A 56671-nucleotide genomic window follows, 5' to 3' on the forward strand; every position below is an offset into this window, starting at 1 on the left:
CGTTGACACAGCCGTGCGAGGCACCGGCGTACCCCGTGGCCGCGAAGTCGGACGAGTAGTGCACGGCCTGGCCCCCGCTGAAGAACATCGCGTACGGCATCGGCGAGTCGTACAGCGTGGAGTGGTGGTGCCGGGACTTCCAGTAGACCTGGAAGACGCCCTCGCGCGTCGGCGTGTACTGCGAGCCGAAGCGCACCGACACCGTGGAGAGCGTCCGGCCGTCGATCATCCAGCGCAGGGTGCGGCTCGTCTTGTCGATGCACAGCACCCGGCCGGTCAGACAGCGCGGATCGGGCTCGGCGGCGGGCTGCCCGCCCATCAGATACAGATCCCACTGCCCCGGCTCCCGGGTCATCTTCAGCAGCCGCTTCCAGGTGACGGCGTCCGTCTTCCCGGTCTTCGGCAGCCCGCGCTTGCCCTGGAACCCCTTGACCGCCTGCTCGGTGAGATCGTCGTACGTCCCCGTCGGCCCGTCGAAGAGCCAGGCGACCTGACGCAGCCGGGCCTGGAGCTCACGGACGTCCCGCCCGGTGTCACCGCGGGACCACAGGACCTCGGGCGGCTCGGGCTTGGAGTCGGCCGGCGTCCTGGACGGCGTATCGGGCGCCGTACTGGAAGGCGATCTGCTCGGCAGTTCGACGCGGACCGGAGACTGCCCCTTGCCGTCGGCCGCCTGTACCGTGCAGCCGCCGCACACGACCGCGAGCGCCGTGGCCAGGGCGAGCGCGCCGGCCGTTCTCCTCGTGCTCCTCATCAGGCCCCCCAATGCCGCTGATGTCCTCTGAGATGTTCCCCGCGGATGACTGGTTGCGAACGGAGAGGCATTGTTGTGACCGGGGCCGCATCGCGGCTGTGAGCAAGGTCCCAGCGGTGTCCTCTCCTCCGGGCGCGCGCCCCGCGGCTACAGTCCGTCGAAGGGTCGGTCTGTACCAGTGAGTAAGCAGCGAGCGAACTGCTCGGCGGGAGGCAACACACCATGGCGCGCGAGTCGGAGTCCGGACTGCCCATCGAACCGGTCTATGGACCGGATGACCTGGCGGGCTGGGACGCGGCCGAAAAGCTGGGCGAACCGGGGTCGTACCCCTTCACCCGCGGCGTGTACCCGTCGATGTACACCGGCCGTCCCTGGACCATGCGCCAGTACGCCGGCTTCGGTACGGCGACCGAGTCCAACGCCCGCTACAAGCAGCTGATCGCCAACGGCACGATGGGTCTGTCGGTCGCCTTCGACCTGCCCACCCAGATGGGCCACGACTCCGACGCGCCGATCGCGCACGGCGAGGTCGGCAAGGTCGGCGTCGCCATCGACTCGGTCGACGACATGCGGGTGCTGTTCGGCGGCATCCCGCTGGACAAGGTCTCCACGTCGATGACGATCAACGCGCCCGCCGCACTGCTGCTCCTGCTGTACCAACTCGTCGCCGAGGAGCAGGGCGTCAGCGCGGACAAGCTGACCGGCACGATCCAGAACGACGTGCTGAAGGAGTACATCGCGCGCGGGACGTACATCTTCCCGCCCAAGCCCTCCCTGCGCCTGATCGCGGACATCTTCAAGTACTGCAAGGCCGAGATCCCGAAGTGGAACACGATCTCGATCTCCGGCTACCACATGGCGGAGGCGGGAGCCTCGCCCGCGCAGGAGATCGCGTTCACGCTGGCGGACGGCATCGAGTACGTCCGTACGGCGGTCGCGGCGGGCATGGACGTCGACGACTTCGCGCCCCGTCTGTCCTTCTTCTTCGTGGCCCGTACGACGATCCTCGAAGAGGTCGCCAAGTTCCGTGCCGCGCGCCGCATCTGGGCCCGGGTGATGCGGGACGAGTTCGGTGCCAAGAACCCCAAGTCCCTGATGCTGCGCTTCCACACGCAGACGGCCGGCGTCCAGCTCACGGCCCAGCAGCCCGAGGTGAACCTGGTCCGGGTGGCGGTCCAGGGCCTGGCCGCGGTGCTGGGCGGCACCCAGTCGCTGCACACGAACTCCTTCGACGAGGCCATCGCCCTCCCGACGGACAAGAGCGCGCGCCTGGCCCTGCGCACCCAGCAGGTGCTGGCGTACGAGACCGATGTCACGGCGACCGTCGACCCCTTCGCGGGCTCCTACGTCATCGAGAAGATGACGGACGAGGTGGAGGAGGCGGCGCTGGAGCTGATGCGGAAGGTCGAGGACCTCGGCGGCGCGGTCACGGCCATCGAACACGGCTTCCAGAAGAACGAGATCGAGCGCAGCGCGTACCGCATCGCCCAGGAGACGGACTCGGGCGAGCGGGTGGTCGTGGGCGTCAACCGCTTCAAGCTCGACGAGGAGGAGCCGTACGAGCCCCTCCGGGTGGACCCGGCGATCGAGGCCCAGCAGTGGGAGCGGCTCGCGAAGCTCCGGGCCGAGCGCGACCAGGAGGCGGTGGACGCGGCTCTCGACGCCCTGAAGAAGGCGGCGGAGGGCGAGGACAACGTCCTCTACCCGATGAAGGACGCGCTGCGGGCCCGGGCGACGGTCGGCGAGGTGTGCAACGCGCTGCGGGAGATCTGGGGGACGTACATCCCGAGCGACGCCTTCTGATCCGGGCCGTCTCGTCCGCTGAAACTCAGGATCGGAGTGTCGTACCCCCGTGCGACACTCCTTTCCATGTTCGGCGTCATCGATCTCCCCACCTATCTGGCAGGCCTGATCCTGATCGTCCTGCTGCCCGGCCCCAACTCGCTGTACGTGCTGTCCGTGGCCGCCCGTAGGGGCGTGCGCGCGGGGTACACGGCCGCGGCGGGCGTGTGGTGCGGGGACACGGTGCTGATGACCCTCTCGGCGGCGGGAGTCGCCTCCCTGCTCCAGGCCAACGCCGTCCTGTTCGGCATCGTGAAGTACGCCGGGGCCGGATATCTGACCTGGCTGGCCGTCGGGATGCTGCGGGCGGCCTGGGGGATGTGGCGGGCGCGGCGGGAGCCGAGCGTCGCGGACGCGTCCGGTGCGGCTTCCGATGAGCGGCCCTTCCGCCGGGCCTTCGTCGTCAGTCTGCTCAACCCCAAGGCGATCCTGTTCTTCGTCGCCTTCTTCGTGCAGTTCGTCGATCCGGGGTACGCCTATCCCGCGCTGTCGTTCGTGGTGCTCGGCGCCTTCGCGCAGCTCGCGAGCTTCCTGTACCTGAGTGCCCTGATATTCAGCGGTACGAAGCTGGCGGCGGCCTTCCGCCGACGCAAGCGCCTGTCGGCGGGGGCTACTTCGGCGGCGGGGGCGCTGTTCCTCGGCTTCGCGGTGAAGCTGTCGCTCGCGGGCTCCTGAGCGCCCCCAGGAGGGCGGGGCTGTATCAGTGTGCGGCTCCGCCGCGTGGGCGCGACAGGCCCCCACCGGCCCGCGCCTTGCGCACCTGCCGCACCGCCCGAGTGACAACCGGCGGCAGCAGATCCACAGCCAGCCGCCGGGACCGCGACCGCCTCCGCACAGGCGCCACAGGCACAGCCACCTCCACCGGCTCCACGTAATGCCGAGACCGAGGAAACGCCGGCGCCTTCATCCCCCGCCCCTTCACCCGCACCAGCTGATGCCCCGCAGCCTCCTGCACGCTCAGCCCACAGTCCTCCCGCGCCCGCAACATCCCCAGCAGCTCCTCCTGGACAGGACCCGGTTCCCCCCACGTCCCGTACAGCTTCTGCGTGCTCAGACACACCGGCCGCAGCCCCCGGTTCAGCACCGCCTCCCACGCGGCGACCGAAACCCCCGGGGTGTGCTCGGACCGGAAGTCGTCGAGGACGACGATGCCCTCCGGCACCAGCAGATCCTGCGCCGCGCCGATGTCGTCGTACACATGCTCGTACAGGTGCGAGGCGTCGATATGGACGAACCGGCAGGTCCCCGGCGAGACCTCCTGCGTGATCACCGAGCTGGGCCCCTGGATCACCCGCGGAAGCGCGTCGTGGAAGGCGAGATAGTTCCGCTCGAAGGCCTGCCGTGTGAGCGAGGCGTACGACTTCGAGGTCTCCGCCTGGTTCGCCCCGTCCGGCGCGTCGTTCTCGAAGAGGTCACAGACCGTGAAGGTCTCGCCGGGCCGCAGATGCCGGCCCAGCAGAATGGCGCTCTTGCCCATATAGGCGCCCAGTTCCAGCAGGTCGCCCTTCTGGTCGAGGGCCTCCTGTCGCTGCAGGAACCAGGTGAACAGCGTCTGGTCGAGTGCGGGGAACCAGCCCGGCACATCGCCGAGCTCGCCGGGGAGTACGGGAATCTGCTGTGCGTTGGCCATGCGACGCGCCTGCTCACTGAGGTCCGGGCAATCCGTCACCGGGCTGAACGTCCGGTGAACAACGGCTGCTCAGCAGTCTTGCCGCGCCCCGCGCTCAGCGCATCTTGGCGAGGGCCGTCCGGAGTCGTGGGGTCAGCGGCTTCTCGACGTAACGATTCAGCAGCCAGGCCAGCAGCAGCATCGAGCCGATCGTCAGGGTGAAGGTCGCCCACGAGGACAGATACAGATGCTGGTGCAGGGTCTCGATGACCACCCAGCCCAGGTGCTCGTGCACCAGGTAGAAGGGGTACGTCAGAGCCCCGGCCACGGTCAGCCAGCGCCAGTTCGCCCAGTTCAGCCAGCCGAGCGCGATGGCCGCGACGGCCAGGAAGCCGAGGGTGACGACGAGCATGATCCCGAACGAGGTGCGGTTGGCGAAGGCGTCCGCGCTGGGGGCGCGCCACAGGTTCTGCACCGCGTAGTGCTGCCCGATCAGCCAGCTGACCCCGACGATGCCCCACGCGTAGGTGTCCCGGCGGTTGCGGTGGACGAGGTAGAGGCCGACACCGCCGATGAAGAAGGGCGCGTACTCGGGCATCAGGACCAGGTCGAGCAGCGGTTCGTTCGCGGCCTCGGCGATGACCGCCGCGAGCGTCCAGCCCGCGCAGAACATGATCACGCGCTGCCGGGTGGCCCCGGGGAGTACGACGCACAGCGCGAACAGGGCGTAGAAGCGGACCTCCGCCCACAGCGTCCAGCAGACCCCGAGCACCCGGTCGACGCCCAGCGGCTGCTGAAGCATCGTCATATTGACCAGCGCGTCGCTCGGCGAGACCGCCTTGTAGGCGACCATCGGCAGCGCGAACACCGCCGTCACCAGCAGGACCGCCACCCAGTAGGCGGGCAGCAGCCGGGAGGCGCGGGAGGCGAAGAAGGACTTCAGCGGCCGTCCCCAGCCGCTCATGCAGATCACGAACCCGCTGATGACGAAGAACACCTGGACGCCGAGACAGCCGTAGGCGAAGTACTCGTGGAGCGTGGGGAACTGGATGGTCGGCGAGCTGCCCCAGGCCCTGGTGACCTCGCCGCCCCGGCCGCCGTAGTGGTACGCGGCCACCATCAGCGCTGCGACCAGCCGCAGTCCGTCCAGGGCCCGTAGTCGGGTCTCCCTCGGTGCTGTTCGTTCCGCCCTCCGGGGCGGCTCGATCACCGTTCGGACGGTCATGCTGGTCACAGAAAATCCCCTTGGCAGGTGTTCTGGAGGGTGGAGCTAGGGACATTAGTCCGAATCACAGGGATGTCTTGGGTGACCTGCCAACGATTAGCCCTGTAGTACCTATGAGTTCACCTGAAAGTCGTTTTGCCTTCCTAATTTTTCTCAGCATCCCCCCACGGATAATCAAACGGTTTCAAGATCCCCCCACCCGCCGGCAAACCGCGGCAAACACAGCATTGGCTTGGCGAATACCAGGAGTGCCATGACGAGGGTCCAGAACAGACGGGCACGTGCGCGTGGAGGGGAGCTGGACGACTGTTTGCGTGCCTGCGCGGTGCACAGCGGCAAAGTCGTCGGCAGCATCGACCGCCGGCGCATCGAACTCGCCGAGCAGCTCAGAAAGCTGCTCGTCGTATGGGGAACCACCCCCTCCGCCCCCGCACCCGCCCCGGCGACCGGCGCGACCGCGCTGCTCAAGCGCGCCGTGAAGGGCGCCGCGACCCCCGCCGCGGGTATCGGCAACGAACTGCTCGACGCGCTGCTCGCCGTCGCCAACCAGGCACTCAAGTGCGGCTACGACGACGAGCTGAACCTCGCTCTGGTGATCAGCGACACGGTGCTCGCCCAGCGCAAGAACTCCCGCGCCGGCTGGCGGCTGCGCGCCCGTCTGATGGAGACGCTCGGCGAGGACGCCGAGGCGCTGGACGCGTACGAGAAGTACCTCGGGCTCACCGACGACGACGGCTTCGGCGTCCGCGCCCGCATCGCGGGCCTGCGCACGGCGAGCGAGCGGGAGCGTGACCTGTTCGCCCTGCTGCGCCGACAGTGCCCGCGCGCCGAAGAGTTCACCCGCGGCGACGCCACCGCGATCTGGGCCGAGGGCCTCGCCGCGCACGCCGTCGGCGACTGGGCCGCCGCCGAACCCCGTCTGGTCGGTGCGCTGCTGGCCCTGGACGACGCCCCGGCGACGGACCGTCAGGAACTGCTCAGCCAGTACCTGGACCTGCGTATCGCCGTCGACACCGATGTCACCGCCCTCACCGAGGTCCTCGAGCTCTACGCCGAGCAGCGCCGCAGCCGGATGCGCGGCCCGGTCGCCGACCCGACCATCGGCGGCGTGCAGTGGATCAGCCTCGGCGAGTTCCGCAACCGGATCGCCGGCAAGTCGATCTGCCTGATCGCCAACTCCGGTCGGGTGGGCGCCAGTTCGATGGGCGCCGAGATCGACGCGTACGACCTTGTGGTGCGCTTCAACTCCTTCAAGATCGACCCGAAGCACACCGGCAGCCGTACCGACATCCACGCGACGATCCACAAGCACGGCTTCAACTGGGAGAAGCAGGTCGACACCCGGCTTGTCTTCGGCGGAGTCTCCGGCGACTGGAAGTGGTCGCTGCGCAACCGCCTGGTGCCCGGCGCCCAGACCCACCTCGGCGACGAGTCGCTGCGCTGGCCCGTGCGGAACATCGGCAAGCTCTCCACCGACGTCTGGTCGGGCATCCCGACCACCGGCTTCAACATGCTGTATCTGCTGGACTTCCTGGACGTCAGCCCGAAGCTCGACCTGATCGGCTTCGACTTCTACGAGAGCGGCGCCTACCGCGTGCAGGAAGCGATGAAGCTCGCCATCACCTCCGTGCACGAATACACCAGCGAGAAGGCATGGGTCATGGACCGGGCCCAGAGCGTGACGGACATGAGGATATCCCTGCGATGACCACGACCACCCTGTCTGCGACACAGGCTCCCGTCACCGACGCCACGGCCCTCACCGGCAAGCGGCGCATCGCGTTCGCCTCCTACGTCGACGAGAACTACCTCCCCGGCTTCCTCGTCCTGCTGCGCAGCCTCGCCCTGTCCAACCCGACCGTGTGCGAGGACTTCGTCGTCCTCTACGACGATCTGCGCCCCGCGTCGATCGCCAGGATCCGCGCCCTGCACCCGCGCATCGTGCTGCGCCGCGTCAACGACACGCACTACGACGCGTACAAGAAGGGCGACCAGGACAACTACCTGGTCCGCAAGGCGTACTTCATCCTCGATGTCTTCCGGATGCGTGAGTACGACACCGTCATCACGCTCGACACCGACATGGTCGTCCTCGGTGACCTGAGCGAGCTGCTGAAGCTGCGCGAGGGCCTGGCGGCCGTGTCGCAGTTCTTCTACGGGCAGCACAAGCTCAACTCCGGTCTGCTGGTCATCCAGCGCGAGTACCTGAGCGAGGAGTTCTGCGCCAAGCTGGACGCCACCGGGCGCAGCGGCGACTACGAACTCGACAAGCACGACCAGGGCATCCTCAACGCCGTCCTCGACGGCGACTTCATCCGCCTGGACCCGCGCTACAACTTCGTCAAGCGGCGCCTCTCCGGCGACCTCCCGGTCCCCGAGGACACCGCGATCCTGCACTTCACCGGCCGTCACAAGCCATGGCAGGGCGGTGAGTCCGGGTACAGCCTGGCCGAGGAGAAGTGGCGTGAGTTCGAGCTGTCGGACGCCGACTTCCACGCCGAGTACCTCGCCAAGCCGGGCGGCCTGCACCACGACCTGATCGTGCACTACGGCACCCCGCACGTCGCCCGCACCGGCGATGTCGAGACCGCCCGCAAGGTGGCCGCCGCGCACATAGCGACCGGCAACTACCAGGACGCCGTCGACATCCTGGAGAGCGTCCGCATCCCGCTCGACGAGGCCTGGCCGCACGAGGTCCTCGGCCACGCCCTGATGAGCGTCTCGCGCTACGACGAGGCCAAGGCGCAGCTCCTGCTGGCGACGGCCGCCCCCAACCGGGCCGCCACCGCCTACGCCCGGCTCGCCCAGATGGCCTGGGTGCACGGCGACAACGCCTCGGCGCTGCAGTTCGCCACGTCAGGCATGTCCGTCGACATCACCCACCGCTCCAGCCGGCTGTGGGCGCAGCGCGCGGCCTCCGTCCCGGCCCAGGAACAGGGCTCCCCCGAGGACCAGTTGGCGCATGTCGCCTTCTACATGGACCGCCAGGGCAACGCGGGCGACAAGCTCCTCCCGGAGAGTGTGCGCAGCGCCTTCGGCCCCGACACCACCTCCCGCCGCTGGCACTCCGTGCACGCCCACCGGCTGTTCGACGAGGCGGCCCTGGAGCGCGTCAACGCCCGGCGCGGACTGGTCATCGGCGGTGGCGGCCTGTTCATCCCGGACACCATGCCCAACGGCAACAGCGCCTGGCAGTGGAACGTCCCGGACGACTTGATGCGCCGTATCGACGTCCCGATCGCGGTCTACGCCGTGGGCTTCAACGCCTTCGACGGCCAGTCCTACCGCGCCGGCCGGTTCCGGGAGTCGCTGCGTCTGCTGGTGGAGAAGTCCGCCTTCTTCGGGCTGCGCAACCATGGCTCGATCGAGAAGGTACGGGCCATGCTCCCGGCCCACCTGCACGACAAGGTGCGCTTCCAGCCCTGCCCGACGACGGTGACGCGTCAGCTCGTGCCCGGCTGGCAGGACCCGGCGAGCCGCGAGGACACCATCCTCATCAACGCCGCCTACGACCGCGCGGGCCTGCGCTTCGGCCACGACTACAGCTACTTCCTGGCCCAGATGGCCCAGGCGGTACGGGACTTGGGCGAGCTGGCCGAGGTGCAGTGCGTGGCGCACTCGCTCGACGACGAGAAGATCGCCTTCGATCTCCGCCGCGAGCACGGCATCTCGCTGCCCGTCATCCCGATGTACGACTTCGAGAACGACGAGATCCGCGATCTGTACGCGCGCACCAAGCTGGTCATCGGTATGCGCGGCCACGCGGGCATGATCCCGTTCGGCTGCGGCACCCCGATCATCAGCCTGATCTCGCACCCGAAGATGGCGTACTTCCTGCGCGACATCGAGCGCCCCGAGTGGGGTGTCTCCGTCCACGACCGCCACCTGGCCGCCCGTCTGGTGGAGCGCTCGAAGGACCTGCTCCGTGACCACCAGGCGACCGTCGCCGATGTCCACGGCCGTCAGCAGGAACTGTGGAAGATCACCGAGGCGAACGCCGCGGACCTGAGGATCATCCTGGGCGGTTGAGCAAAAGGGTGAGCCCCCACTTGAACAAGCGGGGGCTCACCCGCACTTCACCGTCGTACGAGCCTCTTGGCCAGCTTGGTCAACAGCGAGCCGCCCTTGTCGGCGCCCCCGCCGTCCTTCTCGTACGCCGTCTTCAGCTGCTTGAAGTGATCGGCCCGGGTCCGGCTGAGGTACTCGTCGTCCGTCAGCTTCCGCGCGATCGACCAGGCCTGCTTGTGCCGCCCGTCGTAGTGGGCGACGTACGCCTTCGCCAGCTCCAGCACCGACTTGAAGGGGATTCCGCCGGTGTGGTCGCGGTCGATGCGGTCCTGCACGGCCGAGATCAGCTTCAGCTTCTCGTCGAGGGTGAAGGCGTCCTCGGAGATCCTCTTCAGCACGTCCTCGGGGATCGGCTTGGTCACCTCGAAGGCCAGCGTGGAGCGGATCGGCGGCCCGGCTATCTCGATGTACGGCAGCAGCGCGCCCGTGCTGTAGTGCAGCCACGGCAGCCGGGGCCCGGCGAAGTCCTGGTGCAGTACGACGGAGCCGGGCCGCAGCCGGGTCAGGAACCGCTCGGAGACACAGCGGAAGACCCGGGCCGTCTTGGCGATGTCGATGTGCAGAAACTCGATCGGGCTGGTGTCGTCCGGGTCCGAGGTCTGCCAGATGTCACCGGCGTGGATCTCCAGGAACGGCAGAAACGGCTCGAGCCGCTCGGTGAAGTCGTCCAGGAACGAGGTGTCGCCGTCCGCGGGCTTGGAGCCGGCCGAGAAGAACTTCTCCGTGGCGAAGGTGCCCTTGCCGACGTGGAAGAAGTCGTACGCGTGCAGCCGTCCCGTCTTCTCGTCGAACACGGGGCTGTCGCGCAACCCGAGCGCGAGCGCGTACGTGGACCCGCCGCCGCCCGAACCCAGCTCCACGAGCCGGTCCTCGCCGGCGAGGCGATGGCGGCCCAGGAGGTAGAGGAAACGCAGCTCCCAGGAGCTGACCTGGGAATAGGGAATGTCGTCCGGCAGCTTTACGCCGTCGAGCATGGGGTACAGCCGGCCGAGGTTCGTCATGAGTGCCTCACGGAGTCGGATGGGGCGGCGTTCCGTGATCCTAGGGATTCGAACGCCGCCCACACCATGTATTCATCGGTTTAATCCGACGGTGTGCCACCGTTTCCTCGGCAGTTCCCGGCAGTTCACCGGGTATTGGCCTACCGGCGCACCGCCTTCTTCAGCGCCTTGGCCCGCCGCACCACCCGGCGCGCGGTGGAATTGCGCGGCAGGAACGACAGTCGCTCCGGGATACCGCCGGGCAGGCCCAGCGAGGTGAGCCGCTTGCGCTTGAAATAGCGCTGGGTGCGCGGCTTGAAGTGCTCGGAGAGGTAGCGCTCGGCAGCCGGACGCAGGCTCGGATAGATCTGCGGCTGCATGGTGAACCCTATGGCGGTGACCAGCGCGCCCAGGGTCTCGGTCGGCACGGTCTGCTCGCCCTCGCGGTTCTCCAGGTCCGGAAGGACCGCGTCCGCCAGCACCGCGGGGATGCGGTTGCTGTTCTGGTACGGGGTCAGCCGGTCCAGCAGCGGCTCGGTGCCGATGCGGGCGACCGGGAGGTCGTAGAAGGCGGACGCCGTGAACAGCGCGGTCGAGAAGCAGCCGACGACCAGTCCGGGGCGGGACTTCTCGAACAGCACCTCGGCGAGCACGGGCGTGTCCAGCACGGTGAGCTCGACGCCCAGCTTCTCGGCCTCGGCCTCCAGGGCGCGGCTGTAGCGGGCCGGCGCCGTGGGGTGCGGCTTGAACACGATCGAACGGTGCCCGCGCTCCACCGCCCCGCGCATCATCCGTACATGCAGCTCCTCCTCGCCCTCCGGCGTGAGGATGTTCAGCGCGGACAGATACTGGCCGAGCAGCAGTGCGCAGTTGTCCGGGAGGACCGGCAACTCCTCTACGGCACCGGCGAGCTCGCCCATCACCTTCAGGAACGCCTCGGTCGGCACGACCTCGGCCGGCACCTCGAACTCGGTGAGCAACATCGGCGTGAGGCCGGGCACCAGGTCCAGGTGGAGCAGGCGCCGGACGCGGGTGCCGACCAGCGGGTCGAGCTTGTTGCGCGTGGGGCCGTAGCTCATCAGGCCGTCGGCGTAGACGTGCAGGGGGGCGCCGGTGAAGATCTGGGCGAGGGCGAGGGCCGGGTTGACCTGGATGGACTCCAGGACGATCTCCACCTGGTCGTCGCCCAGGCCCCACAGCAGCCGCAAGTACCGCTCGAACAGCGGGATGTCGTCCATGCGCGGTGACCAGGCGCCCGGGTGGAAGGGGCTGATGGCCTCGTTGAACGAGATCACACCGTCGAAGTGGTCACGCAGCGGTGCAAACCCGGGCATCTCGTCGACGGCCGGAGTGGTCTCCGGGCACGCGGAGTTGTTGAACACCAGCAGCAGCCGGCGGTCCGCCTCGGCGAAGCACTCCGAGTCCAGCGCGGCGGCCAGGGTGGCGGCGCCGTAGAGCGTGGAGACGCAGAAGATCTGGGTGGTCTTACGGGACATCACGCGGCCGCCTTCGCAGTGGTGGCCCGGCGCCGCAGCCGGCGCAGCTTGCTGGCCCGGCGCAGGTCCATGGTTTCGAGCACATCACCGAGCGCGTCCTGCGGCATCCGCTTTATGGCCGCCGCGCTCATCGCCCGCAGCTGCTTGGCCACGGCCGGTTCCCACTTGGACTCGTCCGAGAGGTGATGGGCGATGATCGCACAGTAGGTGCGCACCGCCTTGGGCAGCAGCTGGGCCGCCTCGGGATCGGCCGCCGTTTCCTCGATGACCTGATCGAAGGCACGGATGAAGTCGAGTTGACGGACGTCACCGATCTGGGTGAGTGAACCGGCAACACCACGTCGGTAGAAGACGCCGAGCAGACCCACCACGGCGAACGACTCCGCCTCGCGGTGCAGCTTCCAGATCCACGGCCGGTCCTCGGCCGTGCGCAGTCCGTCGGTGAAGTGCAGCAGCCCCTTGTCCAGCAGCCGCCGGTGGTAGGCGCCGGCCCAGGCGTAGGCGTAGTCGACGGAGGTCGTCCGGTCGGCGGGCAGGATCGCCGCGCGCGGGTCGAGGACCTCGCCCCGGCGGCCGTGGGGTACCCGGTGCACGGACCGGCCGCGGGCGTTGGCCTGGACATGGTCCGTGCGGATGAAGTCGCAGCCCAGCTCCTCGATGGCGCCGACCAGTTCGGCGAAGTAGCCGGGCGCGAGCCAGTCGTCGCCGTCGAGGAAGGTGAGGTACTCGCCGGTCGCCGCGTCCAGACCGGTGTTTCGGGCGGTGGCGAGTCCTCCGTTCACTTCGTGACGGATGTAACGCACGTGTGCGACATCCGAGAGTTGTTCGGCAGCGCGTTCGAGAATGGCGGGAGTTTCATCCTTCGAAAAATCGTCCACCAGGATGAACTCGAAGTCGCGCCGGGCGTTCGCGCGGAGGCTTCTGAGGGTGTCGGGGGCGTATTGCTGCACGTTGTAGAACGGCACGATCACGGAAAGCTTTGGCACCTGCAAAAGGTTAGGAGGGTGCTCGGCAGCGGAACTTGACGGCGCGCGTACGGCGGGTGAACTCAGTGTGTCGGAACGGTGCATGCCATGTACTTCCCGGGTTTTGACGGGCCAGTTCGGCTCGCGGTGGGATGTTGTTAACTTTTCGTTGATTCGTGGTTGGGCTATACCTAGGAAATGCTTCCTAGCGTCTTCTTCGTGCCAGCAAGTACAACGAAGCCGCCGCGCATTGCCGTCCTCGCGGACTCCGACACCCGCTGGAAATGGGGTGCGCTGACGGCGGGCCGCATCTCCCCGGGCCCGTCCATGGAAGCCGGAGCCGCAGGGGGCACGCAAGTCGCCCCTGCGCTCAACGGATTCCTGCTGCGCGGCCGGGCCACGCCCACCGCGCGCCAACTGGCGGAAGTCGGTGTGCAAGCCGACTCCCTGCGCGAGGTGACAGCGGTGGAGTTCCTGCGCTCGATGGCCGAGGAGGAGTACGACATCGTCGTACTCGCGCTCGTCGGCGGTGGCGTCCAGGCGATGCTGCACGGCCTGGCGCGGGTGTGGGAGGGCCACGAGAAGCGTCCCGTCGTCGTCACCGGCTATGTCGGCGTCGTCTACGAGAAGCTCGCCGACGGCCTGCTGCTGCGGCACGGCGCCGACCTCGTCCTCGCCAACTCCCGCCAGGACGCCGAGCGTTTCCGCGCGGTGTACGAGGGCGTCGGCGCCGACGCCTCGGCGGTGACGGAGGTGGCGCTGCCGTTCCTCGGCGGAGCCCCCTACGAGGGGGAGCACGACCCGTACACGGTCGTCTTCGCCGCGCAGCCCTCCGTCCCCGAGAACCGCAAGGACCGTACGTACCTGCTGAACCGCCTGGTCCAGCACGCGCGGCTGCACCCCGAGCGCGAGGTGCTGCTCAAGCTGCGCTCCAGGCCGGGCGAACACACCACGCACATCGAGGAGTTGCCCTACCAGAAGCTGGCACAGAAGCTGGACCTGCCGGCCAACTTCCGGCTGGTCTACGGGCACATGGGCGAGGTGCTCGACCGTACCGACCTGCTGGTCACGGTCAGCTCGACGGCCGCGCTGGAGTCGCTCCACCGCCGGATCCCCACCGTCGTGCTCACCGACCTCGGGGTGCGCGAGATGCTCGGCAACCACCACTTCATCGGCTCCGGCTGCCTCGCCTCCTGGGACCAGCTGGACGAGGGACACAGTCCGGCCCCCGACGAGGAGTGGGTGGCCCGCCAGGGCGTCGCCGCGGACGGGGGGTACGAGACCGCGTTCGACGCGGCGCGGGAGCGGATCGCGAAGTTGCGGGCCCTGCCCGGGGGGTTGGCGCCGCTGACCCCGTACTACACGCCCGCGACGGCGCCGGGTTACTTGCCCGGCATCCTCGCTCGCCACCATCTCGGGCCCGACGGCAGTCCGCTGCCGGGCGCTCCCGCGCATGACAAGGACCCCGGGCCCGTCCGGCAGATCGTGCGCCGAGCTGCCCGTGGTGCCTATCGGCACGGGGTGCAGCGGGTGGCGCCTGTTATCCGGCGGATGGGGGAGCTGTGACCGGCCGTCGACCGTCTGCCGCGCCGTCTGGGCTTGTCGCGCCCCGCGGCGGAGCCGCTGATCAACACAGCCCCGCGCCCCTGTCGGGCGGCTTCGCCGCCCTCCATAGCTCTGCGAACTCTGCACAAGGAGTGCAACCCATGTCCGACTCCCCGGCCAGCGCCGGCGCCTCTGTGCGGCGCGTGCTCGCCGTCATTCCCGCGCGCGGTGGCTCCAAGGGTGTGCCCGCCAAGAACCTCGCCCCCGTCGGCGGTGTTCCGCTGGTCGCCCGCGCGGTGCGCGAGTGCCTGGCCGCCCGGATCGTCACCGATGTCGTCGTCTCCACCGACGACCAGGCCATCGCCGCCGCCGCCCGCGCGGCCGGAGCGGAGGTCGTGCTGCGGCCCGCCGCCATCGCCGGTGACACCGCCACCTCCGAGGCCGCCGTCCTGCACGCCATGGACGGCCATGAGGCCCTGCACGGCTCCCCGGTCGACGTGGTCCTGCTCGTGCAGTGCACCAGCCCCTTCGTGATCCGCGAGGACATCGACGGGGTCGCGGCGGCGGTCGTGGAGAACGGCGCCGACACCGCGGTCACCGTGGCCCCCTTCCACGGCTTCGTCTGGCGCGACGCCGAGGAGCCCTCGGAGGGCGGCGTCGGTGTCAACCACGACAAGGCCTACCGCCCCCGCCGTCAGGACCGCCCCCAGGACTACCTGGAGACCGGCGCCGCCTACGCGATGGACGCGGCCGGCTTCCGCAAGCACAACCACCGCTTCTTCGGCCGTACCGAACTGGTCCGCACCGACCCCGCGCGCGTGCTGGAGATCGACGATCCGCACGACCTCGCTCGGGCCCGCGCCCTCGCGCCCCTGTTCGACGCGGACCGCCCCGGTTCGCTCCCGACCGCCGCCGACATCGACGCGGTCGTACTGGACTTCGACGGCACCCAGACCGATGACCGGGTGCTGATCGACACCGATGGAAAGGAGTTCGTCTCCGTGCACCGCGGAGACGGACTCGGCATCGCGGCCCTGCGCAAGAGCGGCCTGAAGATGCTGATCCTCTCCACGGAACAGAACCCTGTGGTCGCCGCCCGGGCCCGGAAGCTGAAGATTCCGGTCCTGCACGGCATCGACCGCAAGGACCTCGCACTCAAGCAGTGGTGCGAGGAGCAGGGCATCGCGCCTGAGCGCGTGCTCTACGTCGGCAACGACGTCAACGACCTCCCGTGCTTCGCCCTCGTGGGCTGGCCCGTGGCGGTCGCGAGCGCCCACGACGTCGTGCGCGGCGCCGCACGCGCGGTCACCACCGTCCCGGGTGGCGACGGCGCGATCCGAGAGATCGCCAGCTGGATCCTCGGCCCCTCTCTCGATTCCCTCACCAAGTAAGGACAGTTCCTGCCATGAGCACCAACTCCCGCATGCGTCAGTTCGGTTCGAAGACCGCCGGCCCGGGTCACCCCGTCTACGTCGTCGGCGAGATCGGCATCAACCACAACGGCGACCTCGAGAACGCGTTCAAGCTGATCGACGCGGCCGCCGAGGCCGGCTGTGACGCCGTGAAGTTCCAGAAGCGCACCCCGGAGATCTGCACCCCGCGCGACCAGTGGGACATCGAGCGCGACACCCCCTGGGGCCGCATGACCTACATCGATTACCGCCACCGCGTGGAGTTCGGTGAGGACGAGTACCGCCAGATCGACGAGTACTCCAAGTCGAAGAACATCGCCTGGTTCGCCTCCCCGTGGGACACCGAGGCCGTCGCCTTCCTGGAGAAGTTCGACGTCCCGGCGCACAAGGTCGCCTCCGCGTCCCTGACCGACGACGAGCTGCTCCGCGCCCTGCGCGCCACCGGCCGTACGGTCATCCTGTCGACCGGCATGTCGACCCCGAAGCAGATCCGCCACGCGGTCGAGGTCCTCGGCTCGGACAACATCCTGCTGTGCCACGCCACCTCCACCTACCCCGCGAAGGCGGAGGAGCTCAACCTCCGGGTGATCAACACCCTTCAGGCCGAGTACCCGAACGTCCCGATCGGCTACTCCGGCCACGAGACGGGCCTGCAGACCACCCTCGCCGCGGTCGCCCTGGGCGCCACCTTCGTCGAGCGTCACATCACCCTCGACCGCGCCATGTGGGGCTCGGACCAGGCCGCGTCCGTCGAGCCGCAGGGCCTGACCCGCCTGGTGCGCGACATCCGCACGATCGAGGCCTCCCTCGGCGACGGCGTCAAGAAGGTCTACGACTCCGAGCTCGGCCCGATGAAGAAGCTGCGCCGCGTCCAGGGCGTCGTCGCCGAGGCCGAGATCGCCGCGGCCGCCGGCGAGCCGGTCTCGGTCTGAGTCACCCCCCCCCCAGAAAATCGCCTACGACGGGACGGTCGTACGTAGATGAGCCCCCGCGCCGGGAACGCCGGCACCCGCACTCTCGCGTTCGTCGAGAGTCCGGTACAGCTGCTGAATGTGCTGGAGTGGGCGCATGCCCAGGAGCAGGCGCTCGGCGCGGGGCTCACCCTCGTGGTCCTGTCCCCGATCGACCCGATGACCCGCGGCCAGCTGCGACGCATGTCGGAGCTGGCCCGTGAGGAGGGGCACGAGGTGCGCTGGGAGGAGGCGCGGGGCGGCGCGGCGGCGCCGTTCCAGACGATCGGTGGCCTGGCGGGGACGCTCCGCAAGGCATCGCGCGTGGTCCTGGGGGACCCCTTCTCCCGCTATGTCCAGCTGCTGCTGACGATCACTCGCGCCCGTGACCTGGTCGTGGTCGACGACGGCACGGCGACGATGGAGTTCGTCGCCCAACTGGCCCGTGGTGAACGCCTGGTGCGCTGGCACCGCAAGGGCGGCCGCCCGGGCCCGCGGGACCTGATCCTGGCCCCGGCGTCCTCGGCGGCCCGCCGCCGACTGACGCCGGGGGAGAACCGCAGGGTGGAGATCTTCTCCTCCATGCCGATGGAGGAGACCCTGCCGGGCCTCGCGATGTCGACGAACGACTTCGCCTGGACCCGGGCCCGCTTCGGCCCGCCCCGCATCGGCAAGGGCGCGGACATGGTGGGCACCTCGCTGGTGGAGACGGGCGTGGTGGACGCCGACCGCTATGTGGAAGCGGTCCACACCCTGGCCAAGGCCCACGGCGCCACCCGCTACTTCGCCCACCGCCGCGAGAGCACGGAGAAGCTGCACCGCCTGGCGGTAGAAACGGGCCTGGAAATAGTCCGCCCGGACCTCCCCCTGGAACTGATCGCCCGTCGGGGCCCGATCGGCAAAACGATCCTGAGCTTCCCGTCCACGGTCGTCCACACCCTGCCGCTGGCCCTGTCCGGCACGGACGTCAAGGTCGCGGTCTGCGACATCGACCCCACCTGGCTCACCGACCACGCCTCACCACGGGCCCAGGGCTTCCTGTCCGGGGTCACGGGCTCGGCCAAGGACGTGCACCGGCTGGCGGCGGTGACGGCGGTCTAGACGGGCTTACGAGCCAGCAGGAACGCCCGCGCCATCTTCTCCTCACCCACGGGCTCCCGCACCACCCGCGCCTGCACGACAAGGCCCGCCTTCCTCAGGTGGGCCGTCACCGTTTCCGGGGTGCGGATGTAGTAGTGCAGGGAGATGTCCTCGCCGAAGCGTTCCGTGAGGTGGATGAGCTCGTCGGCGTCCGCCGTCTGAAAGGACAGCAGGACATGGCCACCGGGGACCAGGACCCGGTGGAACTCCGTGAACGCGGCCGTCAGACGGTCCGTCGGGATGTGGATGACCGAGTAGAGGGCGGTGATACCGCCCAGGGTCTCGTCGGGCAGGTCCAGGTCCGTCATCGTGCCGATGTGGAACCGCAGATGCGGGTGCGCCTCGCGGGCCAGGGCCACCATGCGCGGCGAGACGTCCACGCCGAAGACCTCGACGCCCAGGCCGTGCAGACGGGCGGTGACATAGCCGGGACCGCTACCCAGATCGCCCACCGGGGCTCTGGTGTGCTCACCGACCTGCTCGGCGAAGGCGGTGAGGAGGGCCTTCTCCAAGGGGTGGTGGCCCAGACCGTCGGGGTGGCGGTCGGTGTAGGCGGGGGCTATCGCGTCGTACGACGTGCTCGTGGCCTGTATGAAGTCCGTGTCCGTGCTCGGGTCCGTCACGTGGCCGCAGCCTAGGCGACCCGCGCGGCGGCCGTCGGCAACTTCACCGAGCCGAAAACTGCCGGACACCCCACAAGTGTGGCCCGCCCTGGACACGTCAGGATGGCCGGTGTGAATGGTGAAGTCATCCTCCGGTCCCGCTGGCGGCGGGCCCTCCGGGTCGTCGTAGGGATCATGGCGGCCGGGGTCCTCCTCGCCGCCCTGGGTCTCGTCCTGGGAGGTCCGGTTCCGCTCGTCGCAGTCGGCGCGCTCTGCCTCGGCATCGGTCTCGCCGCGCTGCGCTCCGCCTCGGCCGAGGTCCGTGCCGACGCCCGCGGCATCGCCACCCGGCGCCGGACCGTGCCCTGGACGGACATCGCCGACCTGCGCGTACGGGTGAAGACGTGGCCCCGGGGCGAGCAGTCCCGGCATGTCCTCCTAGCACTGCGCGACGGGCGCGAGCGGCAGCTGCCCCTGCCCGTGGGGTGGGGCAGCGACCGGGACTTCGACACCGACCTGGACGCCCTGCGCGCCCTGCACCATCGTCACGGCACCCCCGAGTCGGACCGCCTCGTCATCGTCTCCCAGCGCACCGCGGGACGCGGCTCGGTCTGGTCCCCGGTCCTGTGCGTCCTGCTGCTCGCCGGAGCGGGGCTCGCCGCCTGGCTCGTGCCGCATGTCGATGCGCACGAACGGGAGTGGGAGGCGGCCGTACCGTGCACGGACACCACGCCCGCCGCCGACCGGCGCGAGTGCCTGTCCACCCTCCCGGCCGTGATCGAGCGGGCCGACAACGACGGGCCGAAGGGGAGTGGCCGACTGTTCTTCGCAGACGATCAGCCGATCGACCGACTCCGAGTCTCACGGGAGGCCGGCCTGGAGTTCCGGCCCGGTGACAAGGTCGAGCTCACCGTCTGGCGCGGCGACATCATGGAGGTCGCGGGGAGCCGTTACGTCTGGCGCGAGCATGTCTCCCCGCCCGGCGACCTGGCCGCCATCTCCGCCGGACTCGCCCTCGCCGCGGGCTACCCCGCCGCCCAGATGCTGACGCGCCGGCGCGGGCGTCGGCTCCCCGACGACGAGGTCCTTCCGTCGGCCCTGCCCTTCGCGGCCGTCCTCGTGGGGACGGGCATGTGGCTGCTGCCCCTGTGCTATCTGCACCCCACGACCCTCTTCGACTCCCCGAAGACCGTCATCTGGGCCGCCGCGGGCACCGCCGCCACCCTCGCCATGACCGCCTGGGCCTGGCGCGCCACCGGCATTCGCACGCCCGCGGAGACCGGGGCGGACACCGAGCAGGAGGAGGTCTTCCTCCCCGCCCGCTTCCTGGAGTCCACCGACTACAACCCGCACGGCTTCGGCACCCACATCGCCCTCGGCGGCGACGAGCCGCCCGCGGTGACGCCGGGACCCGGGCGATACGCGGCCCGGGTCATCCCGGCCCGGCGGCTCACCGTCAAGGAGGTACGGCGAGCGCGCGGCAGCGACGGCGACACCGTGCCCCGGAGCTGGCACATCGCCGACCTCGACGACGCCGGGACCCCGGTCCGGCTGGCCGCGGCCCCGGCCGACCTGACCTGCATCCTGGGCGCGCTGGAGGCCGTACGAACGCTCGAGGGCGCCTCGACGCCGGCTTCCGACAGGTGAACAGAACCGACGCGGCTGTCTGTGGCGTGGTATGGGTTGGTAGGAGAGCGGATGGGTGCTTCATGATCGACTCGCCGAAAAGTGAGGGAGTTTACCCATCCCAACCCACACCTATGCGTCTGGCGGCCAGTTTTTCTTCCCCTAACGGGCTGAACTTTTGTTGATCGAGGGGCAGTTGGCCACCCGGGCGTCCTACCCTTCAGAGGGTGAAGCAATTGATGTCCGTAGAGTCCGAGGCCGATCTCCCGGGGGAAGCCGGGGAAGCACTGCTTCCCGGCACGCTGCCCGAGGCGCTGCGTGACGAACTCGTCGCCTTCCGCCGTGACTTGCACATGCACCCCGAGCTCGGCAACCAGGAGTTCCGTACGACCGCCGCGATCAAGGAGCGCCTGGAGAAGGCCGGCCTCGAGCCGCGGGTGCTCGCGGTCGGGACCGGGCTCGTCTGTGACATCGGCAACTGGGACGACGGGCTGCCCGCGCTCGCCCTGCGGGCCGACATCGACGCCCTGCCCATCCCGGACGCCAAGACCGAGTGCCCGTACCGGTCCACCGTGCCGGACCGGGCGCACGCCTGCGGGCACGACGTCCACACCACCGTGGTGCTCGGCGCCGGTCTCGTCCTCGCCGACCTGCACAGTCAGGGCCTGCTGCCCCGGCCCGTACGGCTGATCTTCCAGCCCGCCGAGGAAGTGCTGCCCGGCGGCGCCGCCGATGCCATCGACTGCGGGGTGCTGGAGGGCGTCGGGCGGATCGTCGCCGTGCACTGCGACCCCCGGGTCGACGCCGGCCGGATCGGCATCCGCGAGGGTGCGATCACCTCCGCCTGTGACCGTCTGGAGATCGCGCTGGACGGCCCCGGCGGCCACACCGCGCGCCCGCATCTGACCACCGACCTGGTCACCGCGGTCGCCCGAGTCGTGACCGACGTGCCCGCGCTGGTCGCCCGGCGCGTGGACACCCGTAGCGGACTCGCCGTGACCTGGGGGCGGATCGAGTCCGGCCACGCCCCGAACGTCATCCCGCAGCACGCCGAGCTCTCCGGGACCGTGCGCTGCCTGGACATCGACGCCTGGCGGCAGGCGCCCGACATCCTGGTCGCCGCGATCGACGAGGTCGCCAACCTGCACCGGGCCAAGTCCGAGATCAACTACGTCCGCGGGGTACCGCCGGTCGTCAATGACTCCGGCATCGCGGAGCTGCTCCGGGACGCCATGATCGCCCGCCGGGGCGCCGACTCCGTGGAGACCACCGAGCAGAGCCTCGGCGGCGAGGACTTCTCCTGGTACCTGGAGCACGTCCCGGGCGCGATGGCCCGCCTGGGGGTGCGCACACCGGGCGAGCGGACGGTGCGGGACCTCCATCAGGGCGACTTCGATGTGGACGAGCATGCGATCACGGTGGGCGTGGAGCTGTTCACGGCGGCGGCGCTGATCGATCTGTAGGTCCGTTCCGGTTGCGGGTCGAGCGGACCGGGTGGAGTCTGGCGGCATGGCGTTCAGGCATGCGCGCTGATGTCCTGGAACATGCCTTTTGAGCCGGTGGTTCACGGGGACGTAACCGGCCATCGGCACGAATGGATAACGGCCACGCGGTACCCCGTTCCCAGGAGTGTCTACGCGCGTTAATGTGCGCCGAACTCAGCACCCACTGCGGGGCTTGGAGAATGGGGAACTTCACGATGCGTCGGACATCCAAACTGACCCGCGTCGCGGTGGGGGTCGCGTCGATCGCGCTCGCTGCCACGGCCTGCGGTGGTACCAGCGACAGCGACAGCTCCTCCGAGAAGGAGGACCTCGGTCTCGCCATCGCGTACGACATCGGCGGCAAGGGCGACCAGTCCTTCAACGACGCCGCGTACGCCGGCCTGGAGAAGGCCCAGAAGGAGTTCGGCTACAAGACGGCCGACGTCGAGCCCACCGAGGGCGAGACCGACGCCGACAAGGAGCAGCGTCTGGCCTCGCTCGCTCGGCAGGGCTACAACCCGGTGATCGGCGTCGGCTTCGCCTACGGCCCCGCGATGGAGGCCGTGGCCAAGGACTACCCCGACACCACCTTCGGCATCGTCGACTCGGTCGTCGAGGGCGACAACGTCGCCTCCCTCGTCTTCGCCGAGGAGCAGGCCTCCTACCTCGCCGGTGTCGCCGCGGCCAAGGCCACCAAGACCAACACGGTCGGCTTCGTGGGCGGTGTGGACATCCCGCTGATCCACAAGTTCGAGGCCGGCTACAAGCAGGGTGTCGCGGACACCAACTCCAAGGTCAAGGTCGTCTCGCAGTACCTGACCCAGACCGCGGAGGAGGGCGGCTTCTCCAGCCCCGACAAGGGCAAGGCCGCCGCCGAGGGCCAGATCGAGAAGAACGCCGACGTCGTTTACCAGGCGGCCGGTCTGTCCGGTCAGGGCGTGATCGAGGCCGCCGCCAAGGCGAAGGTCTGGGCGATCGGTGTCGACTCCGACCAGTACCAGCAGGAAGCCCTGTCGGCGTACAAGGAGTACATCCTCACCTCCGCGCTCAAGGACGTCGGCGGCGCGGTCTACGCCCTCGCCGAGTCCGTCAACAACGACGAGCCGCTGACCGGTGTCCAGACCTTCGACCTGAAGGTGAACGGCGTCGGCCTCGCGGAGAGCAACCCGAAGATGGCCGAGATCGCGGGCCTGACCGACGCGGTGGCCAAGGCGAAGGAAGAGATCATCGCCGGCACCATCAAGGTCAAGACGGAGTAGTCGCAGCCGCCCGATCGGGCCAAGCGCGTCAAATCGCCTGAAGCGGGCGGGTGTCCAGCACACCCGCCCGCTTCTGCGTTCGAGGCAGAGGTCACCCACCGCCACCCGTCGTTTGCGGTCGGCAAGCCTCTGGGCACGGCTCGAGTGGTGTTGAGCACGGCCGCATAACAAGGTGGACAGAAGGGGTTTTCAGGCAGGTCTACGCGCGTTAATCTGCGGCGAAGCCAGCGCCGAAGCTGTGAAGCACTAACCGTCCGGCGCTTGTACGACTAGGAGCACCTCACATGCGCCGGATTTCCCGGATCACGGTCGCAGGCGCAGCGACCGCCTCTCTGGCCCTCGCGCTCTCCGCCTGCGGCGGCACCTCGACCGAGAGCTCGTCCGAGTCGAAGGGCGACAAGGGCCTGGCCATCGCGTACGACGTCGGCGGCAAGGGCGACCAGTCCTTCAACGACGCGGCCTACGCCGGCCTGGAGCAGGCGCAGAAGGAGTTCGGCTACGAGACGCAGGACGTCGAGCCCACCGAGGGTGAGACGGACGCGGACAAGCAGCAGCGCCTGGAGTCGCTCGCCAAGCAGGGCTACAACCCCGTCGTGGGCGTCGGCTACGCGTACGCCGCCGCCGTGAAGGGTGCCGCGGAGAAGTTCCCGGACACCACCTTCGGCATCGTGGACGACTCCACCGTCGAGGCGACGAACGTCGCGGACCTGGTCTTCTCCGAGGAGGAGGCCTCCTACCTGGCCGGCGTCGCCGCCGCCAAGAGCACCAAGACGAACGTCGTCGGCTTCGTGGGCGGTGTGGACATCCCGCTGATCCACAAGTTCCAGGCCGGCTTCGAGCAGGGCGTCAAGGACACCAACTCCAAGGCGAAGGTCATATCCCAGTACCTCACGCAGACCGCGGAGGAGGGCGGCTTCTCCAGCCCCGACAAGGGCAAGACGGCCGCCGAGGGCCAGATCGAGAAGAAGGCGGACGTCGTCTACGCGGCCGCCGGTCTTTCCGGCCAGGGCGTCATCGAGGCGGCCGCCGCCAACAAGGTGTGGGCCATCGGTGTGGACTCCGACCAGTACAAGCAGGAAGCCCTCGCCAAGTACAAGGACTCGATCCTCACCTCGGCGATGAAGGACGTCGCCAAGGCGGTGTACAACCTGGCGAAGTCGGTCGAGGACGGCAAGCCCGAGACCGGTATCGTTCGTGGCGATCTGAAGACCGGCGAGGTGAGCCTGTCGAACTCCAACCCGAAGTTCGCGGACAATGCCGAGCTCCAGGAAGCCATTGAGACGGCCAAGGAGAAGATCATCAACGGCGAGATCAAGGTCAAGAGCAGTTGAGAAGCAAGGGGGTGTCTCATGGATCAGGCCGGCTGTAGGTAACGGCGCGCCGCAACCGAGCCGAGCGGGGTCTGGTGCGTGCAGCTGCAAGGCGGAGGAGGGAGTCGACGCGGAGCGTCGGCGACCGACGACAACGCCGCAGATGTGCGTGCCAGGGCCCGCGACGCCGGCAGGATCCATGAGACGCCCCCTTGAACCCTGAGCAGCGTGTAACCGCGGGGTTACGTCCGCTCAACGGGGTACGGGGAGGCTTGCTCCCTGTACCCCGTTGTCAGCGATGCGTCACCCCTTTGTATGCCGTAGGGGCGCTACGCGCGTAGACGACCCCCGTCCCCAGGAGAGTGCGCCATCAACGCGTCCAGCAGCCCTCCGGCCGGCGCGGCGGTCAACGGTCAGGTGACCGCCGTCGAGCTCGCCGGGATCACTAAGCGATTCCCGGGCGTCGTGGCCAACCACGACATCCACCTCACGGTCCGCAAGGGCACCGTCCATGCCCTCGTCGGCGAGAACGGCGCCGGCAAGTCGACCCTGATGAAGATCCTCTACGGCATGCAGAAGCCGGACGAGGGCACCATCGCGGTCGGCGGCAAGCAGGTCACGTTCTCGTCCCCGGCCGACGCCATCGCCCTCGGCATCGGCATGGTCCACCAGCACTTCATGCTCGCCGACAACCTCACGGTCCTGGAGAACGTGGTCCTCGGCAGCGAGAAGCTCTACGGCATCGGCGCCAAGGCCCGCCGCAAGATCAAGGAGATCTCCGAGCGCTACGGCCTCGGCGTGGAGCCCGACCGTCTGATGGAGGAGCTCGGCGTCGCCGCCCGTCAGCGCGTGGAGATCCTCAAGGTCCTCTACCGCGGCGCCACCACGCTGATCCTCGACGAGCCCACGGCCGTCCTGGTGCCGCAGGAGGTCGACGCGCTCTTCGACAACCTGCGCGAGCTGAAGGCCGAGGGCCTGTCCGTCATCTTCATCTCCCACAAGCTGGGCGAGGTGCTCTCCGTCGCCGACGAGATCACCGTCATTCGCCGCGGTACGACGGTGGGGACCGCCGTACCCGCCGAGACCACCCCGCGTCAGCTCGCCGAGATGATGGTCGGCTCCGAGCTGCCCACCCCGGAGACCGCCGAGTCCACGGTCACCGACCGCCCGGTCATCACCGTCGACAAGCTGCGCCTGGAGGCGCCCGGCGGCAAGGCGCTGCTGGACGACATCAGCTTCACCATCCACGCGGGCGAGGTCCTGGGCATCGCCGGCGTCGAGGGCAACGGCCAGACCGAGCTGGTCGACGCGCTCATCGGCCTCAAGGGCGCCGACTCCGGCACCATCACGCTGGCCGAGGAGGAGATCACCGCCTGGCCCACCCGCAGGCGCCGCGAGGAGGGCATCGGGTACATCCCCGAGGACCGCCACCGCCACGGCCTGCTCCTGGAGGCCCCCCTCTGGGAGAACCGCATCCTCGGCCATGTCACCGAGAAGCCGAACGCCAAGGGCATCTGGCTGGACCCGAAGGCCGCGCAGGCGGACACGCGCCGGATCGTCGAGGCGTACGACGTCCGTACCCCCGGCATCGACGTCACCGCCGCATCCCTCTCCGGCGGCAACCAGCAGAAGCTGATCGTGGGCCGCGAGATGGAGCACAAGCCCCGCTTCCTGATCGCCGCCCACCCCACCCGCGGTGTGGACGTCGGTGCGCAGGCCGCGATCTGGGACCACATCCGTGAGGCCCGCCGCGAGGGCCTGGCCGTGCTGCTGATCTCCGCCGACCTGGACGAGCTGATCGGCCTGTCCGACACGCTCCGGGTGATCTACAACGGCAAGCTGGTCGCGGACGCCGACCCGGCCACCATCACCCCGGAGGAGCTCGGCTCGGCGATGACCGGTGCCGCGACCGGCCACCTGGAGCACGAAGAGACCCCCGAGTCTGGTGAGGACGAGGCCCGCTGATGAAGAAGTTCGACAAGGAGCGCGTGCTCCTCGCGGTGGCCGGTCCGGTCATCGCGCTCGCCGTGGCCTTTGCGCTCAGCGCGATCGTGCTGATCGCCTCGGGCAAGAGCCCGATCGAGCCGTACACCCTGATGTTCGAGCAGGCCTCGTTCTCCGACATCCAGGTCCTGATCATCAACCAGGCCTCGATGTACTACATCGCGGCCCTCGCGGTGGCCATCGGCTTCCGGATGAATCTGTTCAACATCGGCGTCGACGGCCAGTACCAGCTCGCCGCCATGATGACCGCCATCGTCGGCGCCCACGCCGATCTGCCGGCCGCCATCCAGGTCCCGCTGCTGCTGCTGACCGCGCTGTGCACCGGCGCCTTCTGGGCCGGTATCGCCGGTGTCCTGAAGGTCACCCGGGGCGTCAGCGAGGTCGTCGCGACGATCATGCTCAACGCGATCGCGACCTCCGTCATCGCCTATCTGTGGCTGCCCGACGTCTTCGGTGTGAAGGTCGGCAACAACAACACCACCGGCGAGATGCACGAGTCCGGCTGGATCCCCGGTATCGACATGGGCGACTCCGGCGAGATCTACGGCCTGGTCATCCTCGCCGTGCTGCTCGGCATCGGCTACTGGGTCGTCCTCAACCGCACCCGCTTCGGCTTCGACCTGCGCGCCTCCGGCGCCTCGGAGTCCGCCGCCGCGGCCAGCGGTGTCGACCCCAAGCGCATGGTGCTCACCGCCATGCTGATCTCCGGCGCCATCGCCGGACTCGCGGGCCTGCCGATCCTGATGGGCGACACCCACACCTACAGCCTCAACTTCCCCACCGGCATCGGCTTCCTCGGCATCGGCATCGCCCTGCTCGGCCGTAACAGCCCGGTCGGCATCGCGTTCGCCGCCCTGCTGTGGGCCTGGCTCGACAAGGCCTCGCCCGAGCTGGACTTCCACGACTACGACAAGGAGATCGCGGTCATCATGCAGGGCCTGATCGTGCTCTCCGTCGTCGTCTCCTACGAGGCCGTCCGCGAGTGGGGCCTGCGCCGCCAGCAGCGCCGGGTCGGCGCCGAACTGGCCGCCGGTCACGTCCTCGGCGGCGACAACAACACCACGAAGGAGGTGGCTGGCCGATGACCGCGCCCGTCTCTGCGACTGACGTCAACCAGCCCACGCTGCAGCCCGCGGCTCCGAAGGGCCGCCGCCTGTCGTGGCCCGTCCTGCTGCTGGTCATCGCCGGAGCCCTGGCGCTGACCTCGATCGTCCGCATCATCACCGGCGCCGACGGCATCACCAACGTCAGCCAGATGTCCACCGCGCTCCAGCTCGCCGTGCCGATCGGCCTCGCCGGTCTCGGCGGTCTGTGGGCCGAGCGGGCGGGCGTCGTCAACATCGGCCTCGAAGGCATGATGATCCTCGGCACCTGGTTCGGTGCCTGGGCCGGCTTCCAGTGGGGCCCGTGGACCGGTGTCGTCATCGGCATCATCGGCGGCTGCATCGGCGGTCTGCTGCACGCCCTCGTCACCGTCACCTTCAACGTCAACCACATCGTCTCCGGTGTGGCGATCAACATCCTCGCCCTCGGCGCCACCCGCTATCTCGCGCCCCTCGCCTTCGAGGGCCACCCGGGCGGCTCCGCCAAGCAGTCCCCGGCGGTCGATTCCCTCGGCAACTTCACCGTGCCGGGCCTGTCCGACTGGCTGCGGGATCTCAACGACCAGGGCTGGTTCTTCATCTCGGACATCGCCGGTCTGCTCGGCGGCCTGGTCACCAATGTCTCCTGGCTGACCCTGATCGCGATCGCGCTGATCCCGGCCACCTGGTGGATCCTGTGGCGTACGGCCTTCGGTCTGCGGCTGCGCTCCTGCGGTGAGAACCCGGTCGCGGCCGAGTCCCTCGGTGTGAACGTCTACAAGTACAAGTACATCGCCGTGATCATTTCCGGCGGTCTGGCCGGACTCGGTGGTGTCTTCCTCTCCATCGTGGCCAACCCCTTCTATCTGGAGGGCCAGGTCAGCGGCCGCGGTTACATCGGCCTCGCCGCGATGATCTTCGGTAACTGGATGCCGGGCGGACTCGCCATCGGCGCCGGTCTGTTCGGCTACACCGACAGCCTCAACCTGCGCGGCGGCTCGGAGAACGTCCACGCCCTGCTGCTGCTCGGCGCGCTGCTGCTGATCATCGGCGCGATCTGGCTGGCGTTCCGGAAGAAGTACACCTCGGCCGCGATCACCCTGCTCATCGGCGGCCTGGTGTTCGCCTGGTACGCGGGCACCAACGAGGTCCCCAACCAGGTCGTCTCGGCCACGCCGTACGTCATCACGCTGATCGTCCTCGCCCTGTCGGCCCAGCGCCTGCGGATGCCGAAGGCGGACGGTCTGCCGTACCGGAAGGGCCAGGGCAAGTGACGCGCGAGGTCGACTGGGACACCCTGCGGGAGGCGGCGCGCGAGGCGATGAGCCACGCGTACGCCCCCTACTCGGGCTACCCGGTCGGCGTCGCGGCCCTCGTCGACGACGGCCGCACGATCTCCGGCTGCAATGTGGAGAACGCCTCCTACGGCCTCGGCCTGTGCGCCGAGTGCGGTCTGGTCTCGGAGCTGCAGCGCACCGGGGGCGGCCGGCTCACGCACTTCACCTGTGTGGACGGCAGGGGCGAGATCCTCGTCCCGTGCGGTCGCTGCCGGCAGTTGTTGTACGAGTTCGGCGGGCCGGAGCTCCTGCTGGAGACACCGGCGGGGATCCTCCCGCTGTCGGAGATGCTGCCGCAGGCCTTCGGCCCGGGCCATCTCCGCAAGTAACTCTCGTGCGGCCCCTCTGAACCGCCTCAGAGGGGCCGCGCATTTTTTCTGAGAACGTCGGAAGGAAAGTCATGGCCATGGACGCCATCTCCGTCATCCGCACCAAGCGGGACCGCGGTGAGCTCAGCGACGAGCAGATCGACTGGGTCATCGACGCGTACACCCGTGGGGAGGTCGCCGACGAGCAGATGTCCGCGCTCGCCATGGCGATCCTGCTCAACGGTATGAACCGGCGTGAGATCGCCCGCTGGACGGCCGCGATGATCGCCTCCGGCGAGCGCATGGACTTCTCCTCGCTGTCCCGGCCGACGGCCGACAAGCACTCCACGGGCGGCGTCGGCGACAAGATCACGCTGCCGCTGGCGCCCCTGGTGGCGGCGTGCGGCGCGGCCGTGCCCCAGCTCTCGGGCCGCGGCCTCGGCCACACGGGCGGCACGCTGGACAAGCTGGAGTCGATCCCCGGCTGGCGCGCGCTGCTGTCGAACGAGGAGATGCTGAACGTCCTCGACACCACCGGCGCGGTGATCTGCGCGGCGGGCGACGGCCTGGCTCCGGCGGACAAGAAGCTGTACGCCCTGCGCGATGTGACCGGCACGGTCGAGGCGATCCCGCTGATCGCCTCCTCGATCATGTCGAAGAAGATCGCCGAGGGGACGGGCTCGCTGGTCCTGGATGTGAAGGTGGGTTCGGGCGCCTTCATGAAGACCATCGAGGATGCGCGTGAGCTGGCGTCGACGATGGTGGGCCTCGGCACCGACCACGGCGTGAAGACGGTGGCGCTGCTGACGGACATGTCGACGCCGCTGGGCCTGACCGCGGGCAACGCCCTCGAGGTCCGTGAGTCGGTGGAGGTCCTGGCAGGCGGCGGACCCGCGGACGTGGTGGAGCTGACCCTGGCGCTGGCCCGCGAAATGCTGGACGCGGCGGGCGTTCGCGACGCCGACCCGGCGAAGGCGCTGGCCGACGGCTCGGCGATGGACGTCTGGCGCCGGATGATCGCGGCGCAGGGCGGCGACCCGGACGCGGAGCTGCCGGTGGCGCGCGAGCAGCACGTGGTGAAGGCCCCGTCGTCCGGCGTCCTGACCCGCCTCGACGCCTACGGCATCGGCGTCGCCGCCTGGCGCCTCGGCGCGGGTCGCGCCCGCAAGGAGGACCCGGTGCAGGCGGGCGCGGGCGTGGAGATGCACGCGAAGCCGGGCGACACGGTGAAGGAGGGCCAGCCCCTGCTGACCCTCCACACGGACACCCCGGAGCGCTTCGAGTACGCGCTCCAGGCGATGGAGGGCTCGTACGACATCGCGGCGGCGGGGACGGACTTCACGGCGTCGCCGGTGGTGCTGGAGCGTATTGCCTGACCAGGCGTTTGCCTGTGTGGATGAACGGGACCGGCGGACCTGCGCCGGTCCCGTTCGGCATGCTGCGATGAGTTCCGCGCGCCCGCCCGGTCTACCGCTCGTGGACGCCATGACACCCGCTGTACTCGTGCTGGCAGGACCCGTCACCAAGGACGAGGTGACAGGCCTGTGCGATGACGTGCGCGCTCTGCTGGAAGGGTCCGGGGCCGGGGTCGTGGTGTGCGATGTCGGGGGCCTCGGGCCACCGGGCCTCGGCGCCGTCGATCTGCTGGCGCGGCTCCAGCTCGCCGCCCGGCGCTGCGGCGGCCGGATACGCCTGCGCGACCCCGATCCGGCCCTAGGCGCCCTTCTCGACCTGGTCGGCCTCCGCTTCGAGGTGGAGGGGCAGTCCGAACAGCGGGAACCAGCGCTTGGTGTCGAGGAAGCAGTGGAACCCGGTGATCCGGCCGTCTGAGATCTCCAGCACCTGCACCGCCCACGGGGTGTAGCCGCCGTTCTCCTCGTCCGGCTTGTAGTGGGCGAAGCCCGGCAGGCCGTTGGCCTGGACGGGCAGCAGACGGGAGTCGGCGCAGGAGGCGCCGAGCGTGGTCATGAAGCCGGTGATGTCCGACGGGCCGGTCAGCCACAGGTCGAACGGCGGCATCGTCATGATGGCGTCCTCGTGCAGCAGCGCCGTCAGCGCGGTCATGTCGTAGCCCTCGAAGGCCGCGACATACCGCTCCAGGAGCTTCTGCTGCTCCTCGTCCAGCGGGTCCGCGATCGAGGCGTCGGCGCCCTGCTGCTCCCGCTCGGCGAGCGTGGCGCGGGCCCGCTGGAGGGCGCTGTTGACCGACGCGACCGAGGTGCCGAGCAGCTCGGCGACCTCGCTCGCCTTCCAGGCCAGCACCTCGCGCAGGATCAGCACCGCGCGCTGCTTGGGCGGCAGTTGCTGGAGCGCGGCCATGAAGGCCAGCCGTACGGACTCCTTGGCGACGGCGGCCTCGGCGGGGTCCTCGACCGTCGGCAGTACGCGGGCGTCGGGCATGGGTTCCAGCCAGGTGTGGTCGGGGCGGGGGGAGAGTGCGGCCTGGGCGAGCGGCGTCGACTCGGTCAGGTCCATCGGGCGGGCGCGTTTGTTGCCCGCGCTCAGCATGTCCAGGCAGACGTTTGTCGCGATGCGGTACAGCCAGGAGCGGACGCTGGAGCGGCCCTCGAACTTGTCGTAGCTGCGCCAGGCCCGGACGAGGGTGTCCTGTACCGCGTCCTCCGCCTCGAAGGAGGAGCCGAGCATGCGGTAGCAGTACCCGGTCAGTTCGACGCGGTGTCGCTCCAGTGTTTCGTCGAGGTCCGTCGTAGTCGCCGTGTTGCTCATCGTCCACCCACCCCTGTGGCCGTTCCTGTGTCGTACGCCTCATTGCGTCCAGCACTTCGGAAGCTACCGCAGCCCACTGACAATGGCGTGCGGAGTGGGGAAAGGTGCAGGTGAGAGGGGTTCGCCCCCGCCGCCCCTACCCGTCCCTCCCCCAGAGGGGGGACCCCCACTGGGGGCTGCGCCCCCAGACCCCCCTTTCGGCCCTGAAGGGGCCTCGTCCTCAAACGCCGGACGGGCTAAAAGTCAGCCCCTCCGGCGTTTGAGGAGCGGGGGTCCAGGGGGCAGAGCCCCCTGGGATGGGACGGGTAGGGGCGGCGGGGGCGAGAAAGATCAGGCCGCCGTCGCCAGGCGCTGCCGCTGCAACCGAGCCGCCCGCGTCCCGAGCACGGTGATCGTCACGACGCCGGCCACCGCCAGCAGACCGACCCCGACGGTTCCGGCCCAGCCACCCCCGTGGAACGCCATCGCGCCCACCGTGCTCCCCGCACTGGACCCGATGTAATACGCCGACTGATACAGCGCAGCCGCCTGCGCCCGCCCCCGCGTCGCCGTCTTGCTGACCGCCGACGATGCCACCGCATGCCCCGCGAAGAACCCGCCCGTGATCAGCACCAGACCCAGCAGCACCAGCGCCAGCGAGTCGGCCAGCGACAGCAGCAGGCCCGCCGCCGTCGTACCGCCCGCCGCGTACAGCGCACCCCGGCGACCCAGGCGCCCCACCAGACGGCCCGCCGTCGACGCCGACACCGTGCCCACCAGGTACACCAGGAAGATCGATCCGACGATGCCCTGCGGCAGCCCGAACGGCGCCTCCGTCAGGCGGTAGCCGATCACCGTGTACACCCCGCCGAACACCGTCATGAACAGCGCGCCGATCGCGTAGAGGCGACGCAGCAGCGGGTCGGACAGATGGTCGCGGACCGTGCGGGCCAGGACACGCGGGCGCAGGGACCCCGCCACGAAGTGCTTCGGCGCGGGCAGCAGCAGCCGGAACGCCACCGCACAGGCCACCGCCAGCGCGCCGATCACCCCGACGGCCACCCGCCAGCCCCACTCCTGCGCGACCCAACCGGTGATCACCCGGCCGCTCATCCCGCCCACGCTGTTACCCGCGACGAACAGACCGATCGCCGTGATCAGCGCCTTCGGACGGACCTCCTCCGCGAGATACGCCGTCGCCGACGCCGGCAGACCCGCCAGCGCCGCGCCCTGTACCGCCCGCAGCACGACCAGCCAGGTCAGCGAAGGAGCGAAGGGGACCAGCAGACCGACCGTCACCGCGACCGCCAGCGACGCCGTCATGACCGTACGACGGCCGAAACGCTCCGACAGCGCGCTCATCGGAAGGACGAACAGCGCCAGACCGCCGGTCGCCGCTGCCACCGTCCAGCTCGCCTCGCTCGCCGCCACCCCGAACTCCCCGGAGATCAGCGGCAGCAGGGCCTGGGTGGAGTACAGAAGGGCGAAGGTCGCCACGCCGGCAAGGAAGAGGGCGAAGCTCATCCGGCGGTAGCCGGGGCCGCCCGGGGTCAAACGGGAGTCGGAGACAGGGACGGACGAGGCGGCGCCCACGATGGTGGACGCCCCGGTACTGGCGGGAGACATGCTTCGAACCTAAAGAGCCACGCCTCATCCGTCCAATGCATGGAATCGCCATAATCGTTCCTATGAAGCATCAGCAGAGGTCACAGCCGCGACTGTCACCGTCCAGTGACACAGAAGACATGACGGAGATGTCGATGCTGCTGGCCCCACGGCTCGCCTACTTCGCCGGCGTCGCCCGCACCGAGCACGTCACGCGCGCCGCGCAGGAGATGCAGGTCCCCCAGTCGACCCTCTCGCGTGCCATGGTCCGCCTCGAACAGGACCTGGGCGTCGACCTGTTCGCCCGCCGCGGCCGCACCGTCTCCCTCACACCGGCCGGCCGCACCTTCCTGGCCTCCGTCGAACGCGCCCTCGCCGAGGTCGAGCGCGCCGCCGACGAGGTCCGCGCGGACGCCGACCTCGCCACCGGCAAGGTGGCCTTCGGCTTTCTGCACACCATGGGCTGGGAGACGGTCCCCGGCCTCATCAGCGCCTTCCGCGCCGACCATCCTCGCGTCCGCTTCAGCCTGGTGCAGAACTACGGCGAGGCGATGATCGAGCGCCTGCGCGCGGGCGAGCTGGACCTCTGCCTCACCTCCCCGGTCCCGGACGCCCCCGACCTGGTCGCCCGCCGCCTCGACGAACAGAAACTGCGCCTGGTCGTCCCCGCCGACCACCGCCTCGCCGCCCGCCGCCGCATCCGGCTGGCCGAGGCCGCCGACGAAACCTTCGTAACCCTGGAACCCGGCTACGGCCTCCGCCGCATCACCGACGACCTGTGCAGAGAGGCCGGCTTCAAGCCGCGCATCGCCTTCGAGGGCGAGGAGGCCGAGACGCTGAGGGGGCTCGTCGCCGCGGGCCTCGGGGTCGCGCTCCTCCCGCCGCCCGCGGTACCCCGCCCCGGGGTCGTGGAGCTGACGGTCACGGCCCCACGAGCGGTACGAGAAATCGGCGTGGCCTGGCTGGACGGCCACCCGGACACTCCGCCGGTGGCAGCCTTCAAGAAGTTCCTGTTGTCGAAGAGGGGGAACCTGCTCCCCACGTAGGGGCGCGAGGCGGACCCGAGCTCTACCGCCGCAAAGACCGCCCGAACCCCGCAGCCAACGGCATCCGAAGTCCCAAGGGAGGCGGAGCCGCAAACGCATCCTCCACCGGCCGAGCAAACGCCCGCCCGAACAACGCCCCCATCACGAAGTCCTCGGCCAGCGCCAGCACTTCATCCCGATGCTGATGCAATCCGTGTCCGTCGGAGTGCACTTCGAACCGGCACACAAGCCGGTTCGACTTCTTCGCCCGAGCCGCCAGCCGAAACGACAACTCCGGATCCGTCCGCTGATCATTCGTGCCGTGCACGATCAGCACATGCCGACCGGCGAGCTGTTTCACCGGTTCGGGCGGCGCGGCGACATCGTCCTCCGGCAACCAAGGAGCGATCGCGAGTACGGAGTTGACGGCTTCGTGCCCACCCGCCCTGAGCGCGGCCCGCCCGCCCATGTCGAACCCGGCGAGGCACACGGGAACATCGCCGTAGCGCCGTACCGCTTCCTCCACCGCCCAGTTGGCGTCCCGCGCCAGATTTGCCTCGGAGCCGTTCCAGCCGCGCCAGCGGTAGTGGACGGCGTGCGCGGCAAGCCCCTCGTCGCGCGCCGCGCGAGCGAGACGGCGCCCGAGAGCGCGGACCGAGGCCGCCGCCAACATCGGAGAAGGGCGGCGATGTGACGTCTCGTCACCTCCGGGGAGCAGCAGCACGACCCCGCTCACCGTCGTCGGTTCCGGGCCGAGCGCTCTCCCCAGCCGGGCCGTGCGAACCGGCGTCGCTTGCTGTGCCATGACAGAACAGTGTCAGAAGCATGGGTGTACGCCACTAGGCCGTGCGGTCACCATTACGTATCGACGGAAACGTCCAACAGGCGCTCTACGCGCGTAGGAGTTAGAGTGCGGAAATGACGAGCCAGACCATCGCGAACACCCCGACGCCGGAGCAGATCCGCCGGGCGCCCAAGGTTCTGCTGCACGACCATCTCGACGGCGGCCTGCGCCCCGGGACCATCGTCGAACTCGCCCGCGACAGCGGGTACTCCCAGCTCCCCGAGACCGATCCGGACAAGCTCGGCGTCTGGTTCCGTGAATCCGCCGACTCCGGCTCGCTGGAGCGGTATCTGGAGACCTTCTCCCACACCGTCGGCGTGATGCAGACCCGGGACGCCCTGGTGCGGGTCGCGCGCGAGTGCGCCGAGGACCTCGCCGAGGACGGCGTCGTCTACGCGGAGGTGCGGTACGCGCCCGAGCAGCACCTGGAGGGCGGGCTCAGCCTGGAAGAGGTCGTCGAGGCCGTCAACGAAGGTTTCCGGGAAGGCGAGCGGCTCGCCCGGGAGAGCGGCCACCGCATCCGCGTCGGCGCCCTGCTCACCGCCATGCGGCACGCCGCCCGCGCCCTGGAGATCGCCGAACTCGCCAACCGCTACCGCGACTTGGGCGTCGTCGGCTTCGACATCGCCGGTGCCGAGGCCGGGTACCCGCCCACCCGGCACCTCGACGCCTTCGAGTATCTGAAGCGCGAGAACAACCACTTCACCATCCACGCCGGTGAGGCCTTCGGGCTGCCGTCCATCTGGCAGGCCCTCCAGTGGTGCGGCGCCGACCGGCTCGGGCACGGCGTGCGCATCATCGACGACATCGAGGTCAAGGACGACGGCACCGTCCACCTCGGCCGGCTCGCCTCCTACGTCCGCGACAAGCGCATCCCGCTGGAGATGTGCCCCAGCTCCAACCTCCAGACCGGCGCCGCCACCTCCTACGCCGAGCACCCGATCGGGCTGCTGCGCCGACTGCACTTCCGGGCCACCGTGAACACCGACAACCGGCTGATGTCGCATACCAGCATGAGCCAGGAATTCGAGCACCTTGTCGACGCATTCGGTTACACGCTCGACGACATGCAGTGGTTCTCCGTCAATGCGATGAAATCAGCGTTCATTCCTTTCGATGAACGACTCGCCATGATCAATGACGTCGTCAAGCCTGGTTACGCCGAGCTGAAATCCGAGTGGCTGTTCCAGCAAACCGCCTCCACCAGCGGTTCTGTGGCCGAAGAAGGCTGATCGGCGGGATTTCGGGACGCGAAATGCGGGCGGGTGTTCACAATCCGTCCGCATTTCGATGTTTGCGGCGGGTGCCGCGTCGTGTTTACGGTCGTGGACCGCTCACATCCCCGTCATCCATTTCGAGGACGCATTCAATGAAGCAGTCTGCTGCCAAGACCCTCGGTGTCGCCGCCCTCGGTGCCGCCTTCGCCGCCGCCGGTGCGGGCGCCGCGAACGCTGCCCCGGCCGTGCCGGACGCCGGTTCGGCGCTGGACACGGTGACCCGGACGCTCCCCGCGGAGAACGTCTCCAAGGCGCTGCCCGGTGCCGGTGAGGCCCTGGCCCAGGGGCAGACCGCGGTCGGTACGAGCGTGTCCGCCGTCCAGCCGCTCGCCGAGAAGCTGCTCGCCGAGGGCCCGACCAAGCCCGTCGCGGGGCTCCTCGGCGGCCTTCCGGTCGGCAAGGTCCTGCCCGGCGGCAGCGGCACCGGTGTGAACGGCCTGCCGCTCGGCTGACCCCTCCCGAACGCGCCGATGGGGCGCACCCCTTGGACACGGGGTGCGCCCCATCGGCGTATGCATGTCAGCCGGTCACCAGGCGGTGCGCGCCTTGTCCTCGGAGGGCAGGAAGATCCAGAGCGCTATGTAGAGCAGGAACTGCGGGCCCGGCAGCAGACAGGACAGCAGGAAGATCACACGCATCGTGGTCGCGGAGGTGCCGAAGCGTCGCGCCAGCGCGGCGCACACTCCGCCGATCATGCGGCCGTTGGTGGGTCGGGCGAGGCGAGACATTGCGGCTCCTTCGTGAGCGTCGGTCGGAGGCGGCTTCCCTTGGCTGCCTCATCTGCCTACAACGCTACGGAGACGAAGGGTGCAAAGCGTCGCTCTACGGTGCGATCCCGACCCTGGGAATCGTCGGGGTCCTACCCTGAGGAGCCTCCTCCTTCAGGGTCGTCGTGGTGCGGCGGGCGCGCTCTGTCCTGCGGCGCAGCCAGTGGCGGGCCGCCGGTACCACCGCTGTGTGCGCCAGGGCCACGCCCGTCGTGTTCAGCAGCACCGAGTCGACATCCACGACCTGGCCCGGCACACCGGTCTGCAGCAGTTCGATGCCGAGCGAGATCAGGATGCCCGCGGCGACCGTACGCACCAGTGACGCCAGCGGGGATACGGCGATCCTGCCGTGCACCGCGGGCAGCAGTACGCCGAGCGGTGCGAGCAGGGCGAGTCCCTCGGTGATCCGCCGTAGGCCTTCCTGCCAGCCCAGTGCGAGGTCGGATTCGATACCGGCCAGGGGGCGCAGGTTGGGGGGCATCACCCAGGGGACGTCCAGGGGACGCAGCGTGAGCCAGGCGACGAACGTGAGGTGGGCGACCAGGAGGACGCCCCCTGTCACCCGGATGCGGAATGCGGTGTTGCCGCCGCCGTTGTGGCCTTGACGCTGCACGACCCCCTAGACGCGGAGTCCGGTGCGGTTGGTTCCGGGCGCCACGCAGTTCCCCGTGCCCCTACCCCGTGAGCTCCGTCGACGGTGGTTCATCTGTACCCGGTCTCGCCCTCACGTCGTCCGTGCACTCGTACCGGCGCAGGGAGTCCCCGTCCGGGCCCCCCAGGATCACCGAGCCGTCTCCCTCCGCCGCTGCCGAGTCGGAGAAGGTGCAGACGATCTGGGAGAGGGCCACCGGGGCCAGGGCCTCGGGTGGGGTGCTCAGACGGAGGGTGTCGTCGGGGTCGTCGTCGCGGGGGCCTGTGACGGACAGGTCGCCGCGTACCTCCGTCGTGTAGCCGGCCTCCAGCTCGGCCGCCGACGGGGTCGACTCCAGTTCGTTCAGCAGGCCCTGGGCCACCAGCACGCGCCGCTGGGAGTCCGCGGCGCCCTCCGGAACCCGTACCGTCCGGTCGACGGCCACCAGCGAGGAGCGGCACAGCAGGAACACCTGGGCGGGCACCCCGCGCGAGGCCTGCGTCGAGATCTCCGGGTCGACGAGTGAACAGTGCACCCGAGAGGGCGCGGGCCCGAAGTCGGTCGGCACCTCGGTGGCCCGGATACCGCACCCGGTGACCAGCCCGGCGAGCAGGGGAACGGCAAGCAGGCGTCGTACGTTCATCACGCCTCCCCCTTCTCGGTAGCGCCCTTGTTCTCCTCGGCCTCCTCGGTCAGCGCCGAGGCGTCCCGGGGCAGGTGCAAGGTGAACACGGCGCCGCCTTCGGGGGAGTTCGCGGCGGTGATCTCGCCGCCGTGGATGTGGGCGTTCTCCAGGGCGATGGAGAGACCCAGGCCGCTGCCCTCGGAGCGGGGGCGGGAGGCGCTCGCCTTGTAGAAGCGGTCGAAGACGTGCGGGAGGACGTCCTCGGGGATGCCGGGGCCGTGGTCCCGTACCGCGATGACCACTTCGGCACCCTCCCCGCCCTCGGCGTCCGACTCGCGGATCGACACGCGCACCGGCGAACCTCCGTGCTTGAGCGCGTTGCCGATCAGGTTGGCCAGGATGACGTCCAGGCGGCGTGGGTCGAGCCGGGCGTGGATGCCGCGCTCGGCGTCCAGGTCGACCGCGTCCAGCCAGGCGCGGGCGTCGATGCAGGCGGTGATCTGGTCGGCGACGTCGACGTCGTCCAGCACCAGCCGGGCGGTGCCCGCGTCGAAGCGGGTGACCTCCATCAGGTTCTCGACCAGGTCGTTCAGGCGCCGGGTCTCGCTGACGACGAGCCGTACAGCGGGCTCGATCATCGGGTCCATCGACCCGGACTCCGCCTCCAGCTCCTCCTCCAGGATCTCCGTCACGGCGGTGATCGCGGTGAGCGGCGTACGGAGTTCATGGCTCATGTCCGCGACGAACCGCCGGGACGAATCCTCCCGCGCGGCCATGTCGGCGACCCGCTTCTCCAGCGCCTGGGCCGCGTCGTTGAACGTCCGTGACAGATCGGCCAGTTCATCGGTACCGGACACCCTCAGCCGGGTGTCCAGCTTGCCCTCGCCGAGCCGCCGGGCGGCAACTCCCAGACGGTGCACGGGCTTCAGTACGGTCGTGGCGGCGGCCTGCGCGAGCAGCGCGGAGCCGATCAGGGCGAGGCCCGTGGCGATCCCCAGTGACCAGGCGAGGGAGTTGAGGTCCTTGGCCTCCGGCTCGAGGGACTTGAGCATGTAGCCGGTCGGCCCGCCGCCGATCACCTTCGTACCGGCGACCAGATACGGGGTGTCGTCCTCCACGATCCGCTGCCAGTACAGGTGGTACGCGTACTTGTTGCTGGAGTTGACCGCCTGCTCCTCGTTCACCGCCTCGCGCAGCGACTCGGGCACATCCGCCAGGGTGAAGCCGCTCAGACCGCCGGAACTGCCGAAGACGGTCGTGCCGTCGGCGTTCTCGGCGACGAGCAGCACACTGAACCGCTGGCTGCTGTTGGCCATCTGTCCCGCGGTGCGCTGGAGTTCGTCCTGCGTCGGCCGCTCGGGCAGCACCCCCGCCCGGTTCTGCATCTCCTGCTGGAAGTCCCGCAGCACCGCGTCCTGGGTACGGGTGAGCACGGCCTCGCGGTTGAGCCAGTACGCGATCCCGGACGCCGACACGGCGGCGGTCAGCGCCACCAGGCCGAAGACGACCACAAGACGCAGTCTCAGGCTGGTGAAACGCAGCCGCGACCAGACTCCCTTGCGCTCCGCGAACCAGCCGCGGAACCCCCCTTGCGCTTGTGTCACTGAGGAGCGTCCAGCCGGTAGCCGACTCCACGGACCGTACGGATCAGCGTCGGGGACGACGGCACGTCCTCGACCTTGGCGCGCAGCCGCTGCACACAGGCGTCCACCAGCCGCGAGTCACCGAGATAGTCGTGCTCCCAGACCAGGCGCAGCAGTTGCTGACGGGACAGCGCCTGCCCGGGCCGCCGGCTCAGCTCCAGCAGCAGCCTGAGCTCGGTCGGCGTGAGCTGGAGATCCTCGCCGTTCTTCGTCACTGTCATCGCCGCACGGTCGATGACAAGGCTGCCGAAGGCCGCCGCGTCGTTGGACTCCCGCTCTCCGCGCCGCAGCACCGCACGGATCCGGGCGTCGAGCACCCGCCCCTGCACGGGTTTGACGACATAGTCGTCGGCACCGGACTCCAGGCCGACCACGACGTCGATGTCGTCGCTGCGCGCGGTGAGCAGGATGATCGGCAGCTGGTCGGTGCGCCGGATACGACGGCACACCTCGAAACCGTCGATGCCGGGCAGCATGACATCCAGCACGATCAGGTCCGGCCGCTGCTCACGCAGCAGCTTCAGACCGTCCTCACCGGTGGCAGCCGTGGCAACCCGGTGACCCTGGCGCGTAAGAGACAGCTCCAGGGCCGTACGGATGGCGTCGTCGTCCTCGATCAGCAACAGGGAAGGCACGGGGCTCATTCTGGCCCATGACAGTGCGGGGTTTCGACACCTGTACAGGTACGTGCCCGTACCGCTGCTCTCCGTGACCGAGCTGTGCGTCGTCTGCGACGGACCCCTGTGACAGGTCTGTGACAGTCGGCGGACACGGCCATGAAGTGGCCCGGGCAAGCTTTTCGACACAAGCAAGGAAGCAAGCCGAACACCGGAAGTCCACGACGGGGGGCGCGAGATGAACACGCTGCACAGCTCAAGCACCAGCGCAGTTGTCACGCGTCTGCACGACGTGAACGGGGGCCGGGGTCCGGAGAAGTCCGGTGCCGTGAGCGGGCGGGGGTGCGCTCGCGGCGCCGGGCGTCAGCACACCGCGTACATGACGGTGGTTGACGGTTTCACGGGGGAAACACACGGGGGAAGCGCGTACAGGGAGGACACGGGGGAGCGTCGTTCACTGTCGGAGGCGGAGTTCACCGCCTACGTCCAGGAGCGCCGCGCCTCCCTGTACGCAACCGCCTACCACCTCACCGGTGACCGCTTCGAGGCCGAGGACCTGCTGCAGAGCGCGCTGTTCTCGACGTACCGGGCGTGGGACCGGATCAGTGACAAGGCCGCCGTCGGGGGTTACCTGCGGCGGACGATGACCAATCTGCACATCAGCGCGTGGCGCCGCCGCAAGCTGAACGAGTACCCGACCGAGGAGCTGCCGGAGACGCCCGGCGACACGGACGCGATGCGCGGCACCGAACTGCGCGCGGTCCTGTGGCAGGCGCTGGCCCGGCTGCCCGAACTCCAGCGGACGATGCTGGTCCTGCGTTACTACGAGGGCCGCACCGACCCGGAGATCGCGGACATCCTCGACATCAGTGTCGGCACGGTGAAGTCCAGCATCTGGCGGTCGCTCCGCCGGCTGCGCGAGGACGAGGTCCTCAGCTTCGGCCGTGACGAGGAGGACGCCTTCGGCGAGCTGGTGGCCTGAAGGTCCGGGGGGAGCAGTAACAACGGGGGAGCAGTAACCGAGGGGGACTCACGGGGGAACACGGGGGAGAACTCCACGGGGGAACAGCGGGGGAGCACCAAAGGGAGCGGGACTGGAGGGCCGGGGGGTCCGTCCAGTCCCGCTTTCCTGTGTGTACGGCGCCTACGCCGGCGTCCTCGCCTGTACGTGCCGCCCCGCGGCCGCGTCGGCCAGCCGCCCCATCGCCTCGTCCCGGTCGCAGGCGTACGCGCCCAGCGCGGTCTGGCGGGCCACGATCGACCGCTCGGCCCGCATCAGACGCCAGCCGCGGCGCAGCAGGAAGGGCACGGACTTACGGCCCTCCTTCAAATCCCTGAGGAAACGGCGGCGGAAGGTCTTCACCGGACCGCGGCTCAGACACAGCGCGTCGGCCAGAATGCCCAGTTCCCGGCAGCGGGTGACGATCTCCGCCGCGAAGATGCCCTCCGCGATGAACAGCGGGGTCCGCCCGATGTCCACGGGCTCCTCGCCGGTGCGAGCGCTGAGCGAGATGTCGTAGAGCGGGATCGTCGTACGACCGCTGCGGCACAGTTGCTCGATCGCCGCTACGGCCTTGTCGGCGTCCCACGACTGAGGGTGGTCCCAGTCGATGTCGGAGCTCCCGAGGACCAGTGGCAGCGTCGGGTCGTCGCCCTCCTTGTAGAAGTCGTCGAGGCGCAGCACCGGAAGGCCGGAGCGGGCCGCGAGAAGGGACTTGCCGGAGCCGGAAGGGCCGCAGAGCAGCACGACTCGCGTCGGTATGGGCGGATGGGAACTCACGGAATACAAATATGAGGCATTCACCTGCCGTTCATCGACTCCGCGGGTCGGCTTTGAAGCGCGCGTCACACCTCAACTACCCTTCGTGTCGACCTGATTACCCAGTGCGTCAGAAGGTGGCAGAACCGATGGCCGGACAAGCGTCCTTCCCCCACCCCACCGCCCAGCGTGTCCTGGTCGCCCTCGCGACCGCCGGCGCTGCCCTGGGCGCCGCCGCGCCGCTGGCAGTCGCGGACGCCGAGCCGGTCCTCGACAACGTGATCCGCACCCGCCCCACCTCGCTCGGCAAGATCGACCCGCAGGCCGGGCTGCAGGGCATCACCAGCACCCTCGGCTATGTCACAGGCCCGGTCGCGGGCCTCAAGCCCAATCCCCTCGCGGGCACCGGCGTCGACCCCCTCGACAACGGCGTCGGCACCCAACTCGCCGACTTTCAGCCCCTGACCTCCCAGATGCTGACGGGGCCTGTGGCGCAGGCGCAGTCGATCGGCAGCATCCCGGTGATCGGGCAGGCCGCGAGCCTCCTCAACAACGGCTGAGCACAGCAGAGAGCCGCGCTTCCCCTGGACGGAGGGGAGGCGCGGCTCTCCGGTTTCGGGCGGCTCTAGTACGAGGAGCCGGACGCGCCCAGCGACCCGGTGGGGTGCCAGACCGTCTTCGTCTCCAGGAACGCCGTCATGCGGTCGAGCCCCGGAGTCGCCGACCAGTCGACTTCATCCACAGGCTGTGGACGGAGAACTCGCTTCAGGTTGTCCGCCGCCGCGATCTCCAGCTCCTTCGCCAGCACCTCGTCGGCGCCCGCGAGGTCGATCGCGTTGACGTCCTGGTGTGCGGCCAGCGGGGTGGCGATCTCCGCCGTACGGCCCGAGAGGACGTTGACGACGCCGCCGGGCAGGTCGGAGGTGGCCAGGACCTCGCCGAGGGAGAGGGCCGGGAGCGGGGACTTCTCGCTCGCGATCACGATCACCGTGTTGCCGGTGGCGATCACCGGGGCGATCACCGAGACCAGGCCGAGGAAGGACGACTCCTGGGGGGCCAGGACGACGACCACGCCGGTCGGTTCGGGGGAGGAGAGGTTGAAGTACGGGCCCGCGACCGGGTTTGCGCCGCCCACGATCTGGGCGATCTTGTCGGTCCAGCCCGCGTACCAGACCCAGCGGTCGATCGCCGCGTCCACCTGGGCCGCCGCCTTCGACTTCGACAGGCCCTCGGCGTCGGCCACTTCACGTACGAACTGCTCGCGGCGGCCCTCCAGCATCTCGGCGATGCGGTAGAGGATCTGACCGCGGTTGTACGCCGTCGCCCCGGACCAGGCCCCGAACCCCTTGCGCGCGGCGACCACCGCGTCACGGGCGTCCTTGCGGGAGGACAGCGGCGCGTTGGCCAGCCAGTTGCCCTTCGAGTCCGTCACTTCGTACACCCGGCCGCTCTCGGAACGCGGGAACTTCCCGCCCACGTACAGCTTGTAGGTCTTGAAGACGCTCAGACGCTGCTGCTCGGACTTGTCAGACATCGAGGTACGCCTCCAGGCCGTGGCGGCCGCCCTCGCGGCCGAAGCCCGACTCCTTGTAACCGCCGAACGGCGAGGTCGGGTCGAACTTGTTGAACGTGTTGGACCAGATCACGCCCGCGCGCAGCTTGCTCGCGACGGCGAGGATCCGGGACCCCTTCTCCGTCCAGATGCCCGCCGACAGGCCGTACTGGCTGTTGTTGGCCTTGGCGACGGCCTCGTCCGGGGTGCGGAAGGTGAGGACGGACAGCACCGGGCCGAAGATCTCGTCGCGGGCAATGGTGTGCGCCTGGGTGACGTTCGTGAAGAGCGTCGGCGCGAACCAGTAGCCGGACGACGGCAGTTCGCAGGCCGGGGACCAGCGCTCGCCGCCCTCCGCCTCGCCCTTCTCGACGAGCGAGGTGATCCGGGAGAGCTGCTCGGCGGAGTTGATCGCGCCGATGTCGGTGTTCTTGTCCAGCGGGTCGCCGAGGCGGAGCGTGGACAGACGGCGCTTCAGGGAGTCGAGGAGCTCGTCCTGGATCGACTCCTGGACCAGCAGCCGGCTGCCCGCGCAGCAGACCTGGCCCTGGTTGAAGAAGATGCCGTTGACGATGCCCTCGACGGCCTGGTCGATCGGGGCGTCGTCGAAGACGATGTTGGCGCCCTTGCCGCCCAGTTCCAGGGTGAGCTTCTTGCGGCTGCCGGCGACCGTCCTCGCGATCTCCTTGCCGACCGCGGTGGAGCCGGTGAAGGCCACCTTGTTCACGTCCGGGTGGGCCACCAGGGCCGCGCCCGTGTCGCCGTAGCCCGGAAGGATGTTGACGACGCCCTTGGGCAGGCCCGCCTGGCGGCAGATGTCCGCGAAGAAGAGGGCGGAGAGGGGGGTCGTCTCGGCGGGCTTGAGGACGACCGTGTTGCCGGTCGCGAGCGCCGGGGCGATCTTCCACGCCAGCATCAGGAGGGGGAAGTTCCAGGGGATGACCTGGCCCGCGACGCCGAGCGGCCGCGGGTTCGCGCCGTAGCCGGCGTGGTCGAGCTTGTCGGCCCAGCCCGCGTAGTAGAAGAAGTGCGCGGCGACCAGGGGGAGGTCGGCGTCGCGAGTCTCCTTGATGGGCTTGCCGTTGTCCAGGGTCTCCAGTACGGCGAGCTCGCGGCTGCGCTCCTGGATGATCCGGGCGATCCGGAACAGGTACTTGGCGCGCTCGGAGCCGGGCAGCGCCGACCACTTCTCGAACGCCTTGCGGGCGGCCTTCACCGCGCGGTCGACGTCCTCGGAACCGGCCTGGGCGACCTCGGAGAGGACCTCCTCGCTGGACGGCGAGACGGTCTTGAAGACCTTGCCGTCGGCCGCCTCCACGAACTCGCCGTCGATGAACAGGCCGTACGACGGCGCGATGTCGACGATCGAGCGGGACTCGGGGGCCGGTGCGTATTCGAATACCGATGCCATGGTGATCAGTCCACCGTCACGTAGTCGGGGCCGGAGTAGCGGCCGGTGGCCAGCTTCTGACGCTGCATCAGCAGGTCGTTCAGGAGGGAGGAGGCGCCGAAGCGGAACCAGTGGTTGTCCAGCCAGTCCTCGCCCACCGTCTCGTTCACCAGGACCAGGAACTTGATCGCGTCCTTGGTCGTACGGATGCCGCCGGCCGGCTTCACGCCGACCTGTACCCCGGTGGCGGCGCGGAAGTCCCGTACCGCCTCCAGCATCAGGAGCGTGTTCGGGGGCGTCGCGTTCACCGCCACCTTGCCGGTCGACGTCTTGATGAAGTCGGCGCCCGCCAGCATGCCGAGCCAGCTCGCGCGCCGGATGTTGTCGTACGTCGACAGCTCGCCGGTCTCGAAGATGACCTTGAGGCGGGCGGACGTACCGCAGGCTTCGCGTACGGCGACGATCTCGTCGTACACCTTCATGTAGTTCCCGGCGAGGAAGGCCCCGCGGTCGATGACCATGTCGATCTCGTCGGCGCCGGCGGAGACGGCGTCGCGCACGTCGGCCAGCTTCACGGCGAGGGGGGCGCGGCCTGCCGGGAAGGCGGTGGCGACGGAGGCGACCTTGACGGTGGAGCCGGCGACGGCCTCCTTGGCGAACGGCACCATGTCCGGATAGACGCAGACCGCGGCCGTCGCCGGGGTCGTACGGTCCGTCGGGTCCGGGTGGACCGCCTTGGCGCCGAGCGCCCGGACCTTGCCCGGGGTGTCCGCGCCTTCCAGCGTCGTCAGGTCGACCATCGAGATCGCGAGGTCGATGGCGTAGGCCTTGGCGGTCGTCTTGATGGAACGGGTACCGAGGGACGCGGCGCGCGCCTCCAGGCCGACCGCGTCGACGCCGGGCAGCCCGTGGAGGAAGCGGCGCAGCGTGCTGTCGGACGCGGTGACGTCCGAGAGGGTGTGCGCTGCGGTGGGTGCATTGGTGGGCATGGTCACCAGACGAGCATATCTACGCGCGTAGCGGCTGTACAGCCCCGGGTGCTCATCTTTGGAGTCGGGGCCGCGAATGAGCACGGGGGACTGCGTCGGGCAGAATCGGGGGCATGACGACCCCGGAGCGCTCCTCATCTGTGCCGCAGCCGCCGGTTCCGCCTGCTCGGGACCGGGTGTATCGCTCGCCCATGGGCATGGTGGCCGGCGTTTTGTTGCTGGGCATTGTGCTCTGGCTGGGGATCGATGCGGTGATTCAGGGGGACGGGCGGACGCCCTGGCTGGCGCTTGCTTCGATGATTCTTGTGGTGCCGGGGGTGGCCGCGTTCACCTTGCGGCCGGCTGTCTTTGCCAATGAGGAGCGCCTGCGGGTCCGAAACCCGTTCCGGGTGGTTGTGGTGCCCTGGGGGCAGGTCGCCTCTTTGCGGTCCGGGTACTCCAATGAGGTCGTTGCCAAGACCGGGGCGAAGTATCAGCTGTGGGCGATTCCTGTTTCGCTGCGGGCTCGGAAGAAGGCGGCCAGGCGCTCCGCTCGGGCGGAGGCCGAGAAGAGCGGCCGGGGCGGACGGGGTGCTGGGCTCGGACTTGGTTTTGGGGGGCTCGGGGGCGGCGGTGAGATCGACGGGCCCGCGCGTGCTGAGACCGACAAGGTGATGGATGACCTTCGGGAGCTGTTGGAGGCTCGGGAGAAGGCGGAGTCCGCGCAGGGGGATGTTGCTGTGCGGTGGGCCTATGAGGTTGTTGGGCCTGTGGTGGCGGGGGCGGTTTTGTTGGTCGTCCTGCTGGTGGTGGGCTGAAGGGCTCGCCTTCGGTGGCCTTCAGGGGATGCCGCCAACGCCCTTCGTCAGGTACTGCAACCAACTTGGTCGTTCGCTTGTCTCGTCAGCCATGACTACTGATGTTCGGCCGCCCTTGCCTCGGCCCTTGCCTGAGTCTGCTGTGCCTGAGGGGTGTCTGAGCTGGGATGGTGAGCCGGCTCGGGGTTGGCTCGTGGAGTCGCCGCCTCGGTGGGTGCGGTACTACGAGGTTGTGGGCCTCGGGGTCGTGGGGGTTGTGCTCGCGCTGGGGTTCGGCGGGGTGGAGCCGTATCTCGCGGCCTTGGTGCCGCTTCAGGTTCTGTGGGTGTGGGTGCGGCCCGAGGTGGTGCGGGTTTCGGCGCCGGGGCTTGTTGTTGCCGTTGGCCTGGAGCGGGTGGGGTGGGTGGGCCTGGTCGGGGCCGTCCTGCTCGCCGGGGTCTGCCTGGGGCTTGCTGAGGTGCGGTTGCGTGCTCGGCGTCGGCAGCGGGCCGTTGCTCTGGCTGCCGCCGGGGGTGTCACGGCGGCTGTGTCGGGCGGTGACGTGCCCTTGCGGCGGGGTGTGTGGCTCGGTGTGGTCGGGCTGTTCGCGGTGATGCTGGGGGGTTTGTTGGTCCAGGTCCCCGGTTCGGCCGGGTGGCTGTCGATCGGGCTCGGGCTCACCGCCCTCGTCTCCGCCGGGCTCGGGCGGTACCGCGCCGCTCGGTTGCGGTCCGCCCCCGTGCCCGTGCTGCGCGTGCTCGTGCGCGATGACGAGGCGGCCCGGACCCAGGTGTTCGCCGCCGATGACGTGGCCGCGCTGCGGCCCCTGTTCACCGTCTCCGCGCTGTCCTCGGCCGCCGAGGAGGAGGGCGAGGAGACCGATGACGATGATGACGATGATGACGATGACGACGTTGACGACGATGATCTTCTTGAGCTGATCGAGGACGACCAGCCCGGGCCCCTGCGCGAGGCCGTGCTCTACGGGGTGCCCTGGGACGGGGCCGAGGTCGTCATCGTCAGTGCCGATGAGGAAGAGAGCGAGCCGCCGCTCGTGGAGCGGTCGGTCGGGCCTGTCCGGCCGGCGTGGGACGCCCCGGTGGTCGAGAAGCGGCCGACCGATGTGGCGATGGTTCCGCAGCCCGTGCTGCGGTGGCGTGCGGGGTGGCTGGACTGGGTGGCTGCGCTGCTGCTGGCGCAGTGGGGCGTCTGGCTGAGCTGGGCCGTGTTCACCGATGCCGGGGCCGCTCTCTGGAAGCAGATCCTGGTGGCCGTACTGGGGCTGTTCGGGGCGGCTCGGGTGCCGGTCAAGGTGGGCTGGCGGATCACCGCCGACCGCGCCGGGCTGTGGATCAACGGCCTGTTCAAGGTGGTCCACATCCCCTGGGACGACTTCCGTTCCGCCCGTCACCGGTCGACGGAACTGAAGCTGCGCTGGCGCGGCGGTGAGTCCTGGGCCGTGGCCGCGCCCGGTTGGAAGTGGCTGGAGCGGCGGCGCGCGCTGACGCATCCGTACGACCGGCTGACCGCCGAACTCAACACCCTGCGCACGGAGCCCGCTCTGCGGCCCACGGGGGACAGTGCCGAGGGGGAGCGGGGCCGGGTGCTGTGGCCGTGGGCGTTGGTGCTTGCGGTCGGCTGGGTCGCGGTCCTGGTCGTCACTCGGGCCGGTCTGTAGGGGTTGCGGGGGGTTACGGCGCGGTCGGCCACGCCAGGGCCGTGTGCGCCTCGCAGCGCCCTGCGGCCCATGTGGGGCAGCGCTGAGCGGGAGCGGGGCCGGGTGCTTTGGCCGTGGGGGTTGGTGCTCGGGGTCGGCGGGCTTGGCGGTGCGCCCAGAGGGTCAGGGCCAGCAGGCCCTCGGCGCCTACGGCGACGTAGGCGAGGAGGGCAGGGGCGGGAAGCGCGTGCGGGTCTCTCGGGGTGTCGGCCGGAAGGCGGTTGAGGACACGGCGGCGGCTTCTGGGCTTACGTGGTGTGCGCTTGGCGGTCCACGGTTGCCCGGAGGGTGCGGTGGGGCGTGCAGCCAGCGTCAACTGCCGCTCCGAAATCACCCGATGGGGTGCCTCCGTGCGGGGCACCCCATCGTCGGTTGTTGTTGCTGCTGCGGATCAGATGCCTGCCGCCGCCGACAGGTCCCGCTTGATCGCCTCCAGGAGGTCGGTGGCCCTGGCGCGGGCCCCCGGGAGGGCGGAGAGGTCGGCGACCGGCACGACGACCTCCAGATAGCACTTCAGCTTCGGCTCGGTGCCGCTCGGGCGGACGATCACACGGGCGCCGTCCAGGGCGTAGCGCAGGCCGTCGGTGGGCGGGAGCTTGTCCGTGCCCTGGGTGAGGTCCTCGGCGCGGGTGATGGCCATGCCCGCCAGCTCGGTCGGCGGCTGCTCGCGCAGTCGGCGCATGGCGTCCGCGATGACGGAGAGGTCCTCGACACGGACCGAGAGCTGGTCGGTGGCGTGCAGCCCGTGCTCGACGGCGAGGTCGTCGAGCAGGTCGAGCAGCGTGCGGCCCTGCTCCTTCAGCTCGGAGGCGAGTTCGGTGATCAGCAGGGCGGCGGTGATGCCGTCCTTGTCGCGTACGCCGTCGGGGTCGACGCAGTAGCCGAGGGCCTCCTCGTAGCCGTAGCGCAGGCCGTCGACGCGGGCGATCCACTTGAAGCCGGTGAGGGTCTCCTCGTACGGGAGGTTCGCCTTCTCGGCGATCCGGCCGAGGAGGGAGGAGGAGACGATGGATTCGGCGAAGGTGCCGCGCGCTCCCCGTCGGACCAGGTGGGCGGCGAGCAGGGCGCCTACCTCGTCGCCGCGCAGCATGCGCCACTCGTTGTTGTCCTTGACGGCCACGGCGCAGCGGTCGGCGTCGGGGTCGTTGGCGATGACGAGGTCGGGGTTCGTCTCGTGGGCCTTGGCGAAGGCCAAGTCCATCGCGCCGGGCTCTTCCGGGTTGGGGAAGGCGACGGTGGGGAAGTCCGGGTCGGGCTCCGCCTGCTCGGCGACGAGCGCTGGCTCCGGGAAGCCGGCCCTCGCGAACGCGGCGAGCAGGACGTCCTTGCCGACGCCGTGCATGGCCGTGTAGACCGTGCGGGCGGTGCGCGGGGAGTCCTGGGCGAGGACGGCGTCCGTGCGGGCGAGGTAGGCGTCGAGGACGCGGTCGTCCAGGGTCTCCCAGCCGGTCTTGGGGCGGGGGACGGTGGTCAGGGAGCCGATGGCGGCGATCTCGGCGGCGATCTCGGCGTCGGCCGGGGGCACGATCTGGGAGCCGTCGCCGAGGTAGACCTTGTAGCCGTTGTCGCGGGGCGGGTTGTGGCTGGCGGTGACCTCTACGCCGGCGACCGCGCCGAGGTGCCTTATGGCGTACGCGAGGACGGGGGTGGGGAGGGGGCGGGGGAGTACGGCTGCCCGGAGCCCTGCGCCGGTCATGACGGCCGCCGTGTCGCGGGCGAAGTCCTCCGACTTGTGGCGGGCGTCGTAGCCGATGACGACCAGTCCGCCCTCCTGGCCCTGCTTCTTCAGGTACGCGGCGAGGCCGGCTGCGGCGCGGATGACGACCGTGCGGTTCATGCGCATGGGGCCGGCGCCGATTTCGCCTCGCAGGCCCGCTGTGCCGAACTGGAGGGTGCCGGTGAAGCGTGCGGTGAGCTCTGCGGTGTCCTTGGCGTCGATCAGCTCGGCGAGTTCGGCACGGGTGTCCGTGTCGGGGTCCTCGGCCAGCCATGCCTTGGCCCGGGCGATGAGATCGTCGTGCACGTCGGGTCAACCTCTCGTGTGTTCGTGCGGCGCGGTGGGGGTGACGGCGAGTTTTGTTCGCCCCCGCCGCCCCTACCCGTCCCATCCTCCAGGGGCTGCCGCCCCTTCGACCCCGCCCAGGGGGCTCTGCCCCCTGGACCCCCGCTCCTCAAACGCCGGAGGGGCTGATTTAGCAGGCCGAAGGGGGGTCTGGGGGCGCAGCCCCCAGGGATGGGACGGGTAGGGGCGGCGGGGCGAAAAAGTTCCGTCGGACTTACAGGCGGCCCAACACCTGCGCCAGCAGTGAACCCATCTGGGTGGCGCTGTCGCGGCCGGCCTGGAGGACTTCCTCGTGGTTCAGGGGCTCGCCCGTCATACCCGCGGCGAGGTTCGTGACCAGGGAGATACCCAGCACCTCCGCACCCGCCTCACGCGCCGCGATCGCTTCGAGGACCGTCGACATACCCACCAGGTCCGCCCCGATGACCCGAGCCATCCGGATCTCCGCGGGAGTCTCGTAGTGCGGGCCGGGGAACTGGGCGTAGACACCCTCCTCCAGCGTGGCGTCGATCTCCTTGCACAGGGCGCGCAGCCGGGGGGAGTACAGATCCGTCAGGTCCACGAAGTTCGCGCCCACGATCGGCGACGTCGCCGTGAGGTTGATGTGGTCGCTGATCAGGACCGGCTGCCCCGGGCGCATGCCCTCCCGCAGACCACCGCATCCGTTCGTCAGCACGACCGTCTTGCAGCCCGCCGCGACCGCCGTACGCACACCGTGCGCGACCGCGGCCACTCCACGGCCCTCGTAGTAGTGCGTACGGCCGAGAAAGACCAGCGCCCGCTTGGCACCGATCTGGTACGAGCGGATCTTGCCGCCGTGGCCCGCGACCGCCGGCGGCGGGAACCCGGGCAGCTCGGTGACCTGGAACTCGGCGTCGGGATCGCCGAGGGCGTCCACGGCCGGCGCCCAGCCGGAGCCCATCACGAGGGCGACGTCGTGGGTCTCGGCGCCCGTCAGTTCGCGCAGGCGAGCGGCGGCGGCGTCGGCGGCGGCGTACGGGTCGCCCTGGATGTCGTCCGGAAGAAGAGATGCGTTCACGCCGACGAGGGTAGCCGGTCAATGCCTACGCGCGTAGATGACAGAGCCCACGGGATGGCGATCGTTGTCTTGTTGTTTCCGACGAAACGCGCGCGGTCAGCCGTCCGGGACAAGGACTTCCCCCTCCTCGAAGGCCGCGACCGCGAAGACCAGCAGTCGGCCGCGGCTGACCACGTACTCGACCAGGATCTCCCGCGTGAGCCGGATCGTGCGCTCGGCCCCGGTGGAGCCGATGGCCCGGGACTTCGGATGGAACGGATCGGCGGCCAGGAGGGAAATGCCCCGCTCGAAGAAGCCCCCGTCCTCAGCAAGGCCGCTTCCGCAGCTCCATCACATAGTCGTGCGGCGCCCCCGCCGACTCCGCCGCGTCCGCGATCTCGCCCAGGTACCGTGCCGACGGCAGGCCGCCCTCGTAGCCGTTCAGGACGTAGACCCACGCCGACTCCTCGCCCTCCAGCGTGACCGCGCGTACCCGGGCCCGGCGGTAGACGCCGAGGCCCACGCCCTCCCAGCGGTCCAGGGACTCCTCGTCCATGGGGGCGATGTCGTACAGCGCGACGAAGACCTGGGAGAAGGGATCCTCGACGATCGTCGCCAGGGCGCCCTCCCAGCCCATCTGCTCGCCCCCGAAGGTCAGCCGCCACCCGTTCAGCCAGCCGGTGGCGCGCAGCGGCGAATGCGGGGCGCGGCGGGTCATCAGCCGCGCGTCGAGGTTGCCGGCGTACGCGGCGTAGAGCGACATGGGGAGAGGGTACGGCAGGGCGCATCGCGCGTCCCTCCCGTAACAGTGGGGTCTCGGGCGGGGCCCTGGGCCGTAGCACCGCGGTGCGTGCGGGACAATGGAGTACGTGACTCGGATCGTGATCATCGGTGGCGGACCCGGCGGATACGAGGCGGCCCTGGTGGCCGCCCAGCTCGGCGCGGAGGTGACCGTCGTCGACTGCGACGGTCTGGGCGGGGCGTCGGTGCTCACCGACTGCGTGCCGTCGAAGACCCTTATCGCTACGGCCGAGGTGATGACCACCTTCGATTCGTCGTACGAAGAGCTCGGCATCATCGTCGCCGACGACACCCCCCACATCGACACCCCCGCGCGGGTCGTCGGCGTGGACCTCGGCAAGGTCAACCGCCGGGTGAAGCGGCTCGCGCTCGCGCAGTCGCACGACATCACCGCCGCCGTCACCCGGGCCGGCGCCCGGGTCATGCGCGGCCGTGGCCGCCTCGACGGCATGCAGGCCCTCGACGGCTCCCGCAAGGTGGTCGTGGCCGCAGCCGACGGCACCGAGGAGACCCTCGTCGCCGACGCCGTCCTCATCGCCACCGGCGGTCACCCGCGCGAGCTGCCCGACGCCCAGCCCGACGGCGAGCGCATCCTCAACTGGACCCAGGTCTACGACCTCGACGAGCTGCCGGAAGAGCTCATCGTGGTCGGCTCGGGTGTCACCGGTGCCGAGTTCGCCGGCGCCTACCAGGCCCTGGGTTCCCGGGTCACCCTCGTCTCCTCCCGCGACCGCGTGCTGCCCGGCGAGGACTCGGACGCCGCCGCCGTGCTCGAGGACGTCTTCCGGCGGCGCGGCATGAACGTCATGTCCCGCTCCCGCGCCGCCGCCGCCAAGCGCGTCGGCGACCGCGTCGAGGTCACCCTCGCCGACGGCCGCGTCATCACCGGCTCGCACTGCCTCATGGCCGTCGGCGCCATCCCGAACAGCGCCGGGCTGGGCCTCGAGGAGGCCGGCGTCAGGCTGCGCGACTCCGGTCACATCTGGACCGACAAGGTGTCGCGCACCACCGCCCCCGGTGTGTACGCCGCCGGCGACGTGACCGGCGTCTTCGCCCTCGCCTCCGTCGCGGCGATGCAGGGCCGTATCGCCATGTACCACTTCCTCGGCGACGCCGTCGCCCCGCTGAACCTGAAGACGGTCTCCTCGAACGTCTTCACCGACCCGGAGATCGCCACCGTCGGCTACAGCCAGGCGGATGTGGACGGCGGAGTCATCGACGCCCGTGTCGTCAAGCTCCCGCTGCTGCGCAACCCGCGCGCCAAGATGCAGGGCATCCGGGACGGCTTCGTCAAGATCTTCTGCCGTCCGGGCACCGGCATCGTGGTCGGCGGTGTGGTCGTCTCCCCGCGCGCCTCGGAACTGATCCACCCCATCTCGATCGCCGTCGACAACAATCTGACGGTCGAACAGATCGCGAACGCGTTCACCGTGTACCCCTCCCTTTCGGGGTCGATCGCCGAGGTGGCCCGGCAGCTGCACACCCGCAAGACCGGCGGCGAGATCTGACGGCTTGAACCGACTCCCCGCTGGTCACGGGGAGTTGTCGAGCATGCGTGCGGCATAGGCACGGGGCGTAGCTCCTATACCACTTCCCGCCCTCCTGTGCGAACAACTTCTGCTATTCGGCGCAAACTGCTGAAACCAGACGGTCGTTGGGGTTACTGTCAGTTTCGTGTTCGCTGCAGAACGTCGCCAATTGATCCTCGAAATGGTGCGAGCGAATGGGGCCGTGTCGCTCCGTGAGCTCGCCCGCGTCGTCCAGACCTCCGAAGTGACCGTACGGCGGGACGTGCGCGCGCTGGAGGCAGAAGGACTCCTCGACCGCCGACATGGCGGTGCGGTATTGCCGGGCGGGTTCACGCGGGAGTCCGGCTTTCCGCAGAAATCACATCTCGCGACCGCCGAGAAGACGGCCATCGCCGATCTCGCCGCGAACTTCGTCGAAGAGGGCGAGGCCATCGTGGTCGGGGCCGGTACGACCACGCAGGAGCTGGCCCGTCGGCTGGCCCGGGTGCCCGGGCTGACCGTCGTCACCAACTCCCTGCTGGTGGCCCAGGCGTTGGCCCATGCGAACCGGGTGGAGGTCGTGATGACCGGCGGCACTCTCCGCGGTTCGAACTACGCCCTCGTGGGCAGCGGGGCCGAGCAGTCCCTGCAGGGGCTTCGGGTCTCCCGTGCCTTCCTGTCCGGGAGCGGCCTTACGGCCGAGCGCGGGCTGTCCACGTCCAACATGCTCTCGGCGTCCGTCGACCGGGCGCTGGTGCAGGCGGCGGCGGAAGTTGTCGTCCTCGCCGATCACACCAAGCTCGGTACGGACACGATGTTCCAGACCGTGCCTACGGATGTGATCACGCGGCTGGTGACCGATGAGCCGCCGACTCATGACGACCGTGCCCAGACCGAGTTGCAGGCCCTTGCCGATCAGGGGGTGCAGATCGCCGTGGCCGGGGCGAGTGGGAGCCAGGGGGGTGACGAAGTCCCGGCACGACGCGCTGCGCGGTCTGTGCCGGGCCCTAGGCGGGCGGCTCCGGCGGGGCTTCGGTCGGCGGTGCTTGGGGAGCCGGTGCCGGGGGCTGAGCGGGGGCGTGTCGCTGATCTTCGGCGGCGTTAAGGGCGCCTATTCACAGGGGTTTTGCTGTATTTGGGCGGCTGCGGGTCCGTTGTGGCTGGTCGCGCAGTTCCCCGCGCCCCTAGAGGTCCGTTTTCAACCCCCTCAGTGTCAACATCAGCAACCTGTCCGCCAGGTCTGGATCCCCCGGGGTCTCTTCCGCCGCCAATGCGATGGCATGGGTGAGCTGGAGCAGGTCGGCGATCGCCACATCCGTGCGGACCTTGCCCGCCTCCTGCGCTCTGCTCAGCAGCTCACCTCCCGCCTCCCTGATCGGGTCGCTGCACCGGGCCAGGGCCGACGTGTCGTCGTAGGAGACGGACATCAGCGCTCGCGACAAGCCGCGGTACTCGCTCGCGTGCTCGACCATCTCCCGTAGCCAGGTCACCAGGGCGCCGCACGGCTCCGGCGCCCGGCTCAGTTCGCGGGCCCGGGCCAGTAGGTCGCTCACCGCGTCCTCGAAGACCGCGCTCAGTAGGGCGTGGCGGTTGGGGAAGTGGCGGTAGAGGGTGCCGATGCCTACGCCCGCTCTGCGGGCCACGTCCTCCAGGGACGCGTCCGTGCCGTGCTCGGCGAAGGCGGTGCGGGCCTCGGTGAGGAGGCGGTCGTAGTTGCGCCGGGCGTCGGCGCGCATGGCGCGCGGAGCAACTTGCGATGCCGCCGCACCTCCACTCTCCGCGGTCCCGCGTGAGGTCGCGCCCACCATGGCTCCCACCTGCTCTCATCCGCGCCCGGCTCTGCCTTCAGGATGCCATCGCGCACCTGCGAGTGGCCTTCCCGCGCCCGTCCGGGGCCCTAACGTCTCTTACAGGACGTCTCGGGCGGGAGCAGCGCCGGGGGAGTGCGCATGGAGATCAGTGGCGCGGACGGGCGGCGGGTGCTGTCCGTCGTACGGGGTCTTGAAGAGGTCGGTTCCGTCGAGGAGTTGCGGGCGCGGGTGCTGCCCGAGCTGTTGCGGCTGGTAGTCGCGATCCTTGCTGTCGAACACGCGGTTGATTCGTCGCGCGTCACGGTGAACCTGTCGCTTCTTGTCCCGAGTTCGGGCGCCTGCGCCGATAGCGTTCCCCCGTCCGACAGCGCTGCTGGCGGACCTACCGCCGGGCGGGCGGAAAGTGACGCCTGTGGAGGCCCGTGTAAGACCGACTCCCCTGCGGGAGGGGCAAGGGCTGATGAAGCAGGAACCCGTGGTGGCGCTGAATGCCGGCGCGGACCAGAATCGCCTGCGTCCGCGCAGGTGAGGGCGCCAAAACCTGGACTTC

General features: G+C 69.7%; 51 protein-coding genes (1 of these 51 only partly in view). 27 read left to right on the forward strand and 24 right to left on the reverse strand.

Annotated elements, in window-relative coordinates:
- Positions 1-754: the 5' portion of a L,D-transpeptidase family protein gene (locus OHT76_RS26880; protein ID WP_328873416.1), read on the reverse strand. The gene continues 74 nt to the left of window position 1, outside the view; only the first 754 of its 828 coding nucleotides appear in the window; it begins with the start codon at positions 752-754; the stop codon falls past the left edge of the window.
- A gap of 222 nt (positions 755-976) precedes the next feature.
- On the opposite strand from OHT76_RS26880, the gene OHT76_RS26885 reads away from it, so the two are divergent.
- A complete protein-coding gene (locus OHT76_RS26885; RefSeq protein ID WP_328873417.1) occupies positions 977-2557 on the forward strand; it encodes an acyl-CoA mutase large subunit family protein in 1581 nt (526 codons plus the stop codon).
- A gap of 66 nt (positions 2558-2623) precedes the next feature.
- A complete protein-coding gene (gene leuE / locus OHT76_RS26890; protein WP_328873418.1) occupies positions 2624-3271 on the forward strand; it encodes a leucine efflux protein LeuE in 648 nt (215 codons plus the stop codon).
- A gap of 25 nt (positions 3272-3296) precedes the next feature.
- Here leuE and OHT76_RS26895 read toward each other — a convergent pair whose 3' ends face one another.
- Together OHT76_RS26895 and OHT76_RS26900 are read right to left on the reverse strand one after the other, a co-directional pair.
- Positions 3297-4226 (reverse strand): class I SAM-dependent methyltransferase, encoded by a 930-nt coding sequence (locus tag OHT76_RS26895; RefSeq protein ID WP_328873419.1) that lies wholly within the window; start codon positions 4224-4226, stop codon positions 3297-3299.
- A 94-nt stretch (positions 4227-4320) separates the two neighbouring features.
- Positions 4321-5430, reverse strand: coding sequence for an acyltransferase family protein (locus tag OHT76_RS26900; RefSeq protein ID WP_328873420.1), 1110 nt, complete (start codon positions 5428-5430; stop codon positions 4321-4323).
- Positions 5431-5683: 253 nt separating this feature from the next.
- On the opposite strand from OHT76_RS26900, the gene OHT76_RS26905 reads away from it, so the two are divergent.
- Entirely contained in the window at positions 5684-7138 is a 1455-nt protein-coding gene (locus OHT76_RS26905; RefSeq protein ID WP_328873421.1) for a glycosyltransferase family 29 protein, read from the forward strand.
- Positions 7135-9459, forward strand: coding sequence for a glycosyltransferase (locus OHT76_RS26910; protein WP_328873422.1), 2325 nt, complete (start codon positions 7135-7137; stop codon positions 9457-9459). The genes OHT76_RS26905 and OHT76_RS26910 overlap by 4 nt, the downstream gene beginning before the upstream one ends.
- Before the next feature lie 47 nt (positions 9460-9506).
- Here OHT76_RS26910 and OHT76_RS26915 read toward each other — a convergent pair whose 3' ends face one another.
- From OHT76_RS26915 to OHT76_RS26925, 3 genes are all read right to left on the reverse strand, one after another.
- Complete coding sequence (locus tag OHT76_RS26915) at positions 9507-10499, reverse strand: class I SAM-dependent methyltransferase (RefSeq protein WP_328873423.1); 993 nt, start codon at positions 10497-10499, stop codon at positions 9507-9509.
- A gap of 140 nt (positions 10500-10639) precedes the next feature.
- On the reverse strand, positions 10640-11974 hold the full coding sequence (locus tag OHT76_RS26920; protein WP_328873424.1) for an alpha-2,8-polysialyltransferase family protein: 1335 nt from the start codon (positions 11972-11974) through the stop codon (positions 10640-10642).
- Positions 11974-12960 carry a glycosyltransferase family 2 protein gene (locus OHT76_RS26925; RefSeq protein ID WP_328873425.1) on the reverse strand — a complete coding sequence of 329 codons (987 nt, stop codon included), beginning with the start codon at positions 12958-12960 and terminating at the stop codon, positions 11974-11976. Before OHT76_RS26925 ends, OHT76_RS26920 begins: the two co-directional genes overlap by 1 nt.
- Before the next feature lie 198 nt (positions 12961-13158).
- On the opposite strand from OHT76_RS26925, the gene OHT76_RS26930 reads away from it, so the two are divergent.
- The 4 genes from OHT76_RS26930 to OHT76_RS26945 all read left to right on the forward strand — a co-directional run bounded on the left by OHT76_RS26930 (position 13159) and on the right by OHT76_RS26945 (position 17947).
- Complete coding sequence (locus OHT76_RS26930; RefSeq protein ID WP_328873426.1) at positions 13159-14505, forward strand: DUF6716 putative glycosyltransferase; 1347 nt, start codon at positions 13159-13161, stop codon at positions 14503-14505.
- 140 nt (positions 14506-14645) lie between these two features.
- Positions 14646-15875 (forward strand): N-acylneuraminate cytidylyltransferase, encoded by a 1230-nt coding sequence (locus OHT76_RS26935; protein ID WP_328873427.1) that lies wholly within the window; start codon positions 14646-14648, stop codon positions 15873-15875.
- Between the two features lie 14 nt (positions 15876-15889).
- Entirely contained in the window at positions 15890-16828 is a 939-nt protein-coding gene (locus OHT76_RS26940) for an N-acetylneuraminate synthase family protein (RefSeq protein ID WP_328873428.1), read from the forward strand.
- A 48-nt stretch (positions 16829-16876) separates the two neighbouring features.
- Positions 16877-17947: a hypothetical protein gene (locus OHT76_RS26945; RefSeq protein ID WP_328873429.1), complete on the forward strand. Its 1071-nt coding sequence runs from the start codon at positions 16877-16879 to the stop codon at positions 17945-17947.
- On the opposite strand, the gene OHT76_RS26950 is transcribed toward OHT76_RS26945, so the two are convergent.
- The gene (locus OHT76_RS26950) at positions 17944-18609 is read right to left on the reverse strand and encodes a class I SAM-dependent DNA methyltransferase (protein WP_328873430.1); all 666 of its coding nucleotides are present in this window, start codon (positions 18607-18609) and stop codon (positions 17944-17946) included. The two genes, OHT76_RS26945 and OHT76_RS26950, sit on opposite strands and share 4 nt — an antisense overlap.
- Before the next feature lie 102 nt (positions 18610-18711).
- On the opposite strand from OHT76_RS26950, the gene OHT76_RS26955 reads away from it, so the two are divergent.
- The 10 genes from OHT76_RS26955 (at position 18712) to OHT76_RS27000 (ending at position 30828) form a co-directional block, all read left to right on the forward strand.
- Positions 18712-20235, forward strand: coding sequence for a PH domain-containing protein (locus OHT76_RS26955; RefSeq protein ID WP_328873431.1), 1524 nt, complete (start codon positions 18712-18714; stop codon positions 20233-20235).
- 218 nt (positions 20236-20453) lie between these two features.
- Positions 20454-21677, forward strand: coding sequence for a M20 family metallopeptidase (locus OHT76_RS26960; RefSeq protein WP_328873432.1), 1224 nt, complete (start codon positions 20454-20456; stop codon positions 21675-21677).
- Between the two features lie 236 nt (positions 21678-21913).
- The gene (locus OHT76_RS26965; RefSeq protein WP_328873433.1) at positions 21914-22957 is read left to right on the forward strand and encodes a BMP family lipoprotein; all 1044 of its coding nucleotides are present in this window, start codon (positions 21914-21916) and stop codon (positions 22955-22957) included.
- A 284-nt stretch (positions 22958-23241) separates the two neighbouring features.
- Complete coding sequence (locus OHT76_RS26970; RefSeq protein ID WP_328873434.1) at positions 23242-24288, forward strand: BMP family lipoprotein; 1047 nt, start codon at positions 23242-23244, stop codon at positions 24286-24288.
- 396 nt (positions 24289-24684) lie between these two features.
- On the forward strand, positions 24685-26232 hold the full coding sequence (locus tag OHT76_RS26975) for an ABC transporter ATP-binding protein (RefSeq protein ID WP_328873435.1): 1548 nt from the start codon (positions 24685-24687) through the stop codon (positions 26230-26232).
- Positions 26232-27356: an ABC transporter permease gene (locus OHT76_RS26980; RefSeq protein WP_328873436.1), complete on the forward strand. Its 1125-nt coding sequence runs from the start codon at positions 26232-26234 to the stop codon at positions 27354-27356. The genes OHT76_RS26975 and OHT76_RS26980 overlap by 1 nt, the downstream gene beginning before the upstream one ends.
- Entirely contained in the window at positions 27353-28627 is a 1275-nt protein-coding gene (locus OHT76_RS26985) for an ABC transporter permease (protein WP_328873437.1), read from the forward strand. The genes OHT76_RS26980 and OHT76_RS26985 overlap by 4 nt, the downstream gene beginning before the upstream one ends.
- Entirely contained in the window at positions 28624-29019 is a 396-nt protein-coding gene (locus tag OHT76_RS26990; protein WP_328873438.1) for a cytidine deaminase, read from the forward strand. The genes OHT76_RS26985 and OHT76_RS26990 overlap by 4 nt, the downstream gene beginning before the upstream one ends.
- A gap of 77 nt (positions 29020-29096) precedes the next feature.
- The gene (locus tag OHT76_RS26995; protein WP_328873439.1) at positions 29097-30374 is read left to right on the forward strand and encodes a thymidine phosphorylase; all 1278 of its coding nucleotides are present in this window, start codon (positions 29097-29099) and stop codon (positions 30372-30374) included.
- A gap of 67 nt (positions 30375-30441) precedes the next feature.
- Positions 30442-30828, forward strand: coding sequence for an STAS domain-containing protein (locus tag OHT76_RS27000; protein WP_328873440.1), 387 nt, complete (start codon positions 30442-30444; stop codon positions 30826-30828).
- Here OHT76_RS27000 and OHT76_RS27005 read toward each other — a convergent pair.
- Positions 30712-31725: a sigma-70 family RNA polymerase sigma factor gene (locus tag OHT76_RS27005; RefSeq protein WP_328873441.1), complete on the reverse strand. Its 1014-nt coding sequence runs from the start codon at positions 31723-31725 to the stop codon at positions 30712-30714. The genes OHT76_RS27000 and OHT76_RS27005 overlap by 117 nt on opposite strands.
- A gap of 330 nt (positions 31726-32055) precedes the next feature.
- The gene (locus tag OHT76_RS27010; protein ID WP_328873442.1) at positions 32056-33330 is read right to left on the reverse strand and encodes an MFS transporter; all 1275 of its coding nucleotides are present in this window, start codon (positions 33328-33330) and stop codon (positions 32056-32058) included.
- Positions 33331-33392: 62 nt separating this feature from the next.
- Between OHT76_RS27010 and OHT76_RS27015 the strand changes: the two genes are divergently transcribed.
- Positions 33393-34355, forward strand: a complete 963-nt coding sequence (locus OHT76_RS27015; RefSeq protein ID WP_328873443.1) for a LysR family transcriptional regulator — start codon at positions 33393-33395, stop codon at positions 34353-34355.
- Positions 34356-34377: 22 nt separating this feature from the next.
- On the opposite strand, the gene OHT76_RS27020 is transcribed toward OHT76_RS27015, so the two are convergent.
- Positions 34378-35139, reverse strand: coding sequence for an alpha/beta hydrolase (locus tag OHT76_RS27020; protein WP_328873444.1), 762 nt, complete (start codon positions 35137-35139; stop codon positions 34378-34380).
- 113 nt (positions 35140-35252) lie between these two features.
- On the opposite strand from OHT76_RS27020, the gene OHT76_RS27025 reads away from it, so the two are divergent.
- Both OHT76_RS27025 and OHT76_RS27030 read left to right on the forward strand, forming a co-directional pair.
- The gene (locus OHT76_RS27025) at positions 35253-36410 is read left to right on the forward strand and encodes an adenosine deaminase (protein ID WP_328873445.1); all 1158 of its coding nucleotides are present in this window, start codon (positions 35253-35255) and stop codon (positions 36408-36410) included.
- A gap of 137 nt (positions 36411-36547) precedes the next feature.
- Positions 36548-36907: an ATP-binding protein gene (locus OHT76_RS27030; protein ID WP_328873446.1), complete on the forward strand. Its 360-nt coding sequence runs from the start codon at positions 36548-36550 to the stop codon at positions 36905-36907.
- Between the two features lie 75 nt (positions 36908-36982).
- On the opposite strand, the gene OHT76_RS27035 is transcribed toward OHT76_RS27030, so the two are convergent.
- From OHT76_RS27035 to afsQ1, 5 genes are all read right to left on the reverse strand, one after another.
- Positions 36983-37183, reverse strand: coding sequence for a PspC domain-containing protein (locus tag OHT76_RS27035; protein WP_315886882.1), 201 nt, complete (start codon positions 37181-37183; stop codon positions 36983-36985).
- Positions 37184-37277: 94 nt separating this feature from the next.
- Positions 37278-37835 carry a VanZ family protein gene (locus tag OHT76_RS27040; RefSeq protein ID WP_328873447.1) on the reverse strand — a complete coding sequence of 186 codons (558 nt, stop codon included), beginning with the start codon at positions 37833-37835 and terminating at the stop codon, positions 37278-37280.
- Positions 37836-37896: 61 nt separating this feature from the next.
- Positions 37897-38496 (reverse strand): hypothetical protein, encoded by a 600-nt coding sequence (locus OHT76_RS27045; protein WP_328873448.1) that lies wholly within the window; start codon positions 38494-38496, stop codon positions 37897-37899.
- On the reverse strand, positions 38496-40082 hold the full coding sequence (locus OHT76_RS27050; RefSeq protein WP_328873449.1) for a HAMP domain-containing sensor histidine kinase: 1587 nt from the start codon (positions 40080-40082) through the stop codon (positions 38496-38498). Before OHT76_RS27050 ends, OHT76_RS27045 begins: the two co-directional genes overlap by 1 nt.
- On the reverse strand, positions 40079-40756 hold the full coding sequence (gene afsQ1, locus OHT76_RS27055; protein WP_041819431.1) for a two-component system response regulator AfsQ1: 678 nt from the start codon (positions 40754-40756) through the stop codon (positions 40079-40081). Before afsQ1 ends, OHT76_RS27050 begins: the two co-directional genes overlap by 4 nt.
- 220 nt (positions 40757-40976) lie before the next feature.
- Here afsQ1 and OHT76_RS27060 point away from each other — a divergent pair, with 220 nt between their 5' ends.
- The gene (locus OHT76_RS27060) at positions 40977-41720 is read left to right on the forward strand and encodes a SigE family RNA polymerase sigma factor (RefSeq protein WP_328873450.1); all 744 of its coding nucleotides are present in this window, start codon (positions 40977-40979) and stop codon (positions 41718-41720) included.
- Positions 41721-41882: 162 nt separating this feature from the next.
- Here OHT76_RS27060 and OHT76_RS27065 read toward each other — a convergent pair whose 3' ends face one another.
- On the reverse strand, positions 41883-42527 hold the full coding sequence (locus OHT76_RS27065) for a uridine kinase family protein (protein ID WP_443049839.1): 645 nt from the start codon (positions 42525-42527) through the stop codon (positions 41883-41885).
- A 119-nt stretch (positions 42528-42646) separates the two neighbouring features.
- Between OHT76_RS27065 and OHT76_RS27070 the strand changes: the two genes are divergently transcribed.
- Entirely contained in the window at positions 42647-43057 is a 411-nt protein-coding gene (locus tag OHT76_RS27070) for a hypothetical protein (RefSeq protein ID WP_328873452.1), read from the forward strand.
- A gap of 65 nt (positions 43058-43122) precedes the next feature.
- On the opposite strand, the gene OHT76_RS27075 is transcribed toward OHT76_RS27070, so the two are convergent.
- The 3 genes from OHT76_RS27075 to deoC are packed head-to-tail and all read right to left on the reverse strand — an operon-like array spanning position 43123 to position 46428.
- The gene (locus OHT76_RS27075) at positions 43123-44031 is read right to left on the reverse strand and encodes an aldehyde dehydrogenase family protein (protein ID WP_328873453.1); all 909 of its coding nucleotides are present in this window, start codon (positions 44029-44031) and stop codon (positions 43123-43125) included.
- A complete protein-coding gene (locus OHT76_RS27080; RefSeq protein WP_328873454.1) occupies positions 44024-45460 on the reverse strand; it encodes an aldehyde dehydrogenase family protein in 1437 nt (478 codons plus the stop codon). The genes OHT76_RS27075 and OHT76_RS27080 overlap by 8 nt, the downstream gene beginning before the upstream one ends.
- Before the next feature lie 5 nt (positions 45461-45465).
- Complete coding sequence (deoC, locus tag OHT76_RS27085; RefSeq protein ID WP_328876629.1) at positions 45466-46428, reverse strand: deoxyribose-phosphate aldolase; 963 nt, start codon at positions 46426-46428, stop codon at positions 45466-45468.
- 113 nt (positions 46429-46541) lie between these two features.
- Here deoC and OHT76_RS27090 point away from each other — a divergent pair, with 113 nt between their 5' ends.
- Complete coding sequence (locus tag OHT76_RS27090; RefSeq protein ID WP_328873455.1) at positions 46542-47225, forward strand: PH domain-containing protein; 684 nt, start codon at positions 46542-46544, stop codon at positions 47223-47225.
- A 193-nt stretch (positions 47226-47418) separates the two neighbouring features.
- Positions 47419-48882, forward strand: a complete 1464-nt coding sequence (locus tag OHT76_RS27095) for a hypothetical protein (RefSeq protein ID WP_328873456.1) — start codon at positions 47419-47421, stop codon at positions 48880-48882.
- 430 nt (positions 48883-49312) lie between these two features.
- On the opposite strand, the gene OHT76_RS27100 is transcribed toward OHT76_RS27095, so the two are convergent.
- The 3 genes from OHT76_RS27100 to OHT76_RS27110 all read right to left on the reverse strand — a co-directional run bounded on the left by OHT76_RS27100 (position 49313) and on the right by OHT76_RS27110 (position 52764).
- Positions 49313-50944 (reverse strand): phospho-sugar mutase, encoded by a 1632-nt coding sequence (locus OHT76_RS27100; protein WP_328873457.1) that lies wholly within the window; start codon positions 50942-50944, stop codon positions 49313-49315.
- 253 nt (positions 50945-51197) lie between these two features.
- Positions 51198-52022 carry a purine-nucleoside phosphorylase gene (locus OHT76_RS27105; RefSeq protein ID WP_328873458.1) on the reverse strand — a complete coding sequence of 275 codons (825 nt, stop codon included), beginning with the start codon at positions 52020-52022 and terminating at the stop codon, positions 51198-51200.
- 304 nt (positions 52023-52326) lie between these two features.
- On the reverse strand, positions 52327-52764 hold the full coding sequence (locus tag OHT76_RS27110) for a gamma-glutamylcyclotransferase (protein ID WP_328873459.1): 438 nt from the start codon (positions 52762-52764) through the stop codon (positions 52327-52329).
- A 97-nt stretch (positions 52765-52861) separates the two neighbouring features.
- On the opposite strand from OHT76_RS27110, the gene OHT76_RS27115 reads away from it, so the two are divergent.
- Positions 52862-54310 (forward strand): NAD(P)H-quinone dehydrogenase, encoded by a 1449-nt coding sequence (locus OHT76_RS27115; protein WP_328873460.1) that lies wholly within the window; start codon positions 52862-52864, stop codon positions 54308-54310.
- A gap of 166 nt (positions 54311-54476) precedes the next feature.
- Complete coding sequence (locus tag OHT76_RS27120; RefSeq protein ID WP_328873461.1) at positions 54477-55415, forward strand: DeoR/GlpR family DNA-binding transcription regulator; 939 nt, start codon at positions 54477-54479, stop codon at positions 55413-55415.
- A gap of 79 nt (positions 55416-55494) precedes the next feature.
- On the opposite strand, the gene OHT76_RS27125 is transcribed toward OHT76_RS27120, so the two are convergent.
- Both OHT76_RS27125 and OHT76_RS27130 read right to left on the reverse strand, forming a co-directional pair.
- The gene (locus tag OHT76_RS27125; RefSeq protein WP_328873462.1) at positions 55495-56046 is read right to left on the reverse strand and encodes a TetR/AcrR family transcriptional regulator; all 552 of its coding nucleotides are present in this window, start codon (positions 56044-56046) and stop codon (positions 55495-55497) included.
- Positions 56047-56217: 171 nt separating this feature from the next.
- The gene (locus tag OHT76_RS27130; protein WP_328873463.1) at positions 56218-56400 is read right to left on the reverse strand and encodes a hypothetical protein; all 183 of its coding nucleotides are present in this window, start codon (positions 56398-56400) and stop codon (positions 56218-56220) included.
- Positions 56401-56671: the final 271 nt, after the last annotated feature.

Source organism: Streptomyces sp. NBC_00287 (genome assembly GCF_036173105.1).
Classification (GTDB): Bacteria; Actinomycetota; Actinomycetes; order Streptomycetales; family Streptomycetaceae; genus Streptomyces.

Coding starts and splice junctions, on each gene's coding strand:
- OHT76_RS27030 (WP_328873446.1), top strand. CDS start 36,548: ATGAAGCAGTCTGCTGCCAAGACCCTCGGTGTCGCCGCCCTCGGTGCC.
- OHT76_RS26945 (WP_328873429.1), top strand. CDS start 16,877: ATGAGCCCCCGCGCCGGGAACGCCGGCACCCGCACTCTCGCGTTCGTC.
- OHT76_RS26960 (WP_328873432.1), top strand. CDS start 20,454: ATGTCCGTAGAGTCCGAGGCCGATCTCCCGGGGGAAGCCGGGGAAGCA.
- OHT76_RS27115 (WP_328873460.1), top strand. CDS start 52,862: ATGGAGTACGTGACTCGGATCGTGATCATCGGTGGCGGACCCGGCGGA.
- OHT76_RS26905 (WP_328873421.1), top strand. CDS start 5,684: ATGACGAGGGTCCAGAACAGACGGGCACGTGCGCGTGGAGGGGAGCTG.
- OHT76_RS27060 (WP_328873450.1), top strand. CDS start 40,977: ATGAACACGCTGCACAGCTCAAGCACCAGCGCAGTTGTCACGCGTCTG.
- OHT76_RS26985 (WP_328873437.1), top strand. CDS start 27,353: ATGACCGCGCCCGTCTCTGCGACTGACGTCAACCAGCCCACGCTGCAG.
- OHT76_RS26885 (WP_328873417.1), top strand. CDS start 977: ATGGCGCGCGAGTCGGAGTCCGGACTGCCCATCGAACCGGTCTATGGA.
- OHT76_RS26965 (WP_328873433.1), top strand. CDS start 21,914: ATGCGTCGGACATCCAAACTGACCCGCGTCGCGGTGGGGGTCGCGTCG.
- deoC (WP_328876629.1), bottom strand. CDS start 46,428: ATGCCCACCAATGCACCCACCGCAGCGCACACCCTCTCGGACGTCACC.
- leuE (WP_328873418.1), top strand. CDS start 2,624: ATGTTCGGCGTCATCGATCTCCCCACCTATCTGGCAGGCCTGATCCTG.
- OHT76_RS27010 (WP_328873442.1), bottom strand. CDS start 33,330: ATGTCTCCCGCCAGTACCGGGGCGTCCACCATCGTGGGCGCCGCCTCG.
- OHT76_RS26910 (WP_328873422.1), top strand. CDS start 7,135: ATGACCACGACCACCCTGTCTGCGACACAGGCTCCCGTCACCGACGCC.
- OHT76_RS26935 (WP_328873427.1), top strand. CDS start 14,646: ATGTCCGACTCCCCGGCCAGCGCCGGCGCCTCTGTGCGGCGCGTGCTC.
- OHT76_RS26895 (WP_328873419.1), bottom strand. CDS start 4,226: ATGGCCAACGCACAGCAGATTCCCGTACTCCCCGGCGAGCTCGGCGAT.
- OHT76_RS27000 (WP_328873440.1), top strand. CDS start 30,442: ATGAGTTCCGCGCGCCCGCCCGGTCTACCGCTCGTGGACGCCATGACA.
- OHT76_RS26980 (WP_328873436.1), top strand. CDS start 26,232: ATGAAGAAGTTCGACAAGGAGCGCGTGCTCCTCGCGGTGGCCGGTCCG.
- OHT76_RS26995 (WP_328873439.1), top strand. CDS start 29,097: ATGGACGCCATCTCCGTCATCCGCACCAAGCGGGACCGCGGTGAGCTC.
- OHT76_RS27090 (WP_328873455.1), top strand. CDS start 46,542: ATGACGACCCCGGAGCGCTCCTCATCTGTGCCGCAGCCGCCGGTTCCG.
- OHT76_RS26940 (WP_328873428.1), top strand. CDS start 15,890: ATGAGCACCAACTCCCGCATGCGTCAGTTCGGTTCGAAGACCGCCGGC.
- OHT76_RS26915 (WP_328873423.1), bottom strand. CDS start 10,499: ATGACGAACCTCGGCCGGCTGTACCCCATGCTCGACGGCGTAAAGCTG.
- OHT76_RS27015 (WP_328873443.1), top strand. CDS start 33,393: ATGAAGCATCAGCAGAGGTCACAGCCGCGACTGTCACCGTCCAGTGAC.
- OHT76_RS26900 (WP_328873420.1), bottom strand. CDS start 5,430: ATGACCGTCCGAACGGTGATCGAGCCGCCCCGGAGGGCGGAACGAACA.
- OHT76_RS26955 (WP_328873431.1), top strand. CDS start 18,712: ATGGCCGGTGTGAATGGTGAAGTCATCCTCCGGTCCCGCTGGCGGCGG.
- OHT76_RS26970 (WP_328873434.1), top strand. CDS start 23,242: ATGCGCCGGATTTCCCGGATCACGGTCGCAGGCGCAGCGACCGCCTCT.
- OHT76_RS27045 (WP_328873448.1), bottom strand. CDS start 38,496: ATGAACGTACGACGCCTGCTTGCCGTTCCCCTGCTCGCCGGGCTGGTC.
- OHT76_RS27070 (WP_328873452.1), top strand. CDS start 42,647: ATGGCCGGACAAGCGTCCTTCCCCCACCCCACCGCCCAGCGTGTCCTG.
- OHT76_RS27020 (WP_328873444.1), bottom strand. CDS start 35,139: ATGGCACAGCAAGCGACGCCGGTTCGCACGGCCCGGCTGGGGAGAGCG.
- OHT76_RS27125 (WP_328873462.1), bottom strand. CDS start 56,046: ATGCGCGCCGACGCCCGGCGCAACTACGACCGCCTCCTCACCGAGGCC.
- OHT76_RS27110 (WP_328873459.1), bottom strand. CDS start 52,764: ATGTCGCTCTACGCCGCGTACGCCGGCAACCTCGACGCGCGGCTGATG.
- OHT76_RS27025 (WP_328873445.1), top strand. CDS start 35,253: ATGACGAGCCAGACCATCGCGAACACCCCGACGCCGGAGCAGATCCGC.
- OHT76_RS27005 (WP_328873441.1), bottom strand. CDS start 31,725: ATGAGCAACACGGCGACTACGACGGACCTCGACGAAACACTGGAGCGA.
- OHT76_RS27075 (WP_328873453.1), bottom strand. CDS start 44,031: ATGTCTGACAAGTCCGAGCAGCAGCGTCTGAGCGTCTTCAAGACCTAC.
- OHT76_RS27080 (WP_328873454.1), bottom strand. CDS start 45,460: ATGGCATCGGTATTCGAATACGCACCGGCCCCCGAGTCCCGCTCGATC.
- OHT76_RS27035 (WP_315886882.1), bottom strand. CDS start 37,183: ATGTCTCGCCTCGCCCGACCCACCAACGGCCGCATGATCGGCGGAGTG.
- OHT76_RS26920 (WP_328873424.1), bottom strand. CDS start 11,974: ATGTCCCGTAAGACCACCCAGATCTTCTGCGTCTCCACGCTCTACGGC.